This window comes from Sphaerisporangium rufum (assembly GCF_016863395.1).
In the GTDB taxonomy this organism is placed as follows: Bacteria; Actinomycetota; Actinomycetes; order Streptosporangiales; family Streptosporangiaceae; genus Sphaerisporangium; species Sphaerisporangium rufum.
Genome location: NZ_BOOU01000067.1, coordinates 1 through 57521, shown reverse-complemented (window position 1 = coordinate 57521; position 57521 = coordinate 1). Strand labels below are relative to the sequence as shown.

At 71.8% G+C, this 57521-nt stretch carries 47 protein-coding genes, 1 tRNA gene and 1 pseudogene (1 of these 49 running past the window's edge); 31 read left to right on the top strand and 18 right to left on the bottom strand.

Annotated features, from left to right (window positions below; genetic code table 11):
- Positions 1–88: the 5' end (the start) of a PaaX family transcriptional regulator gene (locus Sru01_RS24640; protein WP_203990218.1), read on the bottom strand. The gene continues 746 nt to the left of window position 1, outside the view; the window shows 88 of its 834 coding nt (coding positions 1–88); its start codon is at positions 86–88; the stop codon falls past the left edge of the window.
- A 102-nt stretch (positions 89–190) separates the two neighbouring features.
- Here Sru01_RS24640 and Sru01_RS24635 point away from each other — a divergent pair, with 102 nt between their 5' ends.
- From Sru01_RS24635 to Sru01_RS24600, 8 genes are all read left to right on the top strand, one after another.
- Complete coding sequence (locus Sru01_RS24635) at positions 191–1165, top strand: SDR family NAD(P)-dependent oxidoreductase (RefSeq protein WP_203990216.1); 975 nt, start codon at positions 191–193, stop codon at positions 1163–1165.
- A 12-nt stretch (positions 1166–1177) separates the two neighbouring features.
- Complete coding sequence (locus Sru01_RS24630) at positions 1178–2074, top strand: amidohydrolase family protein (protein ID WP_203990214.1); 897 nt, start codon at positions 1178–1180, stop codon at positions 2072–2074.
- Positions 2071–2529, top strand: a complete 459-nt coding sequence (locus Sru01_RS24625; protein WP_203990212.1) for a MaoC family dehydratase — start codon at positions 2071–2073, stop codon at positions 2527–2529. Before Sru01_RS24630 ends, Sru01_RS24625 begins: the two co-directional genes overlap by 4 nt.
- Positions 2530–2644: 115 nt before the next feature.
- Positions 2645–3994, top strand: coding sequence for an MFS transporter (locus tag Sru01_RS24620; RefSeq protein ID WP_203990210.1), 1350 nt, complete (start codon positions 2645–2647; stop codon positions 3992–3994).
- 15 nt (positions 3995–4009) lie between these two features.
- On the top strand, positions 4010–5554 hold the full coding sequence (locus tag Sru01_RS24615) for an acyl-CoA synthetase (protein ID WP_203990208.1): 1545 nt from the start codon (positions 4010–4012) through the stop codon (positions 5552–5554).
- Positions 5551–6612 (top strand): Rieske 2Fe-2S domain-containing protein, encoded by a 1062-nt coding sequence (locus Sru01_RS24610; RefSeq protein WP_203990206.1) that lies wholly within the window; start codon positions 5551–5553, stop codon positions 6610–6612. Before Sru01_RS24615 ends, Sru01_RS24610 begins: the two co-directional genes overlap by 4 nt.
- Positions 6609–6830 (top strand): hypothetical protein, encoded by a 222-nt coding sequence (locus Sru01_RS24605; protein WP_203990204.1) that lies wholly within the window; start codon positions 6609–6611, stop codon positions 6828–6830. The genes Sru01_RS24610 and Sru01_RS24605 overlap by 4 nt, the downstream gene beginning before the upstream one ends.
- 251 nt (positions 6831–7081) lie before the next feature.
- Positions 7082–8038: a PDR/VanB family oxidoreductase gene (locus tag Sru01_RS24600; RefSeq protein ID WP_203990202.1), complete on the top strand. Its 957-nt coding sequence runs from the start codon at positions 7082–7084 to the stop codon at positions 8036–8038.
- 36 nt (positions 8039–8074) lie between these two features.
- Here the strand turns inward: Sru01_RS24600 and Sru01_RS24595 are convergent, their stop codons facing one another.
- Positions 8075–8836: a TspO-related membrane protein gene (locus Sru01_RS24595; protein ID WP_203990200.1), complete on the bottom strand. Its 762-nt coding sequence runs from the start codon at positions 8834–8836 to the stop codon at positions 8075–8077.
- A gap of 146 nt (positions 8837–8982) precedes the next feature.
- On the opposite strand from Sru01_RS24595, the gene Sru01_RS24590 reads away from it, so the two are divergent.
- Positions 8983–10650: a DHA2 family efflux MFS transporter permease subunit gene (locus Sru01_RS24590; RefSeq protein ID WP_203990198.1), complete on the top strand. Its 1668-nt coding sequence runs from the start codon at positions 8983–8985 to the stop codon at positions 10648–10650.
- Here Sru01_RS24590 and Sru01_RS24585 read toward each other — a convergent pair.
- From Sru01_RS24585 to Sru01_RS24575, 3 genes are read right to left on the bottom strand one after another with little or no spacing between them, the layout of a single operon-like run.
- Positions 10629–11093 carry a MarR family winged helix-turn-helix transcriptional regulator gene (locus Sru01_RS24585; RefSeq protein ID WP_203990196.1) on the bottom strand — a complete coding sequence of 155 codons (465 nt, stop codon included), beginning with the start codon at positions 11091–11093 and terminating at the stop codon, positions 10629–10631. The genes Sru01_RS24590 and Sru01_RS24585 overlap by 22 nt on opposite strands.
- Before the next feature lie 38 nt (positions 11094–11131).
- A complete protein-coding gene (locus Sru01_RS24580) occupies positions 11132–11779 on the bottom strand; it encodes a response regulator (protein ID WP_203990194.1) in 648 nt (215 codons plus the stop codon).
- Entirely contained in the window at positions 11776–12927 is a 1152-nt protein-coding gene (locus Sru01_RS24575; RefSeq protein ID WP_203990192.1) for a sensor histidine kinase, read from the bottom strand. Before Sru01_RS24575 ends, Sru01_RS24580 begins: the two co-directional genes overlap by 4 nt.
- Positions 12928–13052: 125 nt before the next feature.
- Between Sru01_RS24575 and Sru01_RS24570 the strand changes: the two genes are divergently transcribed.
- A complete protein-coding gene (locus Sru01_RS24570) occupies positions 13053–13886 on the top strand; it encodes a CPBP family intramembrane glutamic endopeptidase (RefSeq protein ID WP_203990190.1) in 834 nt (277 codons plus the stop codon).
- 33 nt (positions 13887–13919) lie between these two features.
- Here the strand turns inward: Sru01_RS24570 and lexA are convergent, their stop codons facing one another.
- The gene (gene lexA / locus Sru01_RS24565) at positions 13920–14573 is read right to left on the bottom strand and encodes a transcriptional repressor LexA (protein ID WP_203990188.1); all 654 of its coding nucleotides are present in this window, start codon (positions 14571–14573) and stop codon (positions 13920–13922) included.
- Between the two features lie 305 nt (positions 14574–14878).
- A complete protein-coding gene (locus Sru01_RS24560; protein ID WP_203990186.1) occupies positions 14879–15562 on the bottom strand; it encodes a hypothetical protein in 684 nt (227 codons plus the stop codon).
- Positions 15563–15717: 155 nt separating this feature from the next.
- Here Sru01_RS24560 and Sru01_RS24555 point away from each other — a divergent pair, with 155 nt between their 5' ends.
- The 12 genes and pseudogenes from Sru01_RS24555 to Sru01_RS36645 all read left to right on the top strand — a co-directional run.
- Positions 15718–17265, top strand: a complete 1548-nt coding sequence (locus tag Sru01_RS24555) for a DUF3375 domain-containing protein (RefSeq protein ID WP_203990184.1) — start codon at positions 15718–15720, stop codon at positions 17263–17265.
- Positions 17258–17929: a DUF4194 domain-containing protein gene (locus Sru01_RS24550; RefSeq protein WP_203990182.1), complete on the top strand. Its 672-nt coding sequence runs from the start codon at positions 17258–17260 to the stop codon at positions 17927–17929. Before Sru01_RS24555 ends, Sru01_RS24550 begins: the two co-directional genes overlap by 8 nt.
- A 2-nt stretch (positions 17930–17931) precedes the next feature.
- Complete coding sequence (locus Sru01_RS24545) at positions 17932–21267, top strand: ATP-binding protein (RefSeq protein WP_239137714.1); 3336 nt, start codon at positions 17932–17934, stop codon at positions 21265–21267.
- Between the two features lie 219 nt (positions 21268–21486).
- Positions 21487–22050, top strand: a complete 564-nt coding sequence (locus tag Sru01_RS24540; RefSeq protein ID WP_203990178.1) for an MFS transporter — start codon at positions 21487–21489, stop codon at positions 22048–22050.
- 223 nt (positions 22051–22273) lie between these two features.
- A complete protein-coding gene (locus Sru01_RS24535) occupies positions 22274–22828 on the top strand; it encodes a copper chaperone PCu(A)C (protein ID WP_239137707.1) in 555 nt (184 codons plus the stop codon).
- Positions 22828–24039 carry a Dyp-type peroxidase gene (locus Sru01_RS24530; RefSeq protein ID WP_203990174.1) on the top strand — a complete coding sequence of 404 codons (1212 nt, stop codon included), beginning with the start codon at positions 22828–22830 and terminating at the stop codon, positions 24037–24039. Before Sru01_RS24535 ends, Sru01_RS24530 begins: the two co-directional genes overlap by 1 nt.
- Positions 24040–24128: 89 nt before the next feature.
- The gene (locus Sru01_RS24525; protein ID WP_203990172.1) at positions 24129–24764 is read left to right on the top strand and encodes a copper resistance CopC family protein; all 636 of its coding nucleotides are present in this window, start codon (positions 24129–24131) and stop codon (positions 24762–24764) included.
- 149 nt (positions 24765–24913) lie between these two features.
- Positions 24914–25498: a hypothetical protein gene (locus tag Sru01_RS24520; RefSeq protein ID WP_203990171.1), complete on the top strand. Its 585-nt coding sequence runs from the start codon at positions 24914–24916 to the stop codon at positions 25496–25498.
- 311 nt (positions 25499–25809) lie between these two features.
- Positions 25810–26472, top strand: a complete 663-nt coding sequence (locus Sru01_RS24515; protein WP_239137706.1) for a metal ABC transporter ATP-binding protein — start codon at positions 25810–25812, stop codon at positions 26470–26472.
- The gene (locus Sru01_RS24510) at positions 26469–27302 is read left to right on the top strand and encodes a metal ABC transporter permease (protein ID WP_203990168.1); all 834 of its coding nucleotides are present in this window, start codon (positions 26469–26471) and stop codon (positions 27300–27302) included. The genes Sru01_RS24515 and Sru01_RS24510 overlap by 4 nt, the downstream gene beginning before the upstream one ends.
- Positions 27299–28117: a metal ABC transporter solute-binding protein, Zn/Mn family gene (locus Sru01_RS24505; protein ID WP_203990167.1), complete on the top strand. Its 819-nt coding sequence runs from the start codon at positions 27299–27301 to the stop codon at positions 28115–28117. Before Sru01_RS24510 ends, Sru01_RS24505 begins: the two co-directional genes overlap by 4 nt.
- A gap of 26 nt (positions 28118–28143) precedes the next feature.
- Positions 28144–28383: pseudogene (locus Sru01_RS36645) on the top strand (FAD-dependent monooxygenase); the annotation flags it as partial.
- A gap of 117 nt (positions 28384–28500) precedes the next feature.
- Here Sru01_RS36645 and Sru01_RS35865 read toward each other — a convergent pair.
- Positions 28501–29559 carry a hypothetical protein gene (locus Sru01_RS35865; RefSeq protein ID WP_239137716.1) on the bottom strand — a complete coding sequence of 353 codons (1059 nt, stop codon included), beginning with the start codon at positions 29557–29559 and terminating at the stop codon, positions 28501–28503.
- Entirely contained in the window at positions 29532–30713 is a 1182-nt protein-coding gene (locus Sru01_RS24495; RefSeq protein WP_203990165.1) for an MFS transporter, read from the bottom strand. The genes Sru01_RS35865 and Sru01_RS24495 overlap by 28 nt, the downstream gene beginning before the upstream one ends.
- A gap of 227 nt (positions 30714–30940) precedes the next feature.
- On the opposite strand from Sru01_RS24495, the gene Sru01_RS24490 reads away from it, so the two are divergent.
- Complete coding sequence (locus tag Sru01_RS24490; RefSeq protein ID WP_203990163.1) at positions 30941–31519, top strand: sigma-70 family RNA polymerase sigma factor; 579 nt, start codon at positions 30941–30943, stop codon at positions 31517–31519.
- 55 nt (positions 31520–31574) lie between these two features.
- On the opposite strand, the gene Sru01_RS24485 is transcribed toward Sru01_RS24490, so the two are convergent.
- Complete coding sequence (locus Sru01_RS24485) at positions 31575–33188, bottom strand: class I adenylate-forming enzyme family protein (RefSeq protein ID WP_203990162.1); 1614 nt, start codon at positions 33186–33188, stop codon at positions 31575–31577.
- Entirely contained in the window at positions 33185–34996 is a 1812-nt protein-coding gene (locus Sru01_RS24480; RefSeq protein ID WP_203990160.1) for a CoA transferase, read from the bottom strand. Before Sru01_RS24480 ends, Sru01_RS24485 begins: the two co-directional genes overlap by 4 nt.
- Positions 34997–35134: 138 nt before the next feature.
- Between Sru01_RS24480 and Sru01_RS24475 the strand changes: the two genes are divergently transcribed.
- The 3 genes from Sru01_RS24475 to Sru01_RS24465 all read left to right on the top strand — a co-directional run bounded on the left by Sru01_RS24475 (position 35135) and on the right by Sru01_RS24465 (position 40075).
- Positions 35135–36436 (top strand): acyl-CoA dehydrogenase family protein, encoded by a 1302-nt coding sequence (locus tag Sru01_RS24475; RefSeq protein WP_203990158.1) that lies wholly within the window; start codon positions 35135–35137, stop codon positions 36434–36436.
- Between the two features lie 406 nt (positions 36437–36842).
- Positions 36843–38690 (top strand): glycoside hydrolase family 9 protein, encoded by a 1848-nt coding sequence (locus Sru01_RS24470; RefSeq protein WP_239137705.1) that lies wholly within the window; start codon positions 36843–36845, stop codon positions 38688–38690.
- Between the two features lie 167 nt (positions 38691–38857).
- Positions 38858–40075 (top strand): ROK family transcriptional regulator, encoded by a 1218-nt coding sequence (locus Sru01_RS24465; RefSeq protein ID WP_203990156.1) that lies wholly within the window; start codon positions 38858–38860, stop codon positions 40073–40075.
- Positions 40076–40139: 64 nt separating this feature from the next.
- Here Sru01_RS24465 and Sru01_RS24460 read toward each other — a convergent pair whose 3' ends face one another.
- From Sru01_RS24460 to Sru01_RS24435, 6 genes are all read right to left on the bottom strand, one after another.
- Positions 40140–42167 carry a beta-galactosidase gene (locus Sru01_RS24460; RefSeq protein WP_239137704.1) on the bottom strand — a complete coding sequence of 676 codons (2028 nt, stop codon included), beginning with the start codon at positions 42165–42167 and terminating at the stop codon, positions 40140–40142.
- A gap of 207 nt (positions 42168–42374) precedes the next feature.
- Entirely contained in the window at positions 42375–43877 is a 1503-nt protein-coding gene (locus Sru01_RS24455; protein ID WP_203990154.1) for a cellulase family glycosylhydrolase, read from the bottom strand.
- A 42-nt stretch (positions 43878–43919) separates the two neighbouring features.
- Positions 43920–44777, bottom strand: a complete 858-nt coding sequence (locus tag Sru01_RS24450) for an ABC transporter ATP-binding protein (RefSeq protein WP_203990152.1) — start codon at positions 44775–44777, stop codon at positions 43920–43922.
- Positions 44774–46537 (bottom strand): dipeptide/oligopeptide/nickel ABC transporter permease/ATP-binding protein, encoded by a 1764-nt coding sequence (locus Sru01_RS24445; RefSeq protein ID WP_203990151.1) that lies wholly within the window; start codon positions 46535–46537, stop codon positions 44774–44776. The genes Sru01_RS24450 and Sru01_RS24445 overlap by 4 nt, the downstream gene beginning before the upstream one ends.
- Positions 46534–47529, bottom strand: coding sequence for an ABC transporter permease (locus Sru01_RS24440; RefSeq protein WP_203990149.1), 996 nt, complete (start codon positions 47527–47529; stop codon positions 46534–46536). Before Sru01_RS24440 ends, Sru01_RS24445 begins: the two co-directional genes overlap by 4 nt.
- Positions 47530–47533: 4 nt before the next feature.
- Positions 47534–49096 carry an ABC transporter substrate-binding protein gene (locus tag Sru01_RS24435; RefSeq protein WP_203990147.1) on the bottom strand — a complete coding sequence of 521 codons (1563 nt, stop codon included), beginning with the start codon at positions 49094–49096 and terminating at the stop codon, positions 47534–47536.
- 561 nt (positions 49097–49657) lie between these two features.
- Here Sru01_RS24435 and Sru01_RS24430 point away from each other — a divergent pair.
- Positions 49658–52105, top strand: coding sequence for a glycoside hydrolase family 2 protein (locus Sru01_RS24430; protein WP_203990145.1), 2448 nt, complete (start codon positions 49658–49660; stop codon positions 52103–52105).
- Positions 52105–54159 carry an alpha-galactosidase gene (locus Sru01_RS24425; RefSeq protein WP_203990143.1) on the top strand — a complete coding sequence of 685 codons (2055 nt, stop codon included), beginning with the start codon at positions 52105–52107 and terminating at the stop codon, positions 54157–54159. Before Sru01_RS24430 ends, Sru01_RS24425 begins: the two co-directional genes overlap by 1 nt.
- A 205-nt stretch (positions 54160–54364) precedes the next feature.
- On the opposite strand, the gene Sru01_RS24420 is transcribed toward Sru01_RS24425, so the two are convergent.
- Positions 54365–54450, bottom strand: a tRNA-Leu gene (locus Sru01_RS24420).
- A 178-nt stretch (positions 54451–54628) separates the two neighbouring features.
- Here Sru01_RS24420 and Sru01_RS24415 point away from each other — a divergent pair.
- From Sru01_RS24415 to Sru01_RS36325, 3 genes are all read left to right on the top strand, one after another.
- Complete coding sequence (locus Sru01_RS24415; protein ID WP_203990141.1) at positions 54629–55927, top strand: M20/M25/M40 family metallo-hydrolase; 1299 nt, start codon at positions 54629–54631, stop codon at positions 55925–55927.
- A 235-nt stretch (positions 55928–56162) separates the two neighbouring features.
- On the top strand, positions 56163–56747 hold the full coding sequence (locus tag Sru01_RS24410; protein WP_203990139.1) for a hypothetical protein: 585 nt from the start codon (positions 56163–56165) through the stop codon (positions 56745–56747).
- Positions 56748–57053: 306 nt separating this feature from the next.
- On the top strand, positions 57054–57521 hold a 468-nt coding region (locus tag Sru01_RS36325), incomplete at its 3' end, for a chaplin family protein (RefSeq protein WP_203990137.1).

Here is a 57521-nt window from a genome sequence, read left to right as displayed (position 1 = left end):
GCAGCACGTAGATGCCGAGGAAGCTGAACATCAGGGACTGCGGGCGCAGCGATGGCGCCGTCTGATCGTCTTCGCCGCCGAGGGTCACAGCAGAAGGGTAGACGTTCCTCGACGTCAGGCAAATTATTGACCCAGGTAACACAACTGCCATACGTTCGACACGTCACAGTATCCGGCGAAGGGCCAGTACATGGATCTGTCGGGCAAGGTGGCCGTGGTCACCGGCGCGGGCCGAGGTCTCGGGCGCGCGTACGCCGAGGCGCTGGCGGCGGCCGGCGCGGCGGTCGTCGTCAACGACGTGGACGGCGACGCGGCGGCGGCGGTCGCCGGCGAGATCACCGCGCGGGGCGGCGCCGCCGTGGCGGCCGCCGGCCCGGTCGGCACCGCCGAGGTCGCCGACCGGCTGGTCACCACGGCCGTCAAGGAGTTCGGCCGGCTCGACGTGATGGTGACCAACGCCGGAATCCTGCGTGACCGGGTGCTGTGGAAGATGTCCGACGACGACTTCGACGCCGTGATCGACGTCCACCTGCGCGGCACGTTCACCTGCGCCCGGGCCGCGGCCGCCCGGATGCGCGAGCAGGGCGACGGCGGCCGGCTGATCCTGGTCTCCTCGCCGGCCGGCCAGCGCGGCAACTTCGGCCAGACGAACTACGCCGCGGCCAAGGCGGGCATCGTCGCCATGGCGCGCACCTGGGCGATGGAGCTGGCCAGGGCGAACATCACGGTGAACGCGGTCGTCCCGGTGGCGGCCACCGAGATGACCCGGACGATCCCCGCCTTCGCGCCGGTCATCGAGGAGGCCGAGCGGACCGGGCGGCCGTTCCCCGGGTGGCTGCGCCGGGACGAGGGGCTGGGCACCGTCCAGGACGTCGCCCCGCTCGTCGTCTTCCTCGCCTCCGACGCCGCCGCCGCGGTGACCGGGCAGGCCATCGGCATCGGCGGCGACCGGCTCGCGCTGTGGTCGCATCCGGCCGAGAAGGCCGTCGCGTTCGCCGAGGGCGGCTGGAGCGCCGAGGCCATCGCCGCCTCCTGGGCCGCGGGCGTGGGCGCCGACCCCGAGACCTACGGCATCCCCGCGCCGAAGCCGCCGGAGCAGTCGGAGCCGCCGGAGGACCCCGGGCGGCCCGGGCGGCCGGGGACGCCGAACACCCCGGAGGGCTGAGCCGTGCCGCCGATGAACGTCCAGGACCTGGTCGCGATCGATGTGCACACGCACGCCGAGGTCTCCGCCACCGGGCACGCCTCGCTGAGCGACGAGCTGTTCGGTGCCTCGGCGAAGTACTTCAAGGAACACCCGAGGCCGGCCATCCCGGAGATGGCCGCCTACTACCGGGAGCGGCGGATGGCGGCGGTGGTGTTCACCGTGGACGCCGAGCACGCCACCGGGCATCCGCGCATCTCCAACGAGGAGGTCGCCGAGAGCTGCGCCGAGCACCCGGACGTGCTGATCCCGTTCGGCAGCGTCGACCCGTGGAAGGGCCGGGCCGGCGTCCGCGAGGCGCGCCGGCTGGTGACCGAGTACGGGGTGCGCGGCTTCAAGTTCCACCCGAGCCTCCAGGGCTTCGCGCCGAACGACCCGATGGCCTATCCGCTGTACGAGGCGATCGAGGAACTCGGGGCGATCGCGCTGTTCCACACCGGGCAGACCGGCATCGGCGCGGGCGTCCCCGGCGGCGGCGGGATCCGGCTGAAGTACTCCGACCCCATGCTGGTGGACGACGTCGCGGTGGACTTCCCCGAACTGCGGATCATCCTGGCCCACCCGTCCTTTCCCTGGCAGGACGCGGCGCTGGCGGTGGCCACCCACAAGCCGTACGTCCACATCGACCTGTCGGGATGGTCGCCCAAGTACTTCCCGCCGCAGCTGGTCCGGTACGCGAACACGCTGCTCAAGGACAAGGTGCTGTTCGGCTCCGACTACCCGGTGATCACCCCCGACCGGTGGCTCGCCGACTTCGACAAGCTCGAGATCAAGCCCGAGGTCCGCCCCCGGATCCTCAGGGACAACGCCGTGCGCCTGCTCGGCCTCGGCGATCCGGACACCATGCGGGAAAGGACGACGGACGCATGACCACCACAGCCGACGGGCTCGACGAGCTCAGGGCGCTCGCCGGGCGCGACCTCGGCCACGGCGACTGGCTGGAGATCACCCAGGAACGGGTGAACACCTTCGCCGCCGCCACCGACGACCACCAGTGGATCCACGTGGATCCCGAACGGGCGGCGAACGGCCCGTTCGGCGGCCCGATCGCGCACGGTTACCTGACCCTCTCCCTGCTGATCCCGCTGTTCAACGAGCTGCTGGAGATCCGCGGGGTGAAGATGAGCGTCAACTACGGCCTGGAGAAGGTCCGCTTCCCCAGCGCGGTCCGGGTCGGCGGCAAGGTCCGGCTGGCCGGCACCGTCGTCTCGGTCGAGGACGTACCCGGAAACGGCGTGCAGATGGTGCTCGACTTCACCGTGGAGACCGACGGTTCCGCCAAGCCCGCGTGCGTGGCCCGCGCGGTCTACCGGCACTACGCCTGACGCACTGGACGCCCCTGCCGCTGATATTGGGCAGAGCATTGACCTCCGTTAGTTATATGCCTAACCTCCGGACGAGACGGCGAGCCTCCGGCTCGCCCGGACGAGGAGCTCGGTCATGCCGAACCTGTCAGTCACACCCCCCGACCAGATCCAGCTCCGGCGCGCGGTGACCTCCGCCTTCCTGGGCAGCGTCATCGAGTACTACGACTTCCTGCTGTACGCCACCGCCTCCGCCGTCGTCTTCAACAAGGTCTTCTTCTCCGCCCTCGACCCGCTGGCCGCGACGGTCGCCAGCTTCGGCACCTTCGCCACCGGCTACCTCGCCCGGCCGCTGGGCGGCGTGCTCTTCGGCCACTTCGGCGACCGGCTCGGCCGCAAGCGCATGCTGGTGCTGACCATGGTCCTCATGGGCGTCGCCAGCTTCCTCATCGGCGTGCTCCCCACCTACGCGCAGGTCGGCGTGCTGGCCCCCATCGCCCTGATCGTGCTGCGCATCCTGCAGGGCATCGCCGTCGGCGGCGAATGGGGCGGCGCGGTGCTGATGTCCGCCGAGCACGCCACCAGCCGGCGCGGGCTGTGGGCCTCCTTCACCAACGCCGGCGCCCCCTTCGGCATGGTGCTGTCCACCGCGGCGCTCACCGGCACCGCGGCCATCGTCGGCGAGCAGGCGTTCCTGAGCTGGGGCTGGCGGGTGCCGTTCCTTATCAGCGTCGTCCTGCTGGGGATCGGGCTGTTCGTCCGCAGCCGGGTCCAGGAGACCCCGGTGTTCGAGGCCGTCCGCGACCAGGCCGCCCGGCAGAAGGCGCCGCTGCTCGACGTCGTCCGCAACCATCCGAAGACGCTGCTGCTCGGCGTCGGCGTCGGGCTGTCGGCCTTCGTCGCCCAGGGGACGCTCACCACCTACCTCATCGCCTACGGCGTGCGGACCGGCTTCCCCCGCCAGGACGTGCTGAACGCCCTCACCCTGTCGTCGGCGCTGGCCGTCCTCGGCATCATCGGCTGGTCGGCGCTGTCGGACCGCATCGGGCGCCGCCCGGTCGTGCTGGCGGGCGCGGTGCTCATGGCCGCGTTCGGCTTCGTGCTGTTCCCCATGGTGAACAGCGGCAGCACCACCGTGCTCACCCTCGCCCTGGTGCTCGGCCAGTCGATCCTGCACCCGCTGATGTACGGCCCGCTCGCCGCGCTGTACGCCGAACTGTTCCGCACCGGCAGCCGCTACACCGGAGCCTCGCTCGGCTACCAGCTCGCCGGCCTCGGCGCCGGGCTGGCCCCGCTGCTGTTCGCCCAGATCGACGCGTCATCCGGCGGCAAGGGGACCACGATGGTCTCGGTGGTCATCGCGGCCGCCTGCCTGCTGACCGTGGTCTGCCTGCTGGCCCTGCGGGAGACCAGCGGCCACGACCTCGCCGCGGACTCCGCGCCGGCGCCCCAGGCGGCCGGCCCGGCCGAGCCGTCCACCATCTGACCGGGGTCGGCACCGATGCGCAACGCCGGACTGGGAGGCTGGCCCGCCCGGCGGGCCCGGATGAGCCCGCACCGCACCGCCTTCGTCTCGGCGGACGGCCCGCTCAGCTACGCGGCCGTCCACGAGCGGACGGCGCGGCTGGCCTCCCGGCTGCGCGAGGCGGGGGTGCGGCCCGGGGACCGGGTCGCCTACCTCGGCCCCAACCACGTCGCCTTCACCGAGACGATGTTCGCCGCGCACGTGCTCGGCGCGATCTTCGTCCCGCTGAACTTCCGGCTGGCCGCCCCCGAGATCGCGTACATGCTGGACGACTCCGGCGCGTCGGTCCTGGTCTACGCCCCCGAGTGCGCCGAGCGGTGCGCGGCGGCGACGGCCGGCCGGCCCGGCCCGCGCACGCTCGTTGCGCTGGAGTCGCCCGCGGCCGGGGAACTCCACTACGAGACCTGGCTGGCCGGGGGCGACCCCACGCCCATCGACACGCCGGTGGCACTGGACGACATCGCCCTCATCCTCTACACCTCCGGCACCACCGGACGTCCCAAGGGCGCCATGCTCAGCCACGCCAACCTGGTGTGGAACTGCGTCAACCTGCTGGTCGGGGTGGACGTGACGAGCACCGAGGTGACGCTGATCAGCGCGCCGCTGTTCCACGTGGCCGCGCTGAACCAGACCCTGCTGCCGACCTTCCTCAAGGGCGGCACCTCGGTGATCATGCCGTCCTGGGACGTCGACCTCTGCTACGACCTCATCGAGAAGCACGGCGTGACCTGGATGTTCGGGGTCACCGCGATGTTCGCCGCGTTCGCCCGCTCGCCGCGGTGGCCCCGGGCGGACCTGTCCTCGCTGCGCACCCTGATGTCCGGCGGCGCGGCCATCCCGGTCGCGCTGATCCGCACCTACCAGGAGCGCGGCCTGACCTTCTGCCAGGGGTACGGGCTGACCGAGACCGCGCCGGGGGCGACCTTCCTGGAAGCGGGCGAGAGCGTGCGCAAGGTCGGCTCCGCCGGGGTGCCGGTGTTCTTCGCCAATGTCCGGGTCGTCCGCCCCGACCTCACCCCGGTCGCCCCCGGCGAGCCGGGCGAGGTGCTCATCCAGGGGCCCAACGTCACCCCCGGCTACTGGCGGAACCCCGAGGCGACCGCCGCCGCGCTCACCGAAGGCGGCTGGTTCCACTCCGGCGACCTCGCCACCGTCGACGACGAGGGGCACCTGTACATCGTCGACCGGGTGAAGGACATGTACATCTCCGGCGGGGAGAACGTCTACCCGGCGGAGGTGGAGAGCGTCCTGTTCGAGCATCCAGCCGTCGCCGAGGCCGCGGTGGTCGGCGTCCCGGACGAGCGGTGGGGCGAGGTCGGCCGGGCGTTCGTCGTCCCCGGCGCCGGCGCCGCACTCACCCCCGGCGAACTGCAGGACTTCCTGCTGCCCCGGCTGGCCAGGTACAAGATCCCGGTCTACTTCGACATCGTCGGCGCGCTGCCGAGAACCGGGTCCGGCAAGATCTGCAAGCCCGACCTGCGCGCCATGCCCATGCCCGCCGATCCCGAGGAGCGACCGTGATCGTCACAGATTTCGCCCGCGACCAGTGGTACGTCGCCGCCTACGGCCACGAGGTGGGCCGGCGGCAGCTCGGCCGCACCGTCCTCGGCGAACCCATCCTGCTCTACCGCACCGAGGACGGCCGGGCCGTCGCGATGGCCGACCGCTGCGTGCACCGCCGGTTCCCGCTGTCGGAGCAGCCCAGCCACCTGGTCGGCGACCGGGTGGTGTGCGGCTACCACGGCTTCACCTACGGCCCGGACGGCGTCTGCGTCGCGGTGCCCGCCCAGCAGCGCATCCCGCGCACCGCCCGGCTGCGCACCTACCCGGTGGTGGAGCAGGACTCGTTCGTGTGGGTATGGATCGGCGACCGCGAACCGGGTGACACCATGCCGCCGCGCGCGCCCTGGCTGGTCGCCCCCGGGTACACCACGGTGTGCGGCATGGAGCCGCTGAACGCGCGGTACGGCCTGCTGGTGGACAACCTGCTGGACCTGTCGCACGAGACCTACCTGCACGGCGGGTACATCGGCACCCCCGAGGTCGCCGAGACCCCGATCACCACCGAGGTCGACGACGAGGCGGGCGTGGTCTACGTCAGCCGGCACATGGCCGACGCGGCCTGCCCGCCGTTCTACGCCGAGTCGACCGGGATCAAGGGCCGGATCACCCGCTGGCAGGACATCGAGTACCACCCGCCGTGCCTGTACCTGCTGCACAGCCGGGTCGCCCCGGTCGGGTCGCGCCCGCCCGCGGCGGACGGCACCGACCCCGACGCCTTCCACGTCGAGGTCGTCTACGCCATCACCCCGTCCACGGCGAACACCACCTACGACTTCTGGGCCGTCGCCCGGGACTTCGCGCTGGACGACGAGAAGGTCTCCACCTTCCTGAGCGAGAGCAACCGCACCGTCGTGCTGCAGGACGTGGCCGCGCTCAACACCCTGGAGCAGGTCATCGCCGCCGAACCGGACCGCTACCAGGAGCTGTCGGTGAACATCGACACCGGCGGGCTGGCCGCCCGGAGGTTGCTCGCCCGGATGGCCGGCGCGGCCGAGCCGCGGACCGCCGCCCGATGACCGCCGGGGACCCCGGCGCCCGGCCCGGCCGCACCGTCTACCGCATCGAGTGGGTGCCGGGCACCGACCGGCTGCACGCCCGCTGCTTCTGCGGGGCGGCGCGGGAGTTCGAGGACCCGGTGGTCCTGTGGGACTGGCTGCTCGGCCACCCGGAGGGCCACCGCCCTCTCCCCGCCGCGCCGCACGACGCCCCGGTCCCGGCCGGCGCGCTCGCCTGACCCCGGACCGGGCCGGCCGGCGACGTCACCGGGACGCCGCGCCCGCCTGAACCCGGCACGTCCCGCCCGCGGCCCCGCCCGACCGCGGCCTGAGCCTTGACCCGCCCGCCCGCTGCCCCACCGGATGGCGGCCTGAGTCCTGCCGCACCCACCCGCGACACCACCGGACCGCGGATGTGGCCTCGGCCCGAGCCCGGCCTGACCGCGACCCCACCGGACGCGCCCGCCGACCAGGAAGGACCACCACCGCGATGTCCCGCACCGAACCGGAGCTCGACCTGAAGGTGGCCGGCCGGACGCGGGTCGCCGACGGCGTGGTCCTGCTGCGCCTGGTCCGGCCGGACGGTGGACCGCTGCCGCCCTGGACCCCCGGCGCGCACGTCGACCTGCTGCTCGCCCCGGACCTGGTCCGGCAGTACTCGCTGTGCGGCGATCCCGGCGACCTCGCCGCCTACCAGGTCGCGGTGCTCCGGGAGCCCGCCGGGCGGGGCGGCTCGGCGTACGTGCACGACCGGCTCGCCGAGGGCGACACGGTCCGGGTGCGCGGACCGCGCAACCGCTTCGTGCTGGACGACGCCGCCCGCTACCTGTTCATCGCCGGCGGCATCGGGATCACCCCGCTGCTGCCGATGGTCGCCGAGGCGGCCCGGCGCGGCGCGGACTGGCGGCTGGTGTACGGCGGGCGGACCCGGGCCTCGATGGCGTTCGCCGAGCGGCTCGCCGCCGAGCACCCAGGCCGGGTCGAGCTGTTCCCGCAGGACGCCACCGGCCTGCTCGACCTGGCGGCTCTGCTCGGCGTCCCAGCCGCGGGCACGCTCGTCTACTGCTGCGGGCCCGAGCCGCTGCTCGCGGCCGTCGAGGACCGGTGCGCCTCCTGGCCGGCCGGAGCCCTGCGGGTCGAACGGTTCGTGCCCGCCGCCCCGGACGAGAGCCGGTCGGCGGCGGCGTTCGAGGTGGAGCTGGCGCAGACCGGCGTGACGCTCACCGTCCCGGCCGACCGTCCCATCCTGGACGTCGTCGAGGAGGCCGGGGTCGCGGTGCTCTCCTCCTGCCGGGAGGGCACCTGCGGCACCTGCGAGACCGTGGTGCTGGACGGCGTCCCCGACCACCGTGACAGCCTGCTCACCGAGGAGGAACGCGCGGCCGGCGACATCATGTTCATCTGCGTCTCCCGCTCCCGCTCCCCCCGCCTCGTCCTCGACCTGTGACCCGCGGGGCCCGGCCGGGCTCGGACGCGGGGAGCGTCACCGGCGGCGCTTCCGCAGGTTGGCGGCGAGGGCACCGATCACCGCCAGCAGCCCCGCGCCGGCCGCCGCTCGGGCGGGACGGGACGGCGAGGTCGCGGCGACGGTGCCCAGCGCCCAGCCGGCCGTCGCGGCGACCGGGAGCGCGCCCTGCCGGCTGGTGCGGACGACACCTGCCAGCCCGCCCGCCCCGGCCAGCAGCGCGGACACCGCGGTGATCACCGCCGGCCGGGAGCGCGGAGGCACTCTGGTCGCCACGCTGACGGCGTTGACGATCGCGGCCACGCCGGTCCAGCCGAGGAGCAGGCCGGTGCCGACCGGGACGAGGCGCTGGGCCCCGGCCGGGTCGAACGACTGAAGCCGCCGGTGCGCGACGGCGGAGAATCCGACGCCGGTCGCGAGCACCAGCGGGGTGGGCGTCCACCGGCCCGACTGGACGATCAAAGCCCACAGTGCGTTACTGGCGTACGAGCCGGCGAGCGGCCAGCCGGTCCGGCGGTGCAACTCGCTGGATCGCTGTCCCGGTAGTGCCTGGACGACGCCGGCGGCCCCGCAGGCGGCGTAGATGGGACCCCACACCGCGAAGGCGGGGCCGGGCGGGGTGATCACGGTGGGGTGGCGTCCGGCCACCTCTGGTTCCGGACGCAGGCCGAGCAGCGGCCCGGCCAGGGGGAGCAGAGCCTGGGCGGCCCCGGCCACCAGCACCGCCGCGATACGCCGGCGGTCGGCCACGGTGAGATCTGGTCTGGTTTCCCTGATCATCTCGACTCCTCCAGTGCAGGGCGGGCGTTCCGGGTCGTCCGGCGCTCCTATCCGGGAGCCGCCGGCCCGATCACGCGGGCCTTGCGGTACGGACGTTATGGGCCTAGATTCGCTCTGTTATCGAGTTACCCTATAGAGGAGCTTTAATGCGCGAGGTCGCGACGTCATCCGATACCCGGGCAGGACCGAAGAAGGCTGACAAGGACCGGAGGCGCTGGTGGGGGCTGGTCTTCATCAGCCTGGCCGTCGCCATGGTCATCGTGGACGTCACGATCATCAACATCGCCGTTCCGGCCATCGTGAGCGATCTGCGGGTGGGGTCGACAACGACCCAGTGGATCCAGGAGGCTTACACGCTGACGCTGGCCGCCCTGCTGCTCAGCTCCGGCCGGCTGGCGGATCTGTTCGGCCGGCGCCGGTTGCTGCTCGCCGGCATCCTGGTGTTCGTCGTGGGCAGCGTGGTGGCGGCCGTGGCGGCCGGCGGAGCGATGCTGGTCGGCGCCCGGGTGATCCAGGGCATCGGCGGCGCCGCCATCCTGCCGACGACGCTGTCCATCATCAACGCGACGTTCCGCGGCCGGGAGCGGGCCACCGCGTTCGCCGTCTGGGGTTCGACCATCGGTGCGGTGGCGGCACTCGGCCCGCTGCTCGGCGGCTGGCTCGTCGGCCACTTCTCCTGGCACTGGGCATTCTGGATCAACGTCTTCCTCGGCGCGATCGTCACGGCGGGAATCGTGCGGTGGGTGGGCGAATCGCGTGACGCGGAAGGCCCCCGGGGTGTCGACGTCCTCGGCGTGGGACTGTCCGCACTGGCCGTCGCCGCGCTGGTGTTCGGGCTGATCGAGGGCCGCGGCGAGGGATGGTTCACCGCGCTCGGCGGCGACGGTGTGCTCGGCAGCGGTCTCTCGCCGGTGCCGATGGCCTTCGGGCTGTCCCTGGGCGCGCTGCTGTGCTTCGCCCGGTGGCAACGGCGCCGCCGGCGCCTGCGCCGGTCGGTCGTCCTGGACGTGAGCCTGTTCAAGATCAAGACATTCGCGCAGGGCAACCTCGTCGTCATGGTGGTCGCGCTCGGACAGCTCGGCCTGCTGTTCGTGCTACCCCTGTGGCTGCAGAACGTCCTCGGCTACTCACCCCTCCGGGCCGGTGCGATGATCACCGCGGTCGCCATAGGGGCGTTCGTGGCGGCGGGAGTGACCCCGGCGCTGGCTCCACGATGGGGAGTCCCGGCGGTGCTTCGCATCGGCCTCGTCGCGGAGATCGCGGCATTCGCCGTCCTGGCGGTGTCGGCGACGCCGGACGCGTCGGCGTGGGCGATCGTACCGGCGTTGACGCTCTACGGATTCGGCGTCGGCACCGCGGACGCCCAGTTGCCCAGCCTGATCCTGTCCGACGTCCCGGCGGCCGGCAGCGGGCAGGCCGCCGGAACCCAGGGCACGGCGCAGGAGATCGGGTCGGCCATGGGCGTGGCGATCCTCGGCACCCTGTTGTTCTCCATGCTGTCGTTCCACCTCGACGAAAGGCTGGCGGACGCGGGCGTGGCGGCGGACCGGCGCGGTCCGATCAGCGAGGCGGTCGTGGGTTCCGCCGGAACGGTGATTCCCGCCATCCCGGACCTGCCGGTCCGGCGTGCCGCCGAGGAGGCGTTCTCAGCCGCCACCCGGGACGCGGCGCTCGCCGGAGGTATCGTGATCATTCTCGGCCTGATCTCGACGTCGGTGTTCCGCCGGCGCCCGGTGCCCGGCGACGCGGGCGACGGCGTACGGTCCGATGACGCCGGACCGGCGTCCGGTGATCAACCGGATCCGCCCCGATGAAGGTCCAGCGCGGCGGTCAGGAAACGCCGGATCGCCTGGCGCTCCTCCGGTCCGAAGGACAGCTCCAGCGAGACGAGCGCGTCGGCGAGCGGCCGCAGTTCCGCCGCTATCGCCGCGGCCGTCCTCTCCGTCACGGCCAAGGTCTGCCGGCGGCGGTCGGCGGGATGCGGGCGGCGCTCCACGTGGCCGTCGCGCTGCAGGCGGTCGACCAGGCTGGTGGCCGATCCGGAGGAAATGCCCAGCAGCCTGCCCAGACCCACCGGCCCGATCGGATCCCGATCAACGATCAGATGCTTGATGGCCTGGTAGTCGGTCGAATTCAGGCCGAGCTTCTCGCGAATCCGCAGATCCACTTGAGCGGTCGCGACCGCGAGTTCGTGCAGCATCTGCGGCGTCGACTCCGGCATCCCGGTAGCGGCCGGTGATCGGTCGAACCCACTCACATACGCGAGTGTACGGGCCGGGTGACCGGACCTCGCCCTCACGGCCACCGCGCCGAGTGCACCCGTACGGTGAGCTGGACGCGGTCGCGCAGTCCCAGCTTGCGCAGCACGCTGGAGACGTGGTTCTTCACCGTGCCCTCGGTGATGAACAGACGCGCGGCGATCTCCCGGTTGACCGCTCCGGCGGCCACCATCCGCGCGACCTCCTGCTCGCGGGCCGAAAGCAGCTCCCACCCGGGCGGCTCGGCACGTTCGGGCGACGTGCGCCGTAGCCCGGCGACCAGGCGGGCCGCGGCCGGACCGCCCAGCACGGTCTCCCCGCGGCGCACCCGGTGCACGGCCGCCACCAGCTCGTCCGGTGAGCAGTCCTTGAGCAGGTAGCCGGCGGCACCGCCGCGCAGCGCGCCGACCACGTATTCGTCCTCGTCGAACGTGCTCAGCACGATGACCGCCACCTGCGGATGTTCCGCGGCCATCCGGACGACCAGCTCCACCCCGTTCATGCCCGGCATGCGCATGTCCACCAGCGCCACGTGCGGGCGGCGGTCCCCGACCACCCGCAGTGCCTCCGGGCCGTCCGCGGCCTCGCCGACGACCTCGATGCCCTCCTCGATCTCCAGCAGCTTGCGCAACCCCTGGCGGATCAGCAGCTGGTCGTCCACCAGCACGACCCGGACCGGCGTCATGACCCGGCCTTCACCAGCGGGAGTTCGGCGCGCAGCTCGAAACCGCCGCCGGGCCGGTCGGCACCGGCCACCGCGCCGCCGAGCGCTCTGGCGCGCTCCGCCAGCGAGCTCAGCCCGAAGCCGCCGGTCGCCCCGCCGCCGGTTCCCCGGCCGTCGTCGCTGACGACCAGGACGACCGCCTCCTCCTCGAAGGTGAGCGTGCCCCGCACCCGCTCGGCCCCGGAGTGCCGCAGGGCGTTCGTCAGCCCTTCCTGGAGCACCCGGTACAGGACCAGTTCTATGTCGGGCTCCAGGCGCCGCTCCATACCGCGCACCTCGAACCGCACGCTGACGCCGGTGCCGTCGAACGACGCCGCCAGCCCCTCCAGCGCGGCGCTGCCCATCCGGCTGTCCAGCGCCAGCGGGCGCAGCACGCGCACCCAGCGCCGCGCGTCGGTCAACGCCGCCGCGGTGAGGTCCTTGGCCTGCCGGACCTCCGCCCAGGCGTCCTCCGGCCGGCGCTGCCGGAAGCGCTCGGCGTTCTCCAGGCCCATCTTGATGACGGTCAGATGGTGACCGACCGAGTCGTGCATCTCCGCGGCCATCCTGGCCCGTTCCTCGGCCACGGCCAGCTCCCTTATCCGTTCCAGCAGTTCCTGGGCCTCCTCGCGACGACGGCGCGCCTCCAGCGTGGCGAGGGCCATGCCGAGCACGAACGTGGAGAACACCGCCGCCGCGCCCCCCTGGACGAGACCCGAGGCGAGCGTCTTGCCGAAGAGCAGCGGCTCGGCGAGGACCATCTGGACCACCAGACAGCAGACGATGGCCAGCACGTACCGCATGCGGTACAGGAATGGCAGGTTGGCCACCGCGATGAGGGTCAGCGGCATGTGAACCGACGACGAACCGGTCCACCCCAGCAGGATCGTCGCGGCGAGGAAGGCCGGAGCGGTCCAGCGGCGGCCCCGTGCGGGGTGCCACGGAAGCACCATCCACAGCACCGTGACCAGCACGAGATTGGTGCCGAAGACGACGCATTCGAGCGGGCTCCTGATACCGGTCGCGACCATCTGCCCCAAGGACGCGATCAAGACGGCCATCACCGCCCAGAACACGAGGTCGAACGGGAACGGCCGGTCGGTGTCGCGCAGCCGGTCGAAACACGCCATACCACCGACCCTAGATCTCCGCCACGCTGATGGGACCGTCCCGGCCGAAAGCATGACCCTGGTCATGGTCCGGCTCTACCCGACGCTCGATGTGCCAGGCCCGGGGAGACGCCTAGCGTTGCCGCATGAGAGCCACCAAACCCGTCTGGGCCGTACTGATAGCGCTCGGTGTGATGATCGTTCAGACCGCCGCGGGGCCGTTACTGGTGATGCTGCTCGCCGGCGGGCGCGACGGCCCGCTGATCCGGATCCTCGCCGCGCTGTCGGTGACGCTCGTCTCGGTCCCGCTGGTGTACGCCGTCCGCCGCTTCCTCCATCGGCAGAGCTGGTCCGGAGTCGGGCTGACCTGGTCGTGGGCCGCCGTCCCGCAGGCACTGGCGGGCTTGGCCGCGGGCGTGGCCGCCGTCGCGCTTCCCGCCGCCCTCGCGGTGGCGCTGGGGGTGACGAGCTGGGCGGAGTGGCCGCAGCGGGGCGGGGCGCTGCTGTCGAATCTGCCGGTCGTGCTCGCCGCCATCGTCCTGGCCCAGGCCTTTCCCGAGGAACTGGTGTGGCGGGGCCACCTGTACGACACGCTGTCCGGCCGGCTGTCCACCGCGGCGGTGGTGGCCACCGTGTCGGTGGGGTTCGGGGCGCTGCACATCATCTCGCAGAGCCCGGCCGACACCCTCGCCGAGAGGCTGCTGTACGTCCTGATGGCCACCGCGCTGGGGTTCGCGTGTGCCATGGCCCGGCTGCGCGGCGGCGCGGTGTGGATGGCGGTGGGCGTGCACACCGGCCTGCACATCGGCCTGCGTCTGGCGGCCACCGCGGACACCCACTACGGCGTGCAGTTGCTCCTGATGACCGCCGGCCTCACCCTGGCCGGCGTCCTGATCGGCCGGCCGTTCCGCCGCTCGGGAACCGGACCGGAACCGGTGCCCGCGGCCCGGCCGGAACCGGCGACCGGCGAAGGCCGCTGAGAGCACCGACCGGCGCGGCCCGTGGCGGGGCGCTCAGATGTTGCGCAGCACCGAGACCACGATGCCCAGCACCACGGCGCCGGCACCGTCGATGACGTCGTAGGCGGGGTTGCGGGGTTCGAGCAGGACGCGCCCGCCGCTCCGGCGGTACACCTTGACGGTGGCCTCATCGTCGATCAGCGCGGCGACGATCTGGCCCGAGTGCGCCTCGGGCTGCCGCCGCACCACGACGATGTCACCGTCACAGATCGCGGCGTCGATCATCGAGTCCCCCCGCACCCGCAGGGCGAACACCTCGCCGCGTCCGGTGAGGTCGCGGGGCAGGGTCAGCGCCTCGTCCATGGACTGCTCGGCCAGGATGGGGACACCCGCGGCGATCTCGCCCACCACCGGTACGGTCACCAGGTCGGCGGCCGGCTCCGACGCCGGCGGCCGCAGGAACGGGCGCACGTCGATCGGCCGGGTCACCGTGGCGCCCCGGCGGAGGAACCCCAGCTCCTCCAGGATCTTCAGGTGCCTCGACACCGAGGACGCCGACCGCAGCCCGACCGCGTCGGCGATCTCGCGGGTGCTCGGCGGATGACCGTACCTGACCACCCGGTCGCGGATCACCGCGAGGATCCGCCGCCGGCGCGGTGACAGGCCCGCGAAGTCCAGATACTCGTCAGGATCCTCGTAAGTGGTCACCCGCGAAATGGTAGACGTGGCGGTGCGGCCGGGGCGCTGTCTCGACCATGCCTGTACGCCGTCCTCGCCGACGGGGGACCCTGCTGCGGCGGCTCCCGCCCGGGTCGAGGCGGTGACCCGGCGCCTCGGACACGGTGCGGTGCCGGACGCGTGCGGCGCGGACCTGGACCTGATGTGACCGCAGTGGCGATGTTCACAGGTTTCGCGCGACTCCGCCGGTGGAGATCCAATTCGAACCTGTGTACGAACCTGTGGATAACTTCGTCGATCCCGTGATGCGGGCGGCGCTCACGGCAACCGGGCCGTCACTCACGCCCTTCCGGAACGTCGTCCTCGGTCATCGCGTGTTCCCCCTCCGCGTCCGTCAGGTACACGTGCTGGTGGCCATGGCCCGCGTCCACGTTGATCTGGTCGAGCTGGGTGGCCGCGACCGACCACATGGCCACCGCCGCCGAGCGTTGCCGCCCGGCCACCTCCTCGAGCGCGCGCCGGGAGTCCGCCGGCAGCTTCTCGGCGCTCGCGTAGGTGTCGATCGCCGCGGCCAGCGCGTCGACGGCCGTGCGGAAGGCCGATCGCGCCAGGTTGGTGGCGGTGGTACCCGACGGGTTGTCGGCGTGCCGTTCGGCGGCCCGCCGCAGGACCGGTCGCCAATCGTCGAACCTGGCCGGGCCGCCCGGTCCGGCGCTCGCGGTGCCGGCCTTGGGGAACACCGCGTACAACCCCGCCAGCACGGGCTTCAGCTCGTCGGCCGTCGTGCGCGCCGTCTTGGTGAGCTCGGCGATCTGCTGGACGTCACGCCTGGCGTCCGCCGCCCGCAGATCGGCGATGGCGGCCTGCGTGGCGTCGGGCCGGCCGAGGAGATAACCGATCGGACCCGCGACCACCAAGGTGAGCAGGATCGCGATGGCGTACCCCGCCACCGGCCGCCGCGGTGGGGACGTGCCGGGCCTGGTCGGAGCCGATGGAGCCGTCGCCGTCCGCCGGGCCATCGCCGCTCCTCTCGCGCCTGCAGTCCGCTCACGAAAATAGGCAGTCACAGATCGTTTGTCGAGACCGATGTCCGAGGAGTGGGACCCGCCGGCGGAGCAGCGGCCACGGCGGGGTAAGCCGGCGGTGTCGTACCTCCGCCGTACGCTATCTGGCGATGGGTACACGAGGGGTAGAAGGCGCTTACCAGGGCGCGCTCCGGGCGTTCCAGAATCCGATGCTCGCCCTGCTCCACCAGACGCACGCGCCGTTCGTGGTGACGGTGCTGGCGATGGTCTTCACCGCCGAGCGGCCGAGGGTGGCGGTGGCCGACTCGCACGCGGAGATCAACGACGCCCTCGACCAGTTGCGGGCCGCGGGCTATGGCGACGAGGGCGGCCGGCCGCTGCCCACCGGCAACGCGCGGGACCTGTGCCGGCAGTGGGTGCAGGCCGGGTGGCTGGTGCGGCAGGTCTCTGACGACGATGTCGAGGTGTACCGGCTGTCCGCCTACGGCGTCGGCGCGCTCGAGGTCGCCGGACGGGTCGGCGGAGCGCGGACCAGGGTGTCGCAGTCCCGGGTCCGGACGCTGCTGGACGCGATCGAGCGACTCGCGCAGGACGCCGATCCGGACGCGATGGCCCGGGTACTGCGCCTGCACGAGGAGATCCGGCATCGTCAGACGGAGCTCACCCGGCTCGAACAGGGGGGCGCCGTCGAGACCGTCGAGGACGAGCAGTTGCTCGAGGCGGCCGAGAACGTGCTGCACCTGGTGCGGGAGCTGCCCGCGGACTTCGCCCGGGTGGCCGAGTCGATCAAGGCCATCCAGCGCGACGTCGTCGCGGAGTTGCGGCACGACGTGCGGCCGACCGGTGAGGTGCTCCGCGAGTACCTGGCCCGGGGCCGGCAGATCCTCGACGCGACACCGGAAGGCCGGGCGTTCGCGGGGGCGTTGCGCCTGATCGGTGACCCGGCGCAGATCGACGACCTGTGGAACCAGCTGCGCACGGTGCTGCGGCACCGGTTCACCGAGCTGCTACCCGAGCAGCAGCGGCGGGAGCTCACCGAGATCTCGCGCCGGATCGAGCAGGGCGTCAAGGAGGTGCTGGCCGCGCAGCGGCAGGCATCCCATGTGATCACCACCCAGGTCCGCAACCACGATCCGATGCGAGATCGCCAGGTGGACGAACTCCTGCGGGATGTGATGTCCGGTCTGCACAAGTGGGTTCCCGGCTCGCGCCGCGGCGAGGCCGTCGAGCCGCTCCGCCGCCTGCCGGTGGCCGACGTCGGACACCTGCGGCAGCGGATGAGCGACCTGCGGCCCCCGCAGCCGCCCGCGCCGCTGCGAGAATGGGACGAGACCGAGGACGTCCCGGCGGCGGACACCCGGGCATGGGGCGGTCCCCGGTACGCCGAGCTGCGCGCGCACCTGGCGGCGTACGCGGGCGCCGCGGGCAGCGTGGACGTGACGGCCGCGTTCCGCGCGGCGGCCGAGGACATCCGGCGGCCGGTCGACCTGCTCGGCCTGCTGGAGATCGCCCATGACGCCGGAATGACCGAGACGGCCGAGGTCGCGGTGGTCGACACGGTCCGGCCCGACCGGACCCGGCGACGGTTCGCCCTCGGCGGTGTGGTGGCGGCCAACCCGGCCAACCCGGCCAACCCGGCGGACCTGGCGAACCCGGCGGACCCCGCGAGCGCGGACAGGAGTGATGGGGATGAGTGAGCCCGGCGGCGCCGGCGACGGCTGGTCGGCGGGCACGGCGGCCGGCTTCATCGACCCGATCTCGATGGAGGACGATCCGGCCGAGTTGTTCGCCGGCGACGCGGGCACCCTGGACGCCGAGGTGCGGCGGGTGCTGGTCCAGCTGTTGCGGCGCAAGTTCCTGCTCGCGGAGAAGAACCCCGCGCAGTGGCGCACGTTGCTGGAGAACCAGCAGATCATCGAATCGCGGATGCACGACCTGTTCGTCCGGCTCGTGGTCGACCACGACCGGGGCGTCGCCTACAAGCAGCAGGTTCGCTCGGTGGAGCTGGACGTGCCGATCCTCCTCAAGGACGACCCCTACAACCGGGCCGAGACCTTGGTGCTGGTGCACCTGCGGACCGTCTTCCAGCGGGAACGCGGCACGGGCGAGGCGTCCGCCCGGGTGGACATCGAGGAGCTGGAGCAGAGCGTGCTGACCTACTTCGACCCGAACGACCACAACCTCGCCCGCGGCCAGCAGGAGGTCCGCAACGCGGTGCAACGGCTGGTCACCGAAGGTCTGCTCACCGAGGACTCCGCGGGCCGGTACCGGATCACCCCGCTGGTGGAGGTCGTGCTGAGCACCGCGAAGCTCGCCGAGATGGAAGAGTGGTTGCGCGGACGGAACGAGGCCACGGCGTGAGCATGATCGACACGCTGTTCGGGTTGATCCCGGCGGCGTCCCGGGGACGGCAGTGGGTGGCGCGGGACCTGCAACTGGTCAACTGGGGCGGCTACGACGGGTATCACCACCTGCGGTTCGCACCCGGCGCCACCCTGCTCAGCGGAGGTTCCGGTTCCGGCAAGTCGACGCTGATGGACTCCTACATCGCGTTGCTCATGCCGCACACGACCCCCTTCAACGGGGCGTCCAACGGCGGAGTGGTCGGCAGGCCCCGTGGCAAGGACCAGCGCAACATCCTCTCCTACGCGCGCGGCAAGCTCGACGAGTCCCGGAGCGACGGCGAGACGAAGTCGCGGGTGCTACGTGGCGACGGCCGCGACACCTGGTCCGCCATCGCGATGACCTGGGCCGACCGCACCGGCGCCGAGTTCACCGCGCTCCGGGCCTGGTACGTCCCGTCATCCGCCCGCAGCCTCGACGAGGTCGTGGCCGTGCGCGCCACCTGCGACCACTCGTACCACCTGCGCACCCTGGAAGGGCCGGCGAACAGGAAGCTCGCCCGTGCCGAGGTCCTGGCGACCGGCTTGAACTGGTGCGAGACCGACCGTGATTTCACCGCGCGCCTCCACACCACGCTCGGCATCGGCGCCGCGGGCGACGGGCACAAGGCGGTCGCGCTGCTGGGCCGGATCCAGGCCGGCCAGCAGATCACCACCGTCGACGCGCTCTACAAGACGATGGTCCTCGAGGAGCCGTCCACCCTGGCCACGGCGGACGCGGTGGTACAGCAGTTCGACGAGCTGTCCGGCACCCGGACCAGGATGATCACCGCCCGCCGGCAGGTGAAGGCGCTGACCCCGATCCGCGAACACCGGCGCGCCATCGACGAGGCGGCGGACCGGTCGCGCCTGATCGACGAGATCGGATCCTTCATCGACACGTCGTCCCCCGCCGCGTTGTGGCGTCACGAACGCCGGCTCGACCTGCTGCGCTCCGCCGAGACGGACCTGGCCGAGCGGCACCGCCGGGCCAGGGAGGAACTGACCGAGACCGCCGCCCTGGTCAAAGCGACCGAAACACAGCGCGATGGGGTGGCCGACACGCTTCGCACGTCCGGTGGTGATCGTCTGGACAACGCACTCCGGGAGATCCGCGGCGTGGAGCAACGATTGGCCGATGTCGAACACGCCCGGGATCGGCTGGACCGGGCGCTCGCCACCATCGGCGCCGGCGTGTCGACGGCGGATGACTTCGCCGCACTGGTCGAGACGGCGCGCCGGTCGCTGGCCGACGCCGGCGCCAGGCGGGCCGCCCAGGAGCGGTTCGCCGACGCGATGGCGGAGAAGAAGGACGCCGGCCGCGAGCTCGCCGGGTTGCTCGCCGAGCACAAGGCGGCCAAGAACCGGCGGGGCAACATCCCGGCCGAGTTGCACGCGGCTCGCGCGGCGCTGGCCGAGGCCGCCGGGCTCGGCCCGGACGACGTGCCGTTCGTCGCCGAGCTGATCGAGGTCCGGACGGAGTTCGAACCGTGGCGCGAGGCGTTCAACCTGGCGCTCGGCGGATTCGCCACCCGGATGCTGATCGACATCGGCCGGCTGGACGCGTTCCGCGAGGCGATCAACGCGGTGCCGGTCGCCCGGCGCATCCACTTCGAGGGCGTGCGTACCGGCCTGCGGGACGAGGTCGGGCTGGACGACAGGACGCTCCCCGGCCGGCTCGACTACCGGCCGTCGCCGTTCACCCCCTGGCTCAAGAGCGAGCTCGCCCGGCGGTTCGACTTCGTCTGCGTCGAGACCCCGAGGCTGCTGGCGCAGCACCCCAAGGCGCTCACGATCACCGGCCAGACCTCCGAGGGCGGCCGCGGCGCGCACGGCGGCCACGGCCGCGCCAACCTGCTCGGTTTCACCAACAGCAGGTCGCTCGCCGACCTCGACCGCCGGATCGGCCGGGCGCGGGAACGCCTCGACGATGCCGTCGGCCGGGTGGCGGCGGCGGAGGAGGACCTCAATTCGTTCGAGGCCGGACGCACGACCTACCAGACCCTGACCGAGTTGTCGTGGGACCGGCTGGACGTCGAGTCCGTCAAGGAGGAACTGGGGCGCTGGACCCGCGTCGTCGAGGAGGTCCGCGCGGGCAACCCGAGGATCGACCGGCTGCAGGGCCGACTGGACGAACTGAAGGAGCGGGTCAGGGAACTGACCGAACGCGTCGGCCGGCAGAAGGACGACGTGGAGATGCTCCGCACGTCCTGGGAGTCGACCGTCGACGAGGTGGACCGCGCCCAGCAGGCGCTCGACACGGCCGTGAAGACCGGAACCGAGGTCACTCGGGAACACCGGGCCTACCTGGAGGCGCTGTTCGGCGGCGACCCGGACGGCACCGCGGCGGGCGAGCTCGCGGAGTTCGACGCGGCGGTGAAGCGGGCCGCCGAGCGGCTCCACGCCGACCGGCGGGCCGCGGCGGAGACGATCGGCAGGTCGAAGAAGGCGCTGCTCGACGCGTTCTCGACGTTCGTCGAGCGGTGGCCGAACCCGAACCTCGGCACCGACCCGGACGACTCGTACCGCGACTACGATCGCCTGCTCACCGACCTGGAGACCAGCGGGCTGCACGAGCTGGAGATCGAATGGCGGGACAGCCTGCTCAAGCTGTCCGGCAACGACCTGACCGGCCTGGACAGCGAGCTCGCCGCCGCCGTCCGGGAGATCCGGGACCGGATCGACCCGGTCAACCGCATCCTCGCCGAGCTGCCATTCGCCGACGACGAACACCGGCTGCGCATCGACCCGCAGGAGAGCCACTCCGCGGTGCGCGCCCGGTTCCGCAAGGAGCTGCGCGAAGTACGCGCCATCATCGACCAGGCGGCGACGGACGACGAGCGGGAACGCGCCTATCACCGGATGACCAAGGTGATCGACCATATCCGACGCACCGCGCCCGACTTCGCCGACCTCGTCGACGTGCGCAACCACGTCCGGATCAGTGCCGAGAAACGCGATCTCGACGGTGGGCACGTCGCGGTGTACGACCACATCGGCGAGAAGTCCGGCGGCGAGTCGCAGGAGCTGGTCGCCTTCATCGTCGGGGCCGCACTGCGGTACCAGCTCGGCGACGCGGGTGCCGAACGCCCCCGCTACGCCCCCGTCTTCCTCGACGAGGCGCTGATCAAGGCGGACGCGCACTTCACCGGCCGGGCCATCGGCGCGTGGCGCGGCCTCGGTTTCCAGCTCGTCATCGGCGCCCCCAACGACAAGCACAGCGCGATCGAGCCGCATGTGGACGCGGAGTACCTGATCTTCAAGAACTCCGAGGGCCGATCCTGGGCCAAGCCCCTGGTCGGCGTTCCGGACGCATGAGCCCACTCGTCACCCCGGAGGACGCCGTCACGGCCGTCCGCCACAAGATCGACCAGAAATGGGGGAAGCCGGGTGCGTGGACCGCGGCGACCCGGTCGTGTTCCCCGTCCCACTCCGCGCCGGCGTGTCGACGGTCGAGCGTCTCGGGTACGCCGCCCCAAGTGCCGGGTGGGTACCGGGTTCCGGGGCAAGGGGATGAGATGCCATGATGGTCGCATAATGACCGCCGCTCTGCCGCTCCGTCTTGCCCGCGCCACGGTGTTCGCCGTGGTGTGCCTGGGGCTGAGCGTGGCGGCGCATCGCCTGGGCGGCGGTTCGGTCTCGGCGCCGGCCGCGGCAGGCGCCCTGCTGCTGGCCTTCGGCGCCGCGACGGCGGCCTCAGGGCGCGAGCGCCCGATGACGGTGATCTTCCCGTTGCTGGCGGCGGTGCAGGTGGTCCTGCACGTGCTCTTCTCCTTCGATCACGCTCCCATGGTCCACAGCGTCACAGGTCACATGCACATGTCAGGTCAGGCGCCAGGTACGGGCATGCTCGTCGCGCACGCCTGGGTGGCCGGGCTCAGCGCACTGTGGCTGGCCCGGGGCGAGGCCGCGCTGTGGGGGATGCTGCGCCGGCTGGCGGTGCGTTCGCGCCTCGTTCTGCTCGCATACCTGCAACCGGCCCACAAGCCGGTCGTAGCCGTGGCGGCGCCCGAACCGGACCGGTTGCGCTCGGTGCTGCTGGCCACCGCCGCGCCGCGGCGCGGGCCGCCGTACGCGCAGGTTCCCTTCTTCTCCGGCTGACCGCCGCGCGGACGCCGGAGCACGTCTTCATTCCCGGCGCCATCGGCCCGGAAACCGGCGGCCATCTCGTCCATCGGCCGCTGATCGAACCTGCGTGAATCCGCCTTCGGCACGCCCTCAACCCTCTGCTGCCGAGGCATCCCCTGGAAGGCCTTGTCACGTCATGCATTCTCGCTTCCCGCGTTCCCGCGTTCTCCCCGCTCTGGCGCCTTCGGCTCTGGTCATGGCCGCCCTGCTCGTGAGCGGGTGCGCGGCCGGCGGCACCGCCTCCGCCGCCCCTACGGCCGCCCCGGCTTCGGGCGCCCCGGCCACCGCTGCGCCGGCCGCGTCTCCTACATCTGTCCTGTCGGTCATCGACCCCTGGGTCAAGGCCACGGATAAGGGCATGACCGCCGCCTTCGGCACCCTGGTCAACAACACCGACACCGAGGTGCGGGTGGTCTCTGGTGCTTCCCCGCTGTCACCGAAGATCGAACTACACGAGGTCGTGGAGTCCGACGGCAAGATGGTGATGCGCCCCAAGGAGGGCGGCTTCGTGATCCCCGCCCGCGGTACCCACCAGCTGACGCCCGGCGGCGATCACATCATGCTGATGGGCGTCGCCGACAAGGTCGAGCCGGGCGCGGAGATCCCCTTCACCCTGACCCTGGCCGATGGCGGCACCCTGCGGTTCACCGCGATCGGCAAGGAGTTCGCCGGCGGCAAGGAGGATTACCAGCCCGGCTCCGGCGAGGGCGGCATGGACATGGGCGGCGAGGACGGCGGGGACAAGGGCTGATGGCGGACCGTCGAACCGGCGGGCTCCCGCTCACCCGGCGGGGCCTGCTGACCTCCGGCGCCGCTGCGGCAGGCGCCCTGACCGCGCACGCCTTCACCCCGGCTTCCGCCACCGCGCAGGCTCCGGCCGCGCGGTCCGGAACCGCGGTCGAGCCGTTCCACGGATCGCACCAGGCCGGAATCGCCACCAGCCCGCAGGCGCATGCCGTCTTCGTCGGCCTGGATCTGCGCACCGGAGTCGACCGGGAGGGTCTTGGACGCATGATGCGGCTGTTGACCGATGACGCCCGCCGCCTGGCCGAGGGAAGGCCGGCGCTGGCGGATACCGAGCCGGAACTGGCGGTGCTGCCCGCCCGGTTGACCGTCACCTTCGGCTTCGGCCCCGGCCTGTTCGAGGCGGCCGGCACGGTCGGCCTTCGCCCGAGGCAGATCGCCCCCCTGCCCGGCTTCTCCATCGACAAGCTGGACAAGCGCTGGAGCGGCGGTGACCTGTTGGTGCAGATCTGCGCTGACGACCCGATGACCGTCACACACGCTCTACGCATGATCGTCAAGGACGTTCGCGCCTTCACGCGGGTGCGCTGGACGCAGCGCGGGTTCCGGCGCGGCGTCGGGATCCAGGAGGCCGGGCAGACCCAGCGCAACGTCATGGGCCAGCTGGACGGCACCGTCAACCCGGTGCCTGGCACCCCCGAATTCGACCGCGCGGTGTGGGTGCGTGAGGGACCGGACTGGTTGCATGGCGGCACCACCCTGGTACTACGGCGCATCCGGGCCGAAATGGAGACCTGGGACGCCGCCGATCGGACCGCAAAGGAGTTCACCATCGGCCGCCGTATGGACAACGGTGCTCCGCTCACGGGTACCCGCGAGCACGACGAACCCGATTTCACCAAGCTGAACGCGGTAGGGCTGCCGGCCATCTCCGAATACGCCCACATCCGCCGGGCGCACACCGCCGACCCCGCCCTGCGGATCTACCGCCGGGTCTACAACTACGACGAGGGTCTGTCCGCAGGCGGACACGCCGACAGCGGGCTGGTCTTCGCCTCCTACCAGGCCGACATCACCCGCCAGTTCTTGCCGGTCCAGAGGCGGCTGGCCGAGGTCGACCTGCTGAACGAGTGGACCACGCCGGTCGGCTCGGCCGTGTTCGCCATCCCGCCGGGTTGCGACTCCGGTGGCTGGATCGGCGAGGGCCTGCTGACATGAGTTTCCCGATCATCCGCCATCCGGCCATCACCCCCGCCCGCGTTCGCCGGCGAACCGCCCGGCCGCTCCGGTCGGTGCGGTGGTGTCGCATGGCCACCGTGCTGGCGATGTTGGCGTGCTGGGGGCTGTTGTCGGGTCTGACGGCCTTCCCCGCCGCCGCGCACGACCAGCTCAAGCGCAGCTCTCCCGAGCGGAACGCCGAGATCTCCGGTCTCGATCGCGTCGAGTTGGAGTACACCGCCCGCGTCCGCTTCCCGGCCATGGTGCTGCGCGGCCCGGCGGGAGCGGTCGCGATCGGCAAGCCGCGCCTGGACGGGGCCAAGGTGCTCGTCGATGTCACCGGACCACTGTCTCCGGGCCGATACGTGATTGGCTGGCGGGTGGTGTCCTCCGACGGTCACCCCATCGAAGGGGAGATCCCTTTCACCGTCACCGTCTCGAGCACGCCCCCGTCACCCGGCTCGCCGCCGGCGACATCGTCTCCGACCGCTTCTCCGCCGGCCACGGTCACGGCCACGACCACGACCACCGACGCCCCGTCGGCGACGGACGCACCGGCGGCAGGAAGCGATCCGGCTGCCGGATCTTCCGGTATTCCCGGCTGGCTGTGGGCGACCGCCTTCCTGGTCGCGATAGCGGCCGCGGGGTGGGTCGGCAGCCGCCGCGGCCGGCGGCGCCAGGACCCCGCCGGCCCGCATAGGGGAGCGGGCCCGCCCGCCTCCTAGAACATGTTCACGAGGCTGGGTGGGCGGATCCATCGTGGTAAGACGTGGTGAGCCACCCGATGAGACCTGGCGGCAAGCCACACGTCCACCGGCGATGTTCACCACTCTGATTCCGATGGGTCTTCTCGGCGAGGCGTCAGGCTGACAGGATGATGTTCGTGTCCCCCCGGCATCCGGTGCTGCGCGTGCTGCGAGCCCTCGTCTTCGCGACGGTGTGCGTCGTCATCTCCGCGGGTGGCCATGCCTTCGCCGGGGGCGGCTCGGTGCCGCCGGGCGTTCTGGGCGCCGGCGCCCTGGTGGCCATGGTGCTCGCGTACGCGCTCAGCGGACACGAGCCTCGGATGGAGGTCCTGCTCACAACGAGCATCGGCACTCAGGCACTGCTTCACGAGCTGTTCGCCCGGACGGCGACGTCAGGCGCGGAACATCTCGCCCACGGCACTCACCCCGACCACGGGCATCTCGGCATCGGCATGGCGCTGGTGCATCTCGTGATCGGGACGATCTCCGGCTGGTGGCTTCACCGCGGCGAGGTCGCGATCTGGCTTCTGCTGCGCTTGCTGGCCATGGGCCCGGTCACAGTTCTGCGCCGGCTGCTCGGCGGCGCCACGCCGGTCACGACGCCCGTGCAGCAGGTGTCGCCGATCGCGGGTGCGCGGGCGTACCGCGGCAGGCGGGAGATCGCCTCGGCGATCCACCGGCGTGGGCCGCCGGTGTCCTTCCTGGCCGGCTGACATCTGTCGACGTCTCCGATGTCGTTTCCTGCCGGTATGCCGCTATCGGGCGACACGACGGAACGTACCTGGGGTACGTCGCGTCATTCCGTGCGCCGCGGTCGGCGTAGGCGATGACTCGCCCGCTCGGGTCGCGCACCGCCCTTCCGGGGTAGCCGCGAGGTCATCCCGCCGCTGATCGGCGCCGGCCGCGTCAATCGCCGGCTTGCCTCGATTCCGGTCGGCCGCCTGGCCCACCGGTTCCTTCGCCGTTCCTTCGCCGTGGTCCGCGCCGGGCCGCGTGCCTACCCGCCTGCCGCAGGAGCATGACCATGTCATCACCTCCCCGAGGTCTGTCCGCGCACGCCGCCCCGCTCCGCCTCGCCGGTGTCACCTGCCGGCACGGCCGGCTCACCGCGGTGGATCGCGTGGATCTCGACCTTGCCCCCGGCGAGCATCTGGCCATCACCGGCACCAACGGGTCGGGCAAGAGCACGTTGCTCCGCGCGATCCTCGGCCTGCACCGCGAGACCAGCGGCCTGATCGAGGTCGGCGGAGCACGGGCGGGCGGGACGGCCGACTGGGCCCGGCGCCGATCGGAGGTGGCCTGGGTGCCCCAGCGCCAGACCGCAGGCCGCTTTCCGCTCCTGCTGAGCGAGTTGCTCGCGAGCGGCGGTCACGTGGAGCGGTCGGTGCGTGCCGCCGGCGAGCTTGGCGTCGGCGACCTGCTCGACCGCCCGCTCGGCACGCTGTCAGGTGGCCAGTTGCAGCGGGCCTACCTGGCTCGCGCTCTGGGTCAGGTGGCGGCGGGTGCCGGGCTGGTGCTCGCCGACGAGCCGACGGCCGCGCTCGACTTCGCGGGGCAGGAGCAGGTGGCGGCCGTGCTGGCGGAACTCCCGGTGACGGTCGTGGTGGTCACGCACGACCGGGCCATGGTCGAGGCCTGCGGCCGGGTCGCCGAGATGGCGGCCGGACGGTTGCGGGAGATCGCGTGAACTCGCTCGGCGTCCTGCTCGACATCCCATCGGTACGGCTGGCCCTGGTCGCCCTGGTGCTCGGGTCCGTCGCGCTGCCGATCGTCGGGGTCTTCATCGTGGGGCTGGACATCATGCCCGTCCGCTTCGCGATGATGCACGTGGCGCTGCTGGGCATCGCGATCGGGCTGCTGACCGGGCTCGACCCGCTGTTGTGCGCGCTGGTGCTGTGCGGGCTGACCGGCGGAGCGCTGACCCCGCTCGCCCGCAGTGCCACCGGCCTCTCCGGGGCGATGGGCCTGCTGATGACGCTCGCGGTCGCCGCCGCGCTGCTGGTCCTGTCGCTCTCGGGGGTGAACGCCAACGGCGCCTTCGAGCTGCTGTGGGGGTCGATCCTGGCCACTAGGCCCGCCGACGTGCTCGCGCTCGCGGTGCTCGCGGTCGTCGTCCCGCTGCTGTACGTCCTGCGCCGCCGTGATCTGGCCCTGCTCCTGCACGATCGGGAGCTCGCGCTGTGCTCGGGGGTCGCGGTCGAACGGCTGACCCTCATCCTGCTGGTCGTGGTCGCCGTGGCCATCGCGTCGGCGATCCGGCTGACCGGAGCCCTGCTCGTCGACGCCCTGACCCTGCTGCCGGCCCTGGCGGCACGCCGCGTCGGCCGTTCCCTGCCCGCGATGATCCGCTGGTCGGTGATCTTCGGCCTCGTGTTCAACGTGGGCGGCTTCTTCATCTCGTTGATCTTGGACTTCCCGCCGGGACCCACGCTCGTGCTCCTGGGTGGGGTGTGCACCCTCCTTCTCCATGCGTTACCCGCCGTTTCCGCACCACGAAGAAAGGCCATCTCCCGATGATCACCCTGCACCGGCTACGCCTCGTGGTCGCCACCGCCACCGCCACCGCCACCGCCACCGCCACCGCCGCCGTCGCCCTCGCCACCGCCGCCTGCGGCGGCGAGCAGAGCGGCACGGCGGCGACTCCCGCCGCCACGGTCGAGGGACTGAAGATCGTGGCCGCGTCCTCATGGGAGGCCGGCTTCGCCAGGGCGGCAGGAGCCACCGACGTCGCCGTCATCGTCCCTCCCGGCGTCCAGCACGCGCCCGACTATGACCCCAAACCGTCCGACCTGGCCAAGGTGGCCCAAGCCGACATCGTGCTCTATGCGGACTTCGAAGGGTTCGCCGGCAAGATCAAGGATGCGGCGGGATCCAAGGCGAAACTGATCGCGCTGACGCTGGACAACACGCCCGCCACGGTCAAGAGCGAGGTCCAGCGGCTGGGGGCCGAGTTCGGCACGGCTGACGCCGCCACGAAGTGGATCGATTCCTTCGACACCGAGTACGCGGCGCTCAAGCAGAAGGTCAGCGCCGCCGCGGGCGGGACCCCGCCGGTCGTCGTCACCCAGGCGTTCGTCGCCTGGGCCGCCGACCTCGCGGGCGCCACCCCCGCGGGCACCTACGGCCCTCAGCCGCCCACGGCGAGTCAGGTCTCCGAGCTGGCCGCCAAGAAGCCGCAGCTCATTCTGGACAACTCCGCGATGCCTGGAGGCGACGCCCTGGCCAACGTCGACGCCGAACGGGTGGTCATCGACAACTTCCCCGGCCAGGGGCTCGACCTGCTGGAGGTGTTCCAGCGCAACGCCGACGCCCTCACCGCCGCACTCAGCTGACGCGCCGACCAGGGGCGGCCCTGCCCGTGGCCGCCCCCGCCCTGGAGGATCCTGTGGACACACCCGTGCTCATCGTTGGGGGCGGACCGGTCGGCCTGTGCACGTCGATCGCCCGGTCCCGGGCCGGAGTCGCCGCAACACCGGTCGAAAGACACCCCGCGAACTCACCCTTCCTCAACGGCCGGGCGCTCAGCATCCGGACCGTGGAGGTGCTGCGCGGCTACGGCCTGGAAGACCAGGTCGTGGCAGAGGGGGTCCCGCGAGGAGAGCCTGCACTTCTCCTTCGGCGGGCGGTCCTGATCAGGCCGGACGGGTACGTCGCCTGGCGCCACCCCCGGCCGGCCATCCCGGAGACGCGCTCGCCGCGGCGCTGGACGCGACGCTCAGCAGGCGAACGGTCCGATCGCCCCGATGAGCATCGCGAGGCCCGCGGCCAGGAAGAAATCTCCCCACACCAGCTCATGACGGGTGGCCACACCATGGACGAGGTCGTAACAGCCGTCGAGCAGACGGCCGTCACGCAGATGCGATCCCACCAGTTCGGCGAGCACGCCCGCCGCCCGGTCACGCAGGGCGGAGGCGGCCCGGCCCTCGGCCAGCGCGGCCAGCTTGAGGGCCGCCACGGCCTCGATGGCCGCGGCAGAGGTGTCGGGCGGACCGCCCCGCCGCACGGCCGAGGCGGGAGGCACCGCGGGCGAGCCGGGAGCGAAGCGGGCCGCGACGCAAGGCCGGGCGAGGATTTGGCGCAGCTCGCCGGGTGGCAGAACCTGTCCGGTGTGCGCGGCGTCGGCGCAGGCGAGCGCCAGCCAGCCGATGGTGCGGCTCCACCCGGAGGGCGGTTCGGGATGGGGCCGCCACGTGCCGTCCGGTCGGCGCGCCCACGCGGGGACGGCCGCGTCGTCCGTCAGGTCGAGCTGCAGGCGCAACTGCGCACCGGCGGCGGCGTCCCCGGGCGGCCCGGCCAGGCCGAGCAGGGGCACCAGGCCGGGCAGGGCGTCGACCCTGGCCAGCTCCCGGGGCCCTCCGAACGCCGTGCCCCACGGCACCATTCCCAGCGTGGGATCGAAGGCGTCCAGACAGGCCTGTGCCGCACGCTCTCGCAGCGCTTCGGACTCCGGGCGGTCGCGCGCCAGGGACGTGCCGTACCAGAAGATCAGGCCTCGGGCCGCGGTGTCGGCATCGAGCCAGGGCGCCAGTGCCGCCGACCGCGCGGCGGCACTGGCGCCCTCGTCTCCGTGCACGATGACGCGCAACCACAGCAGACCAGCCCAGAAGCCGCCCGCCCATGAACCGCGAGCGGTGGTCGTCCAGCTTCCCGACGCCGGGTCGGCGTACAGCGGCCATCGTGGCGCGGCTCGCGACTCCGTCTCCGCCACCCGCGTCAGGATGTGGCCGAGGGCCCGCCGCTCCCAGCTCACGGTCGTGCCCTCGATCCGAACCACGCAGGCGCCGCGACGACGGCCGCCGCGGCGAACGCGCCGGCGACCAGCAGCCACGCGGGGCCATAACCGGTGGCGTCGACCACGACCCCGAACAGGGGTGGCCCGGCGGCGAAGCCGGCGAAGAAGCCGGCCGACACGAGCGCGGAGTCGCGTCCGGCCGTACGCGGATCCGACCGCCTGATCACCGCGACCATGCTGACGGCGTTGGCGGCGACGGCGAAGGCCCCGACGGCGGCCGCACCCGCCCACACCAGGGCGGACGCGTTTCCGGAGGCGAACAGCAGCAGGGCTGCCGCGCAGGCGCCGGCCGCCAAAGGGGCGAGCAGCGCATCGGCCCGGGGTACGCGTCCGGCCCGGCGTGCCCAGCCGACTCTGCCGGCGACACCGGTGACGCCGAGCACCGCGACCAGCCACCCCGCGACCACCGGGCTCAGCCCGAGCCGCTGTGCCCCGTAGAGCGACAGGTAGGTGTTGACCGCCGCGATGGCGCAACCGAGGAGGAAGGAGAAGAAGGCCAGGACGGCGACACCGCTCGCGGGCGGCGCCACCGAATGCGGCGAGTAGGCCCGCACGGGGTCGGGCGGCAGGACGCGTGCCGCCCACACCGCGACGAGCAAGGCGATGGCCGCCGAGACGGCGACCGCACCCCGCCAGCCCGCCCACGCGGCGACAATGGCCAGCGGCAGTCCGGCCGCGAGCGCTCCGAGTTGGACGCCCGACTGTTTCCAGCCCGTGACCGCGCCGCGCCGGGTGGGCTCGACCACGACAAGGATCACCTTGTTGGTCGCGGGATTGGCCAGCGCCTGCGGAAGCCCGCCCAGCGCCACCGCCGGCAGCAGCATCCACGGCCCACCGGAGACGGAGATCAGCGCCAGGGCCGCGGCCGCGATCACCAGCAGGGCGAGGATGCAGCGGCGGGCACCGAGCCGGTCCACCCATCGGCCCGCCGTGTACGACAGCGCGGCGGCGACGCCGAAGCCCGCCGTGGTCGTCAGTCCGAGCACCGTGCGCGGTACGCCCGCCTGTACCAGGTGCGGGCCGAGCGCCCCGATGAGGAACAACTGCACCATGGAGACGCCCATCACAGCGGTGAGCAGTGCGGTGACGCTCCTCGTCCCGGCCGCCTCGTTCGGCGGACGCACCGGCGTTCGCATGGCCTTCTCCTCTCGCCGGGATCTCGCCCGCAGTAGCGCGCGACGATCGTGCACCAGCAGTCGTGGGCGGGCCCCGGTGAGTTCCCGGACGGAGGAATTCCGGTGACGCCGTCCCGCCGGACGCGCGGGCCGCCGCCTGATCCCGGTGGCCCGTCCGCGCACCGGTCACCCGACGCCGCATCCTCCGAGCCGCTCGGCCACTGCCCGGGACGGAAGGAACGCTCACCATGTTCTCTGCCACCAGTGACCATCGATCCGCCGACGACCACCGGCTCACGGCTCTCGCCCTGGCCGCACGCGAAGGGACCTCCGAGGATGTAGAGGCGTTCGCCCGCGCGTTCTACCCCGACGTGCGCCGCTTCCTCGCCTACCTGTCCGATGTGCAGACCGCCGACGACCTGACCCAGGAGACCTTCGTGCGGGCGCTCGGCAGCCTGCCGAGGTTCGCCGGCCGCTCGTCGGCACGCACCTGGCTGCTGTCGATCGCCCGGAGGGTCGTCGTCGACATGTTCCGCTCGGCGGCGGCGCGTCCGGCCGTCGCCGATGTCGCCGACTGGCAGAGTGCGGCCGAACGGTGCCTGCCGCGCGGGCTGCCCGGTCACGAGGACGGCGTGGCCCTCGACGACCTGCTCTCCCAGGTGCCGCGCCAGCGGCGTGAGGCGTTCGTCCTGACCCGGCTCATGGGATTGTCCTACGCGGAGGCCGCCGTGCTGATCGGATGTCCGGTGGGCACGGTGCGCTCGCGGGTGGCGCGGGCCCGCCGCCAACTCGTCGCGTCCCTGCTGGCCGCCGAACGAGCGGCCTGATCCGTTCCCGCCGCGAGACTTCTGGGGCCGGAGGCGCTCCGGCCCCGGAAGTCGCTCAGCCTGACTTCAGCAGGCGGTCGCGCAGTGCCCGCCGGTCGGGCTTGCCGGCGGGGTTGAGCGGGATGTACTCCACCACGAGCAGCGATTCGGGGTGCTTGCGCTTGTCGAGGCCTTGCGCGGTGAGATGCGCGCACAGTTCGGGGAGGTCGACGGCCGTGCCGGGCCGCGCGACGAGGCATACGGCGAGCCGCTCGCCGAACACCGGGTCGGGTATCCCCAGGCAGACCGCTTCGGCCACCCCGGGATGGGTGGCCACGGCTCGCTCGACCTCGGCGGGACTGATGTTGAGTCCTCCTCGGATGACGATCTGCTTCAGCCTGCCCACCAGACGCAGACGTCCGTGCTCGTCGATCAGTCCCAGATCACCGGTACGTACCCAGCCCTCAGCGGTTCGGTAGCGCTGGTTCATTTCGGGTGCCCCCACGTAGCACATGGGGGTCATCGGACCCCGGGCGATGATCTCTCCCACCGGATCGTCGTTTCCGAGGGGATCGATGCGGATGTCCGTGACCCGCGGATCCGGTGAGCCGACGACGGTGCCGGGTCCCGCCGCCGGCGGCTCCGGCCGCAGGCCGCCGTGGCAGTTCACCCCGTCGGCCGAGCCGTACAGGTTGACCACAGGACAGCCGAACCGCTCACGGGCCGCCGTGGCGGTCGGGGGGTCCAGGTCGGCGCCGCCGAGGACCAGCGCGGTCATCGGCGGCATCGGCTCGGGCGCCGGTTCGGTGAGCATCTTGCGGACCATGGTCGGCACGGCCAGCACGTGGGTGGGCCGGTGGTCGCGGATCGCGGCCAGAGCGCGCCCGGGATTGAAGTGATCGAGCAGCACCAGCGTGCCGCCGTGCCTGGCCATGGTCACGGCGGTGCCGTTGCTGCCGAAGGCGGAGGCCAGCGGGACCAGGAACAGGCACCGCGGCGGACGGCCGTCCTCCATCAGCGTGGCGAGGAAGTTGCCGCGCCCGCCGGCCAGCGCGTTGTGTGAATAGGCGATCATCTTGGGGTCGGCCTCGGAGCCGGAGGATACGAGGATACGGGCGGCCTCGTCGGGATCGGGCCGGGCCGGGACGAACCCCGGGTTGTGCCCGGCCGTCAACTCGGTCCATGGCACGCTGCCCGCGGGCGCGTCGCCCGGTCCGGCCGCGACGACGAGCCGCAGCGCGGGCAGCCGCTCCCTCGCCGCCACCAGATCGGCCGCATGCCGGACGCCCCGGTGGTCGGAGGCGGCGATGACGGCCCTGGCTCCGGAGCGACCGAGCAGCGAGACCGCTTCGCAGACGTCTCGGCCGACGGGGAAGGGGAGCACCACGGCGCCCAGGGCGGCCAGCGCCAGGTCGGCGATCACGGCGTCCGCGCTGTTGGGTAACTGGACTCCGACGACGTCGCCCTCGCATACGCCGAGCGCCCGCAGGCTCGCCGCCGCGGAGCGGGCGAGCATGTCGAGTTCTGCATAGCTCAGGTGTCCCGCCGCGTCGACGACCGCGCTCCGGCCGGGATCGGCGACGCGGTGTGCCCGGAAGAGCGCGTACAGGGCGAGATCGGGGTAGGTGCCCTCGGCGGCCCAATTCCGGCGCAGCGTGGCCGGGACGAGGTCGATCAACTGAGTGGTCATGAGAACCTCCAGGGGGTCGGCACGACAAGAGCGCCGTGCGCGTCACGGGTGAGGGCCGCGGCGAAGCGCGGGTCACCGGTCACGGCGTCGAGAGGGGCCGTCACCGCCGTGGCGCGAACGCCCTCGGCCCTGAGGGAGCGGACCGCCTGCGCCGTGGCGATTCCGCCTAGGTCGCTCAGCCGGCCGCGGGGACCGATGAGTTCCTGCGCGCCGGCGGCATCGTCGTCGGCGACGGCGACCCAGCCGTCGGCGGCGCCCAGGGGACGCCGGAACCCCTCCGGGGCACGGGGCCGTTCACCTCGGGCCGCCCGGCGCAGCGCGGGTGCGATGAGCATCTCCGCCGCACCCAGCAGCGAGGAGTCCACCCGCACGCCCCGCCGCTCCCGTTCGCGCAGCAGGAGCCCGGCCAGCACGGCCTCGGCCCCGATGAGACCGCCGAAGACGTCGAGCAGCGTCATCAGAGACGGCGCCGGGTCCTCGCCCGCGGGCCGCACGGCCTCGGCGAGTCCCGAGCGGGCTTGGACCATGAAATCGGTGCCCAGCGGCGCGCCGGGCAGCCGTCCCGCCCAGCCGCTCGTGTACGCGTACACGAGGCGGGAGTTGACGGCCGACAGATCGCCGCCGTCGAGGCCGAGGCGCTCGGCGGTGCCGGGAGCCCAGTTGTGCAGGAAGACGTCGGCGCCGGCGACCAGGTCGAGCAGTTCGGCACGTCCCGCCGCCGACTTGATGTCGATCTCGATGGCTTTCTTGCCCCGGTTGAGCGCAAGCCAGCGCGCCGACAGTCCGCCGCAGGTAGGCGGCATGCCCCTGAGCGGGTCGCCACCGGGCGGCTCGATCCTGATGACGTCGGCTCCGAGCATGCGCAGGACGCAGGTCGCCAACGGGGCCTGGATACGCCGGCCGGCCTCCACGACGGTGAACCCGGCGAGCGGCCGGGCGATGTCGGCGGAGGCCGGCCGGCCGGCCGCACCCGCCGTGGCGCCCGCTCCGAGCAGGGACAGCTGCCAGGGCGCGTTCGCGGGCGGATCGGTCAGGCGGTCGACGAGCCGGGTGAGAGCGCACAGCGATATGCCGGACCGATCCGCGGCGGCCCGTACGTCCTCCCAGGTGTGCGCTCGCGCCCGCGCGTGCAGTTCGGGCGGCAGGGGGCAGCACGCGGTGGCGTACCGGAACTGGAAGGACCGCCAGGCGGCGCCCGCGAGGCGCTCGGTCGTTCCGAGGTACTGCCAGAACGCCACCCATACCCGGGAGTCAAGCGTCTCGACCTCGAAGGCGATGCCGTCGGAGGTGGTGAACGGCGGCCCGCCCGGGTCGAGCGGCACCGCCTCGTCCTCCTCGGCCGCCGCGCAGGCCAGATACTGGCCCACGGCGAGGAGCCCGGCCAGGTCCACGGCGGTGCGCACGCGCTGCACGGCCAGGCCGCGAGACCGGCCGAGCAGAATCGCCAGCAGCCCTTGTGATGCCAGGACTCCGGCGGCCATGGAGAGGTAGTCGACCGCGAGCCCGCGGGGGGTGCCGTCCCGGCGGCCGTGCACGTGCGCGACTCCGGTGGCCGCCTGCGCGGTGGCCTCGTCGGTCACCTCCTCCGCCGGCGCGACGCCGGCCCAGGCGATCTCCGCGCTGATGCTTCCGTCCACCGCGGTGAGCGTCACGACCCCATCGCTCCCGGCCCGCGTCCCTTCGAGGTCGGGTACTCCCAGCAGGTGGAGCCGGCGCGCGATCGTCGAGGTGAGCGCGGGCGGGCCGCCCGTACGCATCACGGCGCCGGTGAGCGGGAGGGCCGATCGAATCGCCTCGGGATGTGCCATGACTCTCCTTCCCCACGGTGAGGCCCCGCGAGCTGTGCATGCCCCGGGTGGGAACTCGTCGGCGTCTTTCGGCGACGTGTCCCGTGGAGGAGTCGTACGGATATTTCGCCGAGTTCCCGGAATGCCTGGAAGGTTGCAATGTCGGACTTTGAATGGGGCGAACCGGCCTGCCCGCCGCATGTCCGCCCACTGCGCGAGCGAGTGAGCGCGTTCGTCCGCGATCGGATCGTCCCGCACGAGGACACGTTCGATTCCGGTGGCAGGCGCGCCCGGGACCTGACCGAGCGGCTCGGCCGGCAGGCTCGGACCGAGGGTCTGTGGGGACTGGCGCTCCCGCGCGACCTGGGCGGGGCGGGACTGTCCCTGCTGGAGTACGCGCACGTGGCCGAGGCGGAAGGCGCCAGCGACCACGGCCCCGCCGTGCTCGGCGGATCGGCGCTGCTCGACCTGGTGACCCTGGCCGGGCACGACGCCTACCGCGAGCAGGTCGCCGACGGGCGGCTGTCGCTGTGCAACGCGATGACCGAGCCGGGCACCTCTGGATCCGACCCGGCCCTCACCACGACCCGCGCTACCCGGGAGCCCGATGGCTCTTGGACATTACGCGGCGGCAAGTGGTTCGTCAGCGGAGTCGCCGGTGCCGGCCTCGCCGCCGTGCTCGCCCGTACGGCCGGCGCGCCACCCGACAAGAACGGACTGTCGGTGTTGCTGGTCTCCCCGTCCTCGCCGGGATTTCGGGTGGTGCGCGAGTTGCCCGTCCTCGGTGCCGGTGGTCAGTGGGAGATCGCCTTGGACGGCGTGCGCGTGCCGGCCGACCACCTCGCCGGTGAGGAGGGCGAAGGCCTGCGCGTGGTGGCGCGGCGCGTACGGCTCAGCCGTCTCCTTCGGTGCCTCCGCTGGCTGGGCCAGGCCGAACGCGCCTTCACCCTCATGTGCGGGCGAGCCCGTGACCGGCGGACCGCAACGGGACGGCTGGCCGATCACCAGCTCGTTCAGCAGCTCGTCTTCGACGCGCTGCTCGCCATCAGGACGACCCGGCCGCTCGTCTTCGAGGCCGTCGCCCGCCTGGACGCGGGGCTGGACGCGAGAACGGAGACGGGCCTGGCCAAGGTCGCGGCCGCCCGCATGTTGCGGCAGGTGACCGATGCGGCCATCCAGGTCCACGGTGCGGAAGGACTGGGGCCCGACACCGCGCTACCAAGGCTGTTCCGCACCGGCCGGACGGCCGGCATCCTCGACGGACCCGATGAGCTGCACATCACGGCGACGGCCCGCCGGGTGCTGCGCGACGGTCCTGGAAGGTTCGGCGGGTCGGCGGAAGTGGCACTGCCGGAGGCTGCTGCCAACGAGCGTAAGGCCGGAGACGCCGGCAGCGGCGTCAGTACCGGCGCCCATCGCGAACGCGCGGAACCGCCCGAACCGGCGCGGCGGCGTCATTGACACCTGCCCGGCCGTGGCGTCCGCCTTCCGGGAACGGCCCGGGCCGGCCCACGTCTCTTACTTGGTCGCGTTCTCCAGCGTGCCGCGCAGGCAACTGGAGGTGAGGCCCGGCCGGGCCGGGCGCCGGTCGATCGGCGGCGTCTGACCCGAGACGACCTGGCGGAGGTTAGGCACGCGCCGGGCGAAATGGCGCAACCGCCCGGTTGCTCCAGCTATTGAACGGTTGATCGTGGCCGCATGGCGGGCCGGGCAGCAGCCTTGGCAGGCGGCGATCGAGCCCGTACCGTCGTCCCGTTCCGCTCCGCCCGGCCGCGCTCGTGGCGGGCGCCGCGCCTGCCGGCCTGCACCTGCTCGGCGCGGAGGAGAGCGCCGGCCACCGAGTCCACGACCACTTCAGGATGAGCAGATGACGAGACCGATGCGTGCCGCCCTCGCACTCGCGACGCTCACCACCGCCCTGGCGGCCGGCGCTCCCGCGCACGCGGCCTCGGCCCCCGCGGCCTTCATCCGGGTGGACCAGGTGGGCTTCGCGCCGGCCGAGGCCAAACACGCCTACCTGATGACCGCCAAGACGGGTACCGGCGCCGCCGGCCGCTTCAGCGTGGTGGACCGCCACGGACGCACGGTCCTGGCCGGGACGACCGGCCGCGACCTGGGCGCCTGGAACGCGCGCTACCCGCACGTCCACGACCTGGACCTGACCCGGCTGCGGGCCCCCGGCGCCTACCGGGTCAAGGTGGGTGCGGTGACCTCCCCGGAGTTCGAGGTGGCCGCCGGGCTGCCGGCCGCCCCGGCCCGCCGGATCGTGGACTTCTTCGGCCTCCAGCGCGACGGAGCGGCGGCGCGGGGCGGGCCGAGCCACCTGAACGACCGGGCGGCCTCGGTCTACGCCTGGCCGAAGTTCACCGGTCCGGACACCGACCAGATCAAGGGCGGGTTGACCAGAATCGGCGGCGGCCCGGTGGACGCCGAGGGCGGCTGGTTCGACGCGGGCGACTACCTCAAGTTCACCCACATCCTCTCCTACGTGGACACCCTGCTGTGGGCCGCGGAACGGGACGGCACGCATGTCCCGCACCTGCGCGCCGAGGCCGCCCACGGCCTGCGGTACCTGGAAAAGATGTGGGACCAGAAGACCAGGACGCTGTACATCCAGGTCGGCATCGGCGCGGGCGACAAGGCGGGCACCTTCGCCGGCGACCACGACATCTGGCGGCTGCCGCAGGCCGACGACGCCGCCAAGGGCGGCAGGAGCCGGTTCATCCGGCACCGGCCGCTGTTCCGCGCCGCCGCCCCCGGCAAGCCGATCAGCCCGAACCTCGCCGGTCGCACCGCCGCCGCGTTCGCGCTCGCCGCGCAGCTGGAGCCGTCCCGCAAGCGGGCCGAGGAACTGCTGGACAAGGCCGCCTCCGTCTACGCCATGGCGAAGACCACCGGCGTCGGGCGGCTCGTGACCTCGCTCCCGCACGCCTTCTACCCCGAGAGCGTCTGGCGCGACGACATGGAGCTGGGCGGTGCGCAACTCGCGCTCGCCGCGCGGCGCCTCGGCGACCCGCGCGCCGGCCGCTGGCTGGCCCAGGCCGCGCGCTGGGCCGCCGAGTACCTCGGCAAGGAGACCGGCGACACGTTCAACCTGTACGACGTGAGCGCGCTGGCGCACACCGACCTGATCAGGGCCATCCGCCGGTCCGGGACAAGTGGCCTGGCCGTGTCCGAAGCCGGCCTGGTCGCCGGGCTGCGCGCGCAGCTGGAGACGGGCGCCCGGCGCGCCGCCGCCGACCCCTTCCGGGCCGGGGCCGACTACGCCGAGTTCGATTCCGTGCCGCACGCCTTCGGCCTGGCCGCCACCTCGCGACTGTACCGGTCGGTGACCGGCGACCGCTCCTACGACGCCTTCGGCACCGGCCAGCGGAACTGGGCGCAGGGTACGAACCCGTGGGGCGTGTCGTTCATCGCCGAGGTCGGGGAGCACTCGATCGCCTGCCCCCACCACCAGATCGCCAACATCACCGGCAGGCCCGCCGCGGGCGCGGTGGTGAACGGCCCCAACGGCGCCAAGCTGTTCGCCGACGGGCTCGGCGAGCGCTTCGACGAGATGCCGCCCTGCCCGCCCGGCAAGGTCGACCGGTACAAGAGGTTCACCGGGCGGGGCAGCCGCTTCGTGGACGACGTCCGCTCCTGGCAGACGTCCGAGCCGGCCGACGATTTCGCGGCCGTCGCCCTGTACGCGCTGACCCTGACGTCGCCGAGGTGATCCCCGGACGGACGTCACCGCCGGCGAAGTGGCCGGATACGGCGAACCACGCAGGACGATGGGAGGATGGCTGTCGATCGACCAATGAACCGTCAGCGCTGCATCACCTGGAACACGTCCCACCACCCTCACAAGCTGTGGCCGGTCGGTGGCTTCGAGGAGGCCTAATGGCGACCAGCCCCATCGGGGCCGGGAGGCCGAAAACCCGCGGTACCGTGCTCAACAGCATCCGGAAGGCACGCACCATCAGCCGGGTCGAGCTCGCCGCCAGTACCGGAGTCACGGCGGCGACCATCACCCAGGTCGTCCGTGAGCTCATGGACCTTGGGCTGGTCCTGGAGGTCGGGCGCGGCGTATCGACCGGCGGCAAGCCTCCGACGCTGCTGCAGCTCAATCCGCATGCGCGGTACGCCGTGGGCATCTTGTTCGAACGCAACATCTGCGTCATCGTCATCGTCGATCTGACGGGGCGGCAGGTGGCGAGGACCTCCTTCCCCGGCACGGCGTTGCTGCCTCCGGAGCAGGCCCTCTCCCTGGTGGCCTCGCGAGTGGACGCCCTGCTCGACACCGCCGGGGTCGATCGAGGCAAGGTGCTCGGAGTGGGGCTGGCGACCTACGGGCCGCAAGACCGGGAAGCGGGCGTGCTGCTCACTCACCAGCCGACCGCGGAATGGTTCGGCTACCCGGTCGCGCCGCGCCTGTCGGAGATCCTGGGCCAGCCGGTGCTGCTCGACAACGACGCGGCGGCCGCGGCGATCGGCGAGCACTGGCTGGGCGCGGTGGAGCAGGACACCTTCGGCTGCCTCTACATGGCCAGCGGACTCGGCGGGGGCGTGGTCGTCGACGGCGAGGTGTACCGCGGTGTCTCCTCCAACGGTGTCGAGATCGGCCACATCACCATCGACATCAACGGAGAACTTTGCGCTTGCGGTAACTACGGCTGCCTGGCGAACTACGCGGAGCCCGCCGCCGTGATCGGCCAGGCGCTGGAGGAGCCGAGCCTCGGCCGGCGACTGGGGCTCAGTCCGGCCGCCACCGACGTCCTGCCCGGGTTCGCGCGGATCGCGACCGCCGCCATCGCCGGAGACCCTACGGCGCGCGCCCTCATCGAGCGCTCCGCCCGCCACCTCGGCACCGCCGCCGTCACCCTGACGAGCCTGTTCGACCTTGATCTGATCGTGCTCGCCGGCCCCAGTTTCGCCACGGCCGGACCGATCTACCGGTCAGTGATCGAAGAGGAGGTGCAACGGCGTACCTTCGCCCGGCGGGCGCACCCGGTGCGCGTGGTCACCTCGGTCAGCGGATCGGACGCGGCCGCGATCGGCGGTGCCGTACTCGTCCTGCAGAGCGAGATGGCCTCCCTGCAACTGGACGCCCGGGCCTGACATCGGCGGGTGGTCGCTCACCGCCGGCGCCGGCCCCTGCCGAGCGTGATCGGACAGAAGCGGGTCACCGGGTCCGGTGGACGACCGCGGCGCCGAGGGGGGCCAAGGTGATCTCTCCGGCGGCCGGGGCGCCGGTGAGAAGGTCGGTTCCCGGGCGGTCCAGGGAAACGGTGACCGGGACGTCAGGGTGGTGGTTGAGCAGGAAGAGGTGTTCGTTCCGCTCGTCCTCCCGTACCGTGCATTCGACGTGCGCGGGGACGCCGGGGAAGGGATCCGCCACGCCGGAGCTCCGCACGGCGTCCAGCACGACGGCGTCGAAGGCGGCGTCCTCCAGGAGGGTCGCGAGGTAGACGACCCGTCCGGAGCCGTAGGAGTTCGTGACGACCGCGGCGCGCCCCGCCAGCGGCCCGTCGGCGTACGTCGCCAGCGCGCTGCCGGTTTCGAGATGGATGTCCTCACGCCACCAGCTCGCGGTGGCGGTCCGTCCGTCGGCGAACCGGACCGCGAACCGCTCGCCGGGACGCGCCGGCCAGTATTCGTCGATCTTCGCCCCGATCAGCCGGCGGAAGGCCCCCGGATACCCGTCGGGGCGGACCCGGTCGCACTCGTCGGCGACGCCGGAGAAGAAGGACATCACCACCGTGCCGCCGGCATGGGCGAACTCGGTGACGGCCGCGGCCCCCTCGTCGTCGATCAGATACGCGTTGGGGACGATCAGGACCTGGTACGGATTCAGGTCGCTCTTGGACGACACGACGTCGACCGGGTGGTGGTGCTCCCACAGCGGCCGGTGGTGGCGCAGGACGACGCCGGTGTAGTCGAAGTCGTTGCGGGGCAGCCGCCCGGTGTCCTCAAGCCCCCACCGGCCGTCCCAGTCGAACAGGATCGCGACGTCCGCGCGTCGCGTGGTCGTGCCCGCCACCGGGGCGAGGAGTCCCAGCTCGCGGCCGAGGCCGGCGACCTCGCGGAAGGTCCGCGAGTCCGGGCCGGAGTGCGGAACCATCGCGGAGTGGAACCGCTCCTGCCCGCCCCGGGCGGCCCGCCACTGGAAGAACATCACCGAGTCGGAACCGCGTGCCAGTGCCTGCAGCGAGCCGAGCCGCATCCGCCCGGGCTCCCTGACCAGGTTGACGTCTCTGGAGTTGATGGCGCTCGCGGCCTGCTCCATGACCATCCACGGCCGGCCGGCTTTGAGCGAGCGGCACATGTCGTAGTGGAAGGCGGACGATATGTGTGCGTCGGGGTGGCCGGGGTCGGGATAGATGTCGAGGGCGGCGACGTCCTGCTCGGGCGCCCACTTCCAGTAGTCGGCGTGCGGATAGCAGGGCATCAGGTTGGTCATGATGGGGATGTCGTCGCGGAAGGAGCGGAGGATGTCGCGCTCGGCGAGGTAGCACTCGAGCAGGGCGTCGGAGGTGAAGCGCCGGAAGTCGAGGCGGCGAGCGGGGTTCATCCAGACGCCCATGACGTTGGACACCTCGATCTGCGCCCATTCGGTGTAGACCTGGCCCCAGAAGCGGGTGGTCCAGGCGTCGTTGAGGGTGTCGAGGTCGTGATACCTGCGCCGGAGCCAGCGGCGGAAGCCGGCCGCGGCGGCTTCGCTGTAGGAGGTGGGGCCGTACTCGTTGTTGACGTGCCACATCGCCAGGGCCGGGTGAAAGGAGTAGCGCTCGGCGAGCCGGGTGGCGATGGTCGCCGCGTAGTGACGGTAGATGGGGGAGGAATGGTCGAAGTGCTGGCGGCTGCCCAGGCCGAGCGGCCGGCCGTCCTCCATGATGGGGACCACTTCCGGGTGCAGCCGGGTGAGCCAGGCGGGCGGCGCGGCGGTGGGGGTGGCCAGGTTGACGCTGACACCGCCCTCGTGCAGGAGGTCCATGACTTCGTCGAGCCAGTCGAACTCGTACCTTCCGGGCTCCGGTTCGATCGAGACCCAGGCGAAGATCCCCAGCGAGACCAGGTTCACCCCGGCCGCGCGCATGAGCCGGACGTCCTCCCGCCAGGTGGCGCGGTCCCACTGCTCGGGGTTGTAGTCGCCTCCGTAGGCCAGGCCGCCGAGCCGGCTCCGGAAGGCGTCCATGCGTGGGTCGGCCATATGGCACTCCTCGGTGAGTCGCCGCGCTTCGGTGGCGACGGATCATGACAGGGCGGTGGAGATCAAGCGGTGCGTGATGAGAACCGGGCGAGGCCAGGGCGTTCGGGTGGCCGGGCGCGGGCTCTGGGACGGTATTCGCCGGAAGGGCCCGGCCATCACGGTCCGATGGCCGGGCCCGGCGCGGTCACCTGCGGTCGGGACAGATGGTCACGCGTACGGGTTCTGGGTGAGCAGGTGGGCCCGGTAGCCCACCCCGATGCCCGGCTCGGGGGTGCCGTCGTAGTCCTTGATCAGCACCGCGCCGCTGCTGCAACCCCACGGGCTCCAGGTCCAGGCCAGGTACGAGACGCCGTTCTTGTCGGCCCACCTGGTGAGCCGGTCCATGTAGTCGTAGCCGCAGTTGTCCGCGCCGAACTCGCCGGTCACCACGGGGACCTTCGCGGCGAGCGGGGCGATCTGGCTGTCCCAGCAGGCTTCGTTGGAGCAGTAGTTGAAGCTGTAGGAGTGCCACGAGGCGACCAGATTGCCGGTCGGGTCGTTCGGCTTGTACTGCAGCCACTGGCTCAGGTCGTTGCTCCAGGCGAGGCCGCCGACCATGACGATATTGGTCGCCCCCGTCGCCCGGACGGCGTCGACCAGGCTCTGCATGCCCGCGACCTCGTAGGTGAAGCCGGGGCAGTTCCCGCCGTCGCGCAGGCACTTCCAGCCCGAGGTGGTGTCGCCGGTGCCGTACTCCGGCCACGGCTCGTTGAACAGGTCGAAGACGACCGCGTCGTTGCCCTTGAAGGCGTTCGCCACGCCGGTCCAGAACTGCGGGGCGTACTTCGCGTCGGGCATCGGCTTCTGGCAGGTCGCCGTGGTGTCCGTGCACGCCCAGGAGACGCCGGTGAACTGTCCCCAGTTCCAGTGCAGGTCGATGATCGGCGTGATGCCGTTGGCGACCAGCAGGTTCGCGTAGTCCTTGACGTCCTGCTGGTAGGCGGCGCCGCCGGGCGAGCCGTTCGTGCCGAGCCAGCACTCCTCGTTGAGCGGGATGCGGACGGCGTGGATGTTCCAGGTCTTCATCGCGTCCACCGAGGCCTGGTCCACCGGGCCGAAGTCCCAGGTGCCCTTGCCCTGGACGCAGGCGTACTCGCCGGCGGAGCGGCTGACGCCGAGCAGCCGGTAGGCCTTGCCCTCCGCGGTGACGATCTTGTTGCCGGACACCCGCAACCGCGGCGCGGGACCGGTCGGCGGCGTCGGAGTGGGGGTGGGGGTCGGCGTGGGAGTGAGGGTGGGGGTGGGGGTGGGGGTCGACGTGCCGCCGCCGCACGCCACACCGTTGACCTTGAACGCGGTGGGCGCCGGGTTGGCTCCGGCCCACGCGCCGATGAAGCCGATGGACACCGAGGCGTTGCCGGCCAGGGCGCCGTTCCAGCTCATGTTCCGGGCGGTGACGTGCGTGCCGGACTGCGACCAGTCGGCGCTCCAGCCGTTGTTCACGCGCTGCCCGGAGTCGGGGAAGTCGAACTCCAGCGTCCAGCCGGTCAGCGGATCGCCCAGATTGGTGATCGAGACGTCACCCTGGAAGCCGCCCTGCCACTCGCCGGCGACCTTGTACTTCACCGAACAGCCGCTGCCGGCGGCGGAGGCCGGCGGGCTCACGAGCGCGGCACCCACGGCCACCAGGCCGACGGCCGCCGCCGCGGCCAACGCGACGCGATGTTTCATGGATCTCCTCCTGCTACCTGGTGGATCCGGGGATCTGCCGCCTCACGACTGGATCCGATGGTCGTAGGCGGGGGCCTCGCCGGCTGCCACGACAGCCGCCGCATCGATGTCGAGAGACCGGCCACGCGCCTCCGGGTTCGGCGAGGCGGCGGCCAGCAGCCGGGTGTAGGGGTGCCGTGGGTCGAGGATGACCTCGTCCGCCGGGCCGCGCTCCACGACCCGGCCTCGGTAGAGCACGAGGATGTCGTCGGAGAAGTGCCGTGCGGTGGCCAGGTCGTGGGTGATGTAGAGGACGGCCAGGTTCTCCTCGCGTTGCAGGCGCGCCAGCAGGTTCAGCACGCCCAGCCGGATGGAGACGTCCAGCATGGACACGGGTTCGTCGGCCACGATCACCCTCGCCCCCGGCGCGAGCGCGCGAGCGATGGCGACCCGCTGCCGCTGGCCGCCGGACAGCTCGTGCGGGCGGCGGTGGGCGATGTCGCGTGCGGGCAGGTTGACCCGTTCCAGCAGTTCGGCGACCTTCTTGCGGGCATCGGCGCCGGCCCGGGCCCGCCCGTGCAGCAGCAGTGGCCGGATCAGATGGTGCTCGATGGTGTGGAAGGGGTTCAGCGAGGAGAACGGGTCCTGGAAGACCATCTGCACCTGGTCGCGATAGTCCCGGTCGGGCACCCGGCCGCCGCCCTCGTCCGTCATGACGACCTGTCCGGCGGTGGGCCGTTCGAGCCGGGCGATGATCCTGGCGATCGTGGACTTGCCCGAACCCGACTCGCCGACCAGGGCGACCGTACGGCCGGGTGTGAGCGTGAACGACACGCGGTCCACGGCCCGCAGCCGCCGGCCGCGCAGGCCGTCTCGGATGCGGAAATCCTTGACGAGATCCTTGACGTCGAGCGTGGTCACCGCGCACCTCCGGTGGCCTCACCGGAGCGGACGAACGCGCCGCGCTCCCCGGTGAGGCTGGGAAACGATTCGAGCAGGCGCCGGGTATAGGCATGGCGGGGTCCGGCGAGGATCTCCTCGGTCGCCGCGCACTCGACGATCTCCCCGCCCAGCATCACGGCGATGCGGTCGCTCACCTCGAGGAGGAGCGGTAGATCGTGGGTGATGAGCACGATCGCGAACCCCAGTTCGTCACGCAGGCGCAGGATCTCGCGGAGGATGCCTCGCTGTACCACCACGTCCAGGGCGCTGGTCGGCTCGTCCATGATCATGACCTGCGGATCTAGCAGCATGGCCATCGCGATCATGACGCGCTGTCGCATGCCGCCGGACAGCTCGTGGGGATAGGAGCGCAGCCGTGCCGGGTCCACACCCACCAACTCCAGCGACCTGGCACAGCGCGCCCGGCGATCGCTCCGCGACAGGTGGGGGCGGTGCGTGGCGAGTACGTCCTCCAGTTGCGCTCGGATCGTCATGACCGGGTTCAGCGAGTTCATCGCTCCCTGGAACACCACCGACAGCTGGGACCACCGGAAGGCGCGCAGCTCGCCGGGCGGCAGGGCGAGCACGTCCACGTCCCCGCCGTCCCGGTCGTGAAAGGTGACCGACCCCGCGGTGACCTGCGCCGGCGGCCGGTGCAGGCGGTTGATCGCGTACGCGAGCGTCGTCTTCCCGCTGCCCGACTCACCCGCCAGGCCCAGAATCTCGCCCCGCCGTACCTCCAGCGACACGTCCTTGACCGCCGGCACCGCGTTCCCGTAGGTCACCGAGAGGTTCCGCACGCTCACCGCGGTGTCCGGCGCGGGCCGCTCCACCGGTGCCGGGGCGCGCCGCCGCTGCCGGATCCGGCGCGGTACGGTGCGCAGCTTGGGGTCGATGATCTCGTCGATGCTGAAGTTGACCAGTGCGAGACCGCACCCGAACAGTGCGATGATCAGGCCCGGCGGCACGAACCACCACCACGCGCCGCGTTGCAGCGCGAAACCGTTCTGGGCGTAGTAGAGCATCGTGCCGAGGGTGGAGGAATTCGAGGCGCCGAGCCCGAGGAACGACAGGCCCGCCTCGGAAAGGATCGCCGCGATCACCGAGAACACGAACTGGGAGGCCAGCAGCGGCAGGAGGTTCGGCAGCATCTCGACGACGATGATCCGCCACGCCGGCTCCCCCGCCACGCGGGCGGCCAGGACGTACTCCCGGTTGCGCAGCGTCAGCGTCTGCGCGCGAAGCACCCGGGCCGCCCCGGCCCAGCCGGTGACCGCGAGCACCACCGCGATGGTCCACGCGCCTCGCTGCTCGGGCGGCACGAACGCGGAGATGACGATGACCAGCGGGAGGCCGGGGATCACCAGCATCACGTTGGAGAACAGCGAGAACGCCTCGTCCACCGCGCCGCCGACGTAGCTGCCCACGATGCCGAACAGCGCCGACAGGACCGTGGCCATCACGCCGACGAGCACGCCGATGTAGAGCGAACCCCTGGTCGCGTACGCGATCTGGGCCAGTACATCCTGGCCCAGCTGCGTGGTGCCGAGGAGATGGCCTCCGCCGGGCGGAGCCAGTCCGATGTCGTTGATCGCGCCCGGCTCGCCGACGAAGAGCGGGCCGGCGACGCCGAAAAGGGCGATCGCGGCGATCAGGGCGAGCCCGGTGACCAGCTTGGGCGACGACCGGGGCAGCACGGCGCGCCGGGGCGCCGGGGAATCCGGACCGAGATCGGTCATGCGTTCGCTCCCGCGCGGGTCCGTGGGTCGATGACGCTGTAGAGCAGGTCGACCACCAGGTTGGCTCCGAGCACCGCCACGGTCGTGACCAGGAAGATGCCCTGCATGAGCGCGTAGTCGTTGTTCTGCACGGCCTCCAGCAGCTTCGAGCCGATGCCGGGATAGGAGAAGACCTGCTCGGTGACGATGGAACCGGCCACCACGAATCCGAGGGAGATGGCGAACCCGGCGATCGACGGCAGCGCCGCGTTGCGGGCGGCGTACCAGATCATCACGCGCCTGTTCGGCAGCCCTTTCGCGGTGGCGGTGAGCACGTAGTCCTCGGACAGCGTGGACACCATCATGTTGCGCATTCCCAGCAGCCAGCCGCCCACCGACGAGATCACGATCGTCAGCGCGGGCAGGACGCCGTGATGGACGGCCGAGCCGAGGAAGTCGAGGTTCCACCCGGGGGTGAAGTCGACGTCGTAGCCGCCGATGAGCGGGAACCAGCCCAGCGCGGAGCCGAGCACGGCGACGAGGACGAGCGCCAGCCAGAAGTACGGCACCGCCGCCAGCACCGTGGTGGCGGGCACCAGCGCGTCGAGCCAGGTGCCCCGCCGCCATCCCACCAGCATCCCGAGCCCGGTGCCGACCAGGACCGACAGCACCGTCGCGATGCCCACCAGCACGACCGTCCAGGGCAGGGAGGTGGCGATGACCTCCGAGACGGGCACCGGGTAGGCGCTGACCGAGATCCCGAAGTCGCCGTGCAGCATGTTGCCGAGATAGGACAGATACTGTCTGGCCAGCGGCTCACCCGTGTCGGTGCCGAGCAGCAGTTCGTAGGCTCTGCGGGCCTCGGGGTTCACCGAGCCGCCCCGCTGCTGCAGCTTCGCCATCAGGATGCTCACCGGGTCGCCGGGCATCATCCGGGGGATGAAGAAGTTCAGCGTGACCGCCGCCCACAGGGCGGCCAGGTAGAAACCGAACTTGCGGAGGTAGTACCGCATCGGATCACTTGCCGGTGGGCTTGAGCCGGAGGTAGATCTCCGAGGCGTCCGGCGCCTGCCAGGCCGCCGGGAAGGCGTACAGGTCCTCCTTGGCCGGCCAGCCGGTGAACTTCCCGGCGTTGTAGATGTTGATCGTCCCCTGGGTGAGCAGCGGGATGTAGGGCATCGCCTGCTCGATGCGCGTCTGGATCGTGTCGAAGTACGGTTGCCGCGGAGCGGTGTCCGATATGTCGATCTTCTTCAGTTCGGCGAGGGCCTTGTCCACCTCAGGATCGGAGAAGCGGCTGACATTGTTGCCGGCCGCCCCGCCGACCTTGTCGGTGCTGTCGGTGCTGTAGAAGTAGCTGTAGACGTAGAACGGGTCGGCGGCCGGGCCCTGGAACAGCGAGTCGAGCATCAGTTGGAAGTCGCCGCGCTGTCGCGCACCGGCCCATTCGTTGTACGACAGCTGTTGCGCGGTGACCTTGATACCGGACTTCGCCAGCTGCTGGCTCAGCGTGTCGGCCGCGGTGATGTAGTCGGTCCATCCGGCGACCGTCTTGAGCGTCAGCTTGACGGGCTTGCCGTCCTTGGCGTAGATCCCGTCGGCGCCCTTCGCGTAGCCCGCACTTTCGAGGATCTGCTGCGCCTTGGCCGGATCCGGCTGCATCGGCGCGACCTTGTTCTGCAGCCGGCCGGACATCACCGCCTGGTCCCGCTGCACCAGCGCCATGCTCGGCGAGATCTCGGCGCTGGTGTTCTCGAAGGCCAGCGCGTTCAACTGGGTCCGGTTGACGGCGTAGTACATCGCCTGGCGGACGGCGGGGTCGGTCTGCGGGCCCTTGCATCCCAGGTCGGCGTTGGCGCAGGTGTCCATCACCATCTGGTTCAGCGGGGTGATGATCAGCTTGTACCCGGGGTAGCTCTGTTCCACGTTCGCGATGTCCGGCACCGGTCCGGTCTGCCAGTCGATCTGGCCCGCCTTGAGGGCGGTGGCGCCGGACTGGTTGCCCGACAGCGAGGGGAAACGGATCTTCTTCACGGCGGGTTCGCCGTCCCGGTAGCCGGGGTTCGCCTTCAACGTGAACGCCTGGGGCTTGAGATCGTCGACCAGGTAGGGCCCGGTGCCGACGGCCTCTCGGAGCTGCTCCTTGGTGGGGTCCGGGAAGTCCTTCCACTTGTGCTCGGGCACGATCCAGATCCGGCCGAGTATCTGCGGGCCGTCCAGGAAGGACGGCTCATCGAACTTGATCACTACGTGGGTGTCGTCGGTGGCGGTCGCCTTGCCCCGGTAGCCCGTGTTGTTCAGGGCCTTGTACTTCGCGATCATGTTCAGGGTGAACACGACGTCCTTGGCGGTGAACGGCCGGCCGTCGGACCAATTGACGCCGCTGCGCAGCGTGATCGACAGCTCCGTGCCGTCGTCGTTCCAGGAGAAGCTCTCGCCGAGCCGGGGCCGGGGCGCCTCGTTGCGGACGATGTTGTAGAAGAACAACGACTCGAAGATCATGCCCCCGCCGCCGAGGGAACCCGGCAGGTAGGGGTTGAAGATGGGCTGGATGTCGCCGGTCGCGCCGGTGTAGACCACCAGGGGCTTCGAGGCTCCCGCCGAGCCCCCGGCTCCGGACGACGCTCCGGCCGCCTGTCCCGGTGCACCCGCGGACGAGGAGCAACCGGCGACGACTATGGACGCGGCGAACCCGGCGGCTACGCGGGTGAACGCGCGTGGGGTCTTCATGGACATGGCAGCTGGTCCTCTCGAACGATGGTGAGCATTGTTAGTTCGTCCACTTAAGTAAGTCAATGCCCATGGAAGTTTCAGCGGAGGTGGTACGGCCGGTTCCCCGGCTCCCGGCGGTCGCGCCGGGCTGGTACGGCTCGCCGTGGCGGGCGGATCCGCGGCCTGGCCGGGCGGTGAGTGCGGCGGCGAGGGCGCGGCCGCACCTGAGCGAACGGTCCGCCACCTGGGCGCCATCAGGGCCGGCGGGTACGGGCGGCCATGCCGGCCGGCCGGTGCCACGGTCGGCCGGACCCGCGATCTCGGCGTTCCGCCGGCACCTTCTCCCGGCAGGGCACTTGACTAACTTCAGTAACTTACCTAAGAAATACTCCTGAGATCGTAGTGCCGGTATCGGGGAGAAGAGGGCGAATGATCCGCGAGATGTTGCAGGAAGGGTGGCACCTGCGGGCAGCCGGAGAGGACATCCCGGATACCGTCGCCGGCCGCGACATCCCGGCGCGGGTGCCGGGCGGCTCGCACCTCGACCTCATGGCGGCCGGCCTCATCCCCGACCCGTACCTGGACCGGAACGAGGCCGAACTGGTGTGGATGCACCGCGCCGACTGGACGTACACGACGACCTTCCAGACCCGGGCCGGGCGGGCCGGAGAGCGGGTCGACCTGGTATTCGACGGCATCGACACGGTCGCGACGGTACGTCTCAACGGCAGGCCGCTCGGCCGCACCGCCAACATGCATCGCGGATATCGCTTCGATGTGGGCGAGATACTGCGGGACGGCGCGAACGAACTCGTGGTGGCGATCCACTCCGCCCTGAACCATGCCGAGCAGATGGAGGAGACGCTGGGTTCGCGCAAGCGCGCATACCCGCATCCCTACAACGCCATCCGAAAGATGGCCTGCTCATTCGGCTGGGACTGGGGCCCCGACCTGCAGACCGCCGGCATCTGGAAGCCGGTACGGCTGGAGCGCTGGCGCACTGCCCGGCTCTCCCAGGTACGCCCGCTGGTGACCGTGGACCCGGACGGCGCCGGCCGCGTCGAGGTCCACGTGGAACTCGACCATGCCGGCGACGGTGACTACAGCATCACGGTCGACGTGGGAGACCGCTCCGAGCAGGAGCCGGTATCCGGCGGCGCGGCCACCGTCACCGTGCTGGCACCGCAGGTGCGGTTGTGGTGGCCGGCCGGCTACGGCGACCAGCCGTTGTACGACCTGACGGTCACGCTCCTCCACGAAGACCGGCCGGTGGACGTCGTGCGGCGCCGCGTCGGCTTCCGCACGATCACCCTCCAGACCGAGCCCGACCACATCGGCAGCGGGTTCACCTTCGTCGTCAACGGCAGGCCCGTCTTCGCCAAGGGCGCCAACTGGATTCCCGACGACCACTTCCTCACCCGCGTCGACCGTGAGCGGATCGGCCGCCGGGTCGATCAGGCCGTGGCCGCGAACATGAACATGCTGCGCGTCTGGGGCGGCGGCATCTACGAGAGCGACGACTTCTACGACGTCTGCGACGAGCGAGGCGTGCTCGTGTGGCAGGACTTCCCCTTCGCCTGCGCCTTCTACGCGGAGGAGGAGCCGCTGCGGAGCGAGGTCGAGGCCGAGGCGCGCGAGAACGTCACCCGCCTGGCCTCCCATCCCTCGCTGGCACTGTGGAACGGCAACAACGAGAATCTGGAGGCCTTCGAGGAGTGGCCCGGCTGGCGCGACACGCTGCAGGGGCGCACCTGGGGGCTCGGCTACTACACCGAACTGCTGCCAAGGATCGTGGCCGAGCTCGACCCCACCAGGCCATACGCGCCCGGCAGCCCTTACGGGCCCGCCGGCCTGCCGCCGAATGGCGACGATCACGGCACCAGGCACGAATGGGCCGTCTGGAACTCGGCCGACTACACGCACTACCGCGACCGCGTCCCGCGCTTCTGCGCCGAGTTCGGCTTCCAGGGACCGCCCACCTGGCGCACCCTGACCAGGTGGATCCACGACGAGCCGATGACGCCGGCCTCCCCGGGATTCCTGCTCCACCAGAAGGCCGAGAACGGGAACCTCAAGCTCGACCGGGGGATGGAACCGCACCTTTCCGTGCCCACCTCCTTCGAGGGCTGGCACTGGGCGGCACAGCTCAACCAGGCCCGCGCCGTCGCGTTCGGCATCGAGCACTTCCGCTCCTGGTGGCCGCGCACGGCCGGGGCGCTGGTGTGGCAGCTCAACGACTGCTGGCCGGTCACGTCCTGGGCGGCCGTGGACGGCGATGAACGGCCCAAGCCCCTCTACTACGCCCTCACGCACGCCTTCGCACCCCGGCTGCTCACCGTCCAGCCAAGGGACGGCCGGACCATGCTGATGGCCGTCAACGACCACGACGAGACCTGGACGGGGACGGTGGTCGCGATCCGGCAGACGTTCGCCGGAAACGTGCTGGCCGGCGCCGATCTGCCCCTCGCCGTACCACCCCGCTCGGTGGCGTCCGTCGAATTGCCCGGCGACCTGCTCGAACCGGCCGACGCCGAGCGAGAGGTGCTGGTGATGGCCGCCGGCGCCGTCCGCGCCTGTCACCTGTTCGCGGAGGACCGAGACCTGGCGTACGAGCCCGCGTCGCTCACCACGACCGTCGAGAGGGTGCCCGGCGGCTATCGGGTCGGGGTGCGGGCGGTCTCCTTCACCCGCGATATCGCACTGCTGCCCGACAAGGTCGCCGCCGACGCGGTGGTGGACGACATGCTGGTCTCCCTGCCGGCCGGACGATCACACACCTTCCTCGTGCGAACCTCCGCGGTGCTGGACGACCCGTCCGCCCTCGCCGCTCCCGGCGTGCTGCGCAGCGCCAACGAGCTGACGGGTCTGGAGCTTTGATGATCGTCCTGTCCGCGGACGACGTCGGCGTCGTCCTCGACCTCGCCGGCCCGTGTACGCCGCGCGTGTTGCACTGGGGTGTCAACCCAGGACCGCTCACCTGGCTTCCGCCGGTGCCCGGCCAGGACGTGGTGCCGAGCCAAGGCGACGGCTGGTTCGGCCGGCCGGTCCTGTCCGGACGCCACGACGGCGGCTGGCGGCCCCCCCGGTTCACCCTGGCCCAGGCCGTCACCGTGCGCGGAAGCCGGGTCGAGGCCCTTGCCACGGACCCCGGCTGCGGGCTGGACCTGGCCACCGAGATCGAGCTGACGCCGCAGGGTGTGCTGCGGATGCGGCACACACTCCTCAACACCGCCACCTCGCCGTACACGCTGGACCGCCTGGCCTGCCTTATGCCGCTGCCCGCACAGGCCGGGGAGGTGCTCGACTTCGCCGGCCGCTGGGCCAGGGAGCGGTCTCCGCAGCGGGCGCCGCTGCGGCAGGGCGCCTGGTCACGAGAGAACCGCCGCGGTCGGACCTGGTTCGACGCCGGCCCGCTCATCGCCGGCACTCCGGGGTTCGGGTTCCGGACCGGCGAAGTGTGGGCGGTGCACGTCGCCTGGAGCGGTAACCACGTCCAGTACGTCGAACGGCTCCCCGAGGGGAACGGCGTGCTCGCCGCCGGCGAGTTGCTCGAACCCGGCGAGGTACGACTCGGCCAAGGGGAGTCGTACAGCACGCCGTGGGTGTACTTCGCCACCTCCGACGCCGGTCTGGACGGGCTGAGCCGCCGGTTCCACGCCATGGTGCGCGCCCGGCCGACCCACCCGAGGTCGGCGCGTCCGGTGACGATGAACACCTGGGAGGCGGTCTACTTCGACCACCGTGAGGACCGCCTGCTCGCGCTCGCCGACGTCGCGGCGGAGGTGGGTGCCGAGCGGTTCGTCGTCGACGACGGCTGGTTCCGCCACCGCAGGAGCGACGACGCGGGTCTCGGTGACTGGTACGTGGACGAGACCGTCTGGCCGAACGGCCTCCACAAACTGGTCCACCGGGTGCGCGAGCACGGCATGCAGTTCGGGCTGTGGCTCGAACCTGAGATGGCGAACGTCGACTCCGACCTGGTCCGTGCCCATCCGGACTGGCTGCTGGCCGACTCGCGGCGCTGGCCGCTGCCCCGGCGCGACCAGCACACCCTTGACCTGGCGCGCCCCGAAGTGTACGCCTACCTGCTGGACCGGATCGGCGACCTGGTGGCCGAGTACGGAATCGACTACATCAAGTGGGATCACAACCGCGACCTGGCCGAGCCCGTGCACGAAGGCGTGCCCGGTACTCATACGCAGACCGAGGCCGTCTACCGGCTGCTGGACGATCTGCGCGACCGGTTCCCCACCCTGGAGATCGAGTCGTGCTCCTCCGGCGGCGCCCGAGCCGACCTCGGCATCCTGGAACGCACCGACCGCGTCTGGGGCTCGGACAACCTCGACCCCATCGAACGGCAGCACATCCAGCGCTGGACCAGCCTGCTGCTACCGTACGAGTTGATCGGCTCGCACGTCGGCTCCCCCTCGTCCCACCTCACCGGGCGCGCCACCACGCTCGATTTCCGGGCCGCCACCGCCTTGTTCGGACATGCCGGGATCGAGGCCGACATCACCGCGTGGCCCCCTGCCGAGCGGGCCGCGCTGGCCGGGTGGATCGCCCTGTACAAGGAACTGCGCCCGCTGCTGCACACCGGTGAGGTGGTGCGGGCCGACCATCCCGACCCCGCCGCGTGGGTCCACGGCATCGTCGCGCTCGACCGGAGCCGGGCCGTGTACGCCTACGTGCAGTTGGAGACCACCGTCGAAGAGCGGACAGCGCCGATGCGACTCCCGGGCCTCGACCCCGACGCGGAGTACGTCGTCGAGGTCATTCCCGGCCAGGTATCCGGACCGCCCGACCGCCGCCCCGACTGGGCGTCGGGTCAGATACGCCTCACCGGTCGCGCCCTCGCCGCTGTCGGCCTGCCCGCCCCGCGGCTCGCCGACAGACCGGGTACCGCCTTCCTGTTCCTGTGCCACCGCGTCTGATCCGCGGGGCGGCGGGGAAGTTCGAGCGGCAAGGTCACCGCGGGGTGGCAGTTGATGGCCGGACCGGCGAATCGTGATCAGAGCCGGGGGGCAGACGGGAGGCGAAGGCGATGTCGGCGTACGCCCACGGCCGGCCTGCCAACCCGCACAACGAAAAGTCCTGGTCACCGCTTCCGGCGACCAGGACCACATGGGTACCGGTTTGTGTCCGAGGGGGGACTTGAACCCCCATGCCCCGTGAAGGGCACTAGCACCTCAAGCTAGCGCGTCTGCCTATTCCGCCACCCGGACGTGGTGCCTGCACGGGAAGACGTCTCTCCGCGTCGGCTGCACTAGGTTAGCAAACTCCGGGCACTGCGTCATACCGCCATCTGGACAGGCCATGGGCGGGAAGGATGCCGGATGCGCCCTTGCGGGGTACGGCGGCAGGATGGGCAGGTGAGCCGGAATCCGACCCGAAGGAGCAGCCATGACCTCGTTCAACGGTGAGGAGGAGGTCGTCGGACTGTGCCGCGACCTGATCCGCATCGACACGACGAACGCCGGAGACAACGCGGGGCCTGGGGAGCGGGCCGCCGCCGAGTACGTCGCCGGCAAGCTGGCCGAGGTCGGCCTGGAGCCGCGGCTGCTGGAAAGCGACGACCGGCGGACCAGCGTGATCGCGCGCATCGAGGGCACCGACCCCGGCCGGGACGCGCTGCTGCTGCACGGGCACCTGGACGTGGTCCCGTTCAACGCCGGTGACTGGACGCATCATCCGCTCAGCGGGGAGATCGCCGACGGGTGCGTCTGGGGGCGGGGCGCGGTCGACATGAAGGACATGGACGCCATGATCCTCGCGGTGGTGCGGCAGCGCCTGACCGAGGGGCGCCGTCCGCCGCGTGACGTGGTGCTGGCTTTCACCGCCGACGAGGAGGCCGGCGGCGCGTACGGCGCGCAGTGGCTGGCCGAGCATCACGGCGACCTGTTCGAGGGGTGCACCGAGGCGATCGGCGAGGTGGGCGGGTTCAGCGTGTCGCTGGACGAGCAGCGGCGGCTCTACCTGATCGAGGCCGCGGAGAAGGGCATCGCCTGGATGAGGCTGACCGCCGCCGGGCGCGCCGGGCACGGGTCGATGTTGAACGCCGAGAACGCCGTCACCGAGCTCGCTGAGGCGGTGGGCCGGATCGGGCGGTACGAGTGGCCGGTCCGGCTGACGCCGACCGTGTCGGCCTTCTTCCAGGAGGCGTTCGGTATCGAGGTGGAGGCCGGGGACGCCGAGGCGACGGCCGCCAAGCTGGGCCCGCTGGCCCGCATGATCGGGGCGACGCTGAAGAACACCGCGAATCCGACGATGTTGGACGCGGGGTACAAGGCCAACGTCATCCCGCAGACCGCGACGGCGCACGTGGACGGGCGGTTCCTGCCCGGGTACGAGCAGGAGTTCTTCGCCACGATCGACGAACTGCTCGGCCCGAACGTGACGCGGGAGTTCGTGCACCACGACATCGCGGTCGAGACCGCTTTCGAGGGATCTCTGGTGCGGGCGATGTCCGAGGCGCTCCTCGCGGAGGATCCGTCGGCACGGGCCGTGCCCTACACGCTGTCCGGCGGTACGGACCTCAAGGCCTTCAGCCGCCTGGGCATCCGGGGCTTCGGGTTCGCTCCGCTCAAGTTGCCGGCCGACCTTGACTTCTCCGGCATGTTTCACGGGATAGACGAGCGGGTTCCGGTGGATTCGCTCAAGTTCGGCGTCCGGGTTCTTGACCGTTTCCTGGACGGCTGCTGACGAGTTCCTCGAAAAGTGGTTGCCATCACGTGGCGTACTGCTACGGTGACTTTCCGTTGAGGGGTTGGTTCCCGCGGCCGGCTCGTTCAGGGCGGGTCGGCCGAGGAGCTCGGGAGGTTACGTGGCACGCACACCGGAAGGGTGGACTCTGGGTGGATCATCCGCCCTCGTCCGGTGCGTGCCCGTAACCTTCCGGGGGGACCGGTCCGCAGCGATCATCGCGCGGGTGCGCCGGATGGCACGGGTCGTGGCCGGCCACCTGCTCGATCGGCTGCTCGCCGCCGGCGGCCTGATCCTCCTCGGCTGGCTGGCCGGTGTCGTGCTCGCCGTCGTCGGCGCGGATCCCGCCGCGGCGGAGGTCACCGTTCCGGCGGGTCGCGTCCCGGCCACCGAGGCCTCCCATGAAATCGGCGCCGCCTGGCAAGCGGCCGCCGACATGGAGGTCACCGATACTCGCGAGGTGCGCCGTCAAGGCTCCGCGGTTCCTCATGTCGCCCCCGGGCCGGCGTCGGCCGGCGGTTTCCCCACGGCGGGCGACAGTGCTCCGGCCGATGCCGGAGCGATGGTCGGGCGGCGCGTCGACGGGCTGACCAGCCAGTCGACGCCGGCCGCACCCGAGCCGGCGAGCGCCGACCATTCGGCGGGGGCGAACGGTTTCGTGCCCCGTGGTGGCGGCTCCGGCCCGTCCGGGCCGGCTTTCGGGGATGTCGCGCGGTCGGGGTTCGACCCGCGGCTCATGATCGCGCCCGCCCGGACGGCGAGCGCGACGATCCCCGTCGTCCGCCCGGCCGTGGACGATCCTTCTTTCTCCCCCGACTGATCGGGGCACCGAGCCGGCGCGGCCGTCCGGATCTCGTATCGGCCGCTTGACCGATGGTCCGCCCATCGATGGTGGACCGTGGCGGCCGGTGGAGATCCCACTGGCGACCTCCGCCGCCCCCGGCGGTGCCGTACGCGCGCGTGCCGTCTCATCTCACCTTTCTCCACCTTCCGGCCCTTCGTGACGGCCGTGGTCCGGTGGTGCGGTCCGTCGTGGGTCCGCCGGCCGTGCCGCATCCGACCGGTCGGCCGGCCCCTGAAAGCGCGACATGTCATGAAACATCCCCCCGAATCAAGGAGCATCTGTATGCGTACGTGGGCGAAGGGCTCCGCTCCCGCTGCTCTACTCGCACTGGCCGTGATGACGCTCGGCAACGGCCCGGCCCTGGCCGACACCGACGGTTCCGGCTCGGTCGGCGGCGGCAACCAGATCAAGGCCCCCATCACCCTTCCCGTCGACGTCAGCGGCAACGCGGTGGCCGTGCTCGGCGAGTCGACCGCGTCCTCGCGGGGCGGCGCGTCCGTCCAGGGCGGCGGGGACGGCGGCGCCGGCGGCAACCGGACCGACGGCCGGCACAGCGTGCTGGGCGGCAACCAGGTGGTCGCGCCGATCACCGCGCCGATCAACGCCTGCGGCAACGCCGTCTCCCTGGTGGGACGGTCGGACGCAGGCTGCGAGGGTGGCGCCTCGGTCCGCGGCGGCGGTGGTGGCGGTGCGGGTGGCAACCGGACCGACGGCCGGCACAGCGTGCTGGGCGGCAACCAGGTGGTCGCG

Excerpts from the sequence above, each read along its gene's own strand:
- Sru01_RS24635 (WP_203990216.1), top strand. The coding sequence starts at position 191 with ATGGATCTGTCGGGCAAGGTGGCCGTGGTCACCGGCGCGGGCCGAGGT.
- Sru01_RS24630 (WP_203990214.1), top strand. The coding sequence starts at position 1,178 with ATGAACGTCCAGGACCTGGTCGCGATCGATGTGCACACGCACGCCGAG.
- Sru01_RS24625 (WP_203990212.1), top strand. The coding sequence starts at position 2,071 with ATGACCACCACAGCCGACGGGCTCGACGAGCTCAGGGCGCTCGCCGGG.
- Sru01_RS24620 (WP_203990210.1), top strand. The coding sequence starts at position 2,645 with ATGCCGAACCTGTCAGTCACACCCCCCGACCAGATCCAGCTCCGGCGC.
- Sru01_RS24615 (WP_203990208.1), top strand. The coding sequence starts at position 4,010 with ATGCGCAACGCCGGACTGGGAGGCTGGCCCGCCCGGCGGGCCCGGATG.
- Sru01_RS24605 (WP_203990204.1), top strand. The coding sequence starts at position 6,609 with ATGACCGCCGGGGACCCCGGCGCCCGGCCCGGCCGCACCGTCTACCGC.
- Sru01_RS24600 (WP_203990202.1), top strand. The coding sequence starts at position 7,082 with ATGTCCCGCACCGAACCGGAGCTCGACCTGAAGGTGGCCGGCCGGACG.
- Sru01_RS24595 (WP_203990200.1), bottom strand. The coding sequence starts at position 8,836 with ATGATCAGGGAAACCAGACCAGATCTCACCGTGGCCGACCGCCGGCGT.
- Sru01_RS24590 (WP_203990198.1), top strand. The coding sequence starts at position 8,983 with ATGCGCGAGGTCGCGACGTCATCCGATACCCGGGCAGGACCGAAGAAG.
- Sru01_RS24580 (WP_203990194.1), bottom strand. The coding sequence starts at position 11,779 with ATGACGCCGGTCCGGGTCGTGCTGGTGGACGACCAGCTGCTGATCCGC.
- Sru01_RS24575 (WP_203990192.1), bottom strand. The coding sequence starts at position 12,927 with ATGGCGTGTTTCGACCGGCTGCGCGACACCGACCGGCCGTTCCCGTTC.
- Sru01_RS24570 (WP_203990190.1), top strand. The coding sequence starts at position 13,053 with ATGAGAGCCACCAAACCCGTCTGGGCCGTACTGATAGCGCTCGGTGTG.
- Sru01_RS24560 (WP_203990186.1), bottom strand. The coding sequence starts at position 15,562 with ATGGCCCGGCGGACGGCGACGGCTCCATCGGCTCCGACCAGGCCCGGC.
- Sru01_RS24555 (WP_203990184.1), top strand. The coding sequence starts at position 15,718 with ATGGGTACACGAGGGGTAGAAGGCGCTTACCAGGGCGCGCTCCGGGCG.
- Sru01_RS24550 (WP_203990182.1), top strand. The coding sequence starts at position 17,258 with ATGAGTGAGCCCGGCGGCGCCGGCGACGGCTGGTCGGCGGGCACGGCG.
- Sru01_RS24545 (WP_239137714.1), top strand. The coding sequence starts at position 17,932 with ATGATCGACACGCTGTTCGGGTTGATCCCGGCGGCGTCCCGGGGACGG.
- Sru01_RS24540 (WP_203990178.1), top strand. The coding sequence starts at position 21,487 with ATGACCGCCGCTCTGCCGCTCCGTCTTGCCCGCGCCACGGTGTTCGCC.
- Sru01_RS24535 (WP_239137707.1), top strand. The coding sequence starts at position 22,274 with ATGGCCGCCCTGCTCGTGAGCGGGTGCGCGGCCGGCGGCACCGCCTCC.
- Sru01_RS24530 (WP_203990174.1), top strand. The coding sequence starts at position 22,828 with ATGGCGGACCGTCGAACCGGCGGGCTCCCGCTCACCCGGCGGGGCCTG.
- Sru01_RS24525 (WP_203990172.1), top strand. The coding sequence starts at position 24,129 with ATGGCCACCGTGCTGGCGATGTTGGCGTGCTGGGGGCTGTTGTCGGGT.
- Sru01_RS24520 (WP_203990171.1), top strand. The coding sequence starts at position 24,914 with ATGATGTTCGTGTCCCCCCGGCATCCGGTGCTGCGCGTGCTGCGAGCC.
- Sru01_RS24515 (WP_239137706.1), top strand. The coding sequence starts at position 25,810 with ATGTCATCACCTCCCCGAGGTCTGTCCGCGCACGCCGCCCCGCTCCGC.
- Sru01_RS24505 (WP_203990167.1), top strand. The coding sequence starts at position 27,299 with ATGATCACCCTGCACCGGCTACGCCTCGTGGTCGCCACCGCCACCGCC.
- Sru01_RS24495 (WP_203990165.1), bottom strand. The coding sequence starts at position 30,713 with ATGCGAACGCCGGTGCGTCCGCCGAACGAGGCGGCCGGGACGAGGAGC.
- Sru01_RS24490 (WP_203990163.1), top strand. The coding sequence starts at position 30,941 with ATGTTCTCTGCCACCAGTGACCATCGATCCGCCGACGACCACCGGCTC.
- Sru01_RS24485 (WP_203990162.1), bottom strand. The coding sequence starts at position 33,188 with ATGACCACTCAGTTGATCGACCTCGTCCCGGCCACGCTGCGCCGGAAT.
- Sru01_RS24480 (WP_203990160.1), bottom strand. The coding sequence starts at position 34,996 with ATGGCACATCCCGAGGCGATTCGATCGGCCCTCCCGCTCACCGGCGCC.
- Sru01_RS24475 (WP_203990158.1), top strand. The coding sequence starts at position 35,135 with ATGTCGGACTTTGAATGGGGCGAACCGGCCTGCCCGCCGCATGTCCGC.
- Sru01_RS24470 (WP_239137705.1), top strand. The coding sequence starts at position 36,843 with ATGACGAGACCGATGCGTGCCGCCCTCGCACTCGCGACGCTCACCACC.
- Sru01_RS24465 (WP_203990156.1), top strand. The coding sequence starts at position 38,858 with ATGGCGACCAGCCCCATCGGGGCCGGGAGGCCGAAAACCCGCGGTACC.
- Sru01_RS24460 (WP_239137704.1), bottom strand. The coding sequence starts at position 42,167 with ATGGCCGACCCACGCATGGACGCCTTCCGGAGCCGGCTCGGCGGCCTG.
- Sru01_RS24455 (WP_203990154.1), bottom strand. The coding sequence starts at position 43,877 with ATGAAACATCGCGTCGCGTTGGCCGCGGCGGCGGCCGTCGGCCTGGTG.
- Sru01_RS24445 (WP_203990151.1), bottom strand. The coding sequence starts at position 46,537 with ATGACCGATCTCGGTCCGGATTCCCCGGCGCCCCGGCGCGCCGTGCTG.
- Sru01_RS24440 (WP_203990149.1), bottom strand. The coding sequence starts at position 47,529 with ATGCGGTACTACCTCCGCAAGTTCGGTTTCTACCTGGCCGCCCTGTGG.
- Sru01_RS24430 (WP_203990145.1), top strand. The coding sequence starts at position 49,658 with ATGATCCGCGAGATGTTGCAGGAAGGGTGGCACCTGCGGGCAGCCGGA.
- Sru01_RS24425 (WP_203990143.1), top strand. The coding sequence starts at position 52,105 with ATGATCGTCCTGTCCGCGGACGACGTCGGCGTCGTCCTCGACCTCGCC.
- Sru01_RS24415 (WP_203990141.1), top strand. The coding sequence starts at position 54,629 with ATGACCTCGTTCAACGGTGAGGAGGAGGTCGTCGGACTGTGCCGCGAC.
- Sru01_RS24410 (WP_203990139.1), top strand. The coding sequence starts at position 56,163 with ATGGCACGGGTCGTGGCCGGCCACCTGCTCGATCGGCTGCTCGCCGCC.